The organism is Eisenbergiella porci (assembly GCF_009696275.1).
GTDB lineage: Bacteria > Bacillota > Clostridia > Lachnospirales > Lachnospiraceae > Eisenbergiella > Eisenbergiella porci.
Genome location: NZ_VUMI01000007.1, coordinates 1 through 56,731, shown reverse-complemented (window position 1 = coordinate 56,731; position 56,731 = coordinate 1). Strand labels below are relative to the sequence as shown.

Annotated in this window: 62 protein-coding genes and 5 pseudogenes (1 of these 67 cut by a window edge); 49 read left to right on the top strand and 18 right to left on the bottom strand. The window is 48.6% G+C overall.

Annotated elements, in window-relative coordinates; genetic code table 11:
- Both FYJ45_RS06060 and FYJ45_RS06055 read left to right on the top strand, forming a co-directional pair.
- A protein-coding gene (locus FYJ45_RS06060; protein ID WP_154463886.1) for a mannonate dehydratase crosses the window boundary here: on the top strand, positions 1–747 show its 3' portion. It extends 198 nt beyond the left edge of the window; the window shows 747 of its 945 coding nt (coding positions 199–945); the start codon falls outside the window, past its left edge; the stop codon is at positions 745–747.
- A 16-nt stretch (positions 748–763) separates the two neighbouring features.
- A complete protein-coding gene (locus FYJ45_RS06055; protein ID WP_207708395.1) occupies positions 764–2,164 on the top strand; it encodes a hypothetical protein in 1,401 nt (466 codons plus the stop codon).
- An 87-nt stretch (positions 2,165–2,251) separates the two neighbouring features.
- On the opposite strand, the gene FYJ45_RS06050 is transcribed toward FYJ45_RS06055, so the two are convergent.
- Entirely contained in the window at positions 2,252–3,322 is a 1,071-nt protein-coding gene (locus FYJ45_RS06050; RefSeq protein ID WP_154463885.1) for a uroporphyrinogen decarboxylase/cobalamine-independent methonine synthase family protein, read from the bottom strand.
- A 407-nt stretch (positions 3,323–3,729) separates the two neighbouring features.
- Here FYJ45_RS06050 and FYJ45_RS06045 point away from each other — a divergent pair, with 407 nt between their 5' ends.
- The 17 genes from FYJ45_RS06045 to FYJ45_RS05970 all read left to right on the top strand — a co-directional run bounded on the left by FYJ45_RS06045 (position 3,730) and on the right by FYJ45_RS05970 (position 19,374).
- A complete protein-coding gene (locus FYJ45_RS06045; RefSeq protein WP_081745330.1) occupies positions 3,730–4,707 on the top strand; it encodes an ABC transporter permease in 978 nt (325 codons plus the stop codon).
- 12 nt (positions 4,708–4,719) lie between these two features.
- Entirely contained in the window at positions 4,720–5,601 is an 882-nt protein-coding gene (locus FYJ45_RS06040) for a carbohydrate ABC transporter permease (RefSeq protein WP_154463884.1), read from the top strand.
- Between the two features lie 128 nt (positions 5,602–5,729).
- The gene (locus FYJ45_RS06035; RefSeq protein WP_195841688.1) at positions 5,730–7,316 is read left to right on the top strand and encodes an extracellular solute-binding protein; all 1,587 of its coding nucleotides are present in this window, start codon (positions 5,730–5,732) and stop codon (positions 7,314–7,316) included.
- A gap of 64 nt (positions 7,317–7,380) precedes the next feature.
- Positions 7,381–8,577 carry a glycosyl hydrolase family 8 gene (locus FYJ45_RS06030; RefSeq protein WP_195841687.1) on the top strand — a complete coding sequence of 399 codons (1,197 nt, stop codon included), beginning with the start codon at positions 7,381–7,383 and terminating at the stop codon, positions 8,575–8,577.
- 18 nt (positions 8,578–8,595) lie between these two features.
- Entirely contained in the window at positions 8,596–9,609 is a 1,014-nt protein-coding gene (locus tag FYJ45_RS30045; protein WP_207708394.1) for a hypothetical protein, read from the top strand.
- Positions 9,610–9,616: 7 nt separating this feature from the next.
- On the top strand, positions 9,617–10,717 hold the full coding sequence (locus FYJ45_RS30040) for an alpha-amylase family protein (RefSeq protein ID WP_207708393.1): 1,101 nt from the start codon (positions 9,617–9,619) through the stop codon (positions 10,715–10,717).
- Between the two features lie 262 nt (positions 10,718–10,979).
- A complete protein-coding gene (locus FYJ45_RS06020) occupies positions 10,980–11,237 on the top strand; it encodes an AbrB/MazE/SpoVT family DNA-binding domain-containing protein (protein WP_102289420.1) in 258 nt (85 codons plus the stop codon).
- Positions 11,238–11,297: 60 nt separating this feature from the next.
- Positions 11,298–11,561 carry a hypothetical protein gene (locus FYJ45_RS06015; protein WP_408609488.1) on the top strand — a complete coding sequence of 88 codons (264 nt, stop codon included), beginning with the start codon at positions 11,298–11,300 and terminating at the stop codon, positions 11,559–11,561.
- 196 nt (positions 11,562–11,757) lie between these two features.
- Positions 11,758–12,951 (top strand): extracellular solute-binding protein, encoded by a 1,194-nt coding sequence (locus tag FYJ45_RS06010; protein WP_154463881.1) that lies wholly within the window; start codon positions 11,758–11,760, stop codon positions 12,949–12,951.
- Positions 12,952–13,042: 91 nt separating this feature from the next.
- Positions 13,043–13,711, top strand: coding sequence for a carbohydrate ABC transporter permease (locus FYJ45_RS06005; RefSeq protein ID WP_154463880.1), 669 nt, complete (start codon positions 13,043–13,045; stop codon positions 13,709–13,711).
- 7 nt (positions 13,712–13,718) lie between these two features.
- On the top strand, positions 13,719–14,858 hold the full coding sequence (locus tag FYJ45_RS06000; protein ID WP_154463879.1) for a carbohydrate kinase family protein: 1,140 nt from the start codon (positions 13,719–13,721) through the stop codon (positions 14,856–14,858).
- Positions 14,851–15,909 (top strand): SIS domain-containing protein, encoded by a 1,059-nt coding sequence (locus FYJ45_RS05995; RefSeq protein ID WP_195841686.1) that lies wholly within the window; start codon positions 14,851–14,853, stop codon positions 15,907–15,909. The genes FYJ45_RS06000 and FYJ45_RS05995 overlap by 8 nt, the downstream gene beginning before the upstream one ends.
- A 3-nt stretch (positions 15,910–15,912) precedes the next feature.
- Entirely contained in the window at positions 15,913–16,299 is a 387-nt protein-coding gene (locus tag FYJ45_RS31365; protein WP_154463877.1) for a glycoside hydrolase family 38 N-terminal domain-containing protein, read from the top strand.
- Positions 16,224–16,508: a glycoside hydrolase family 38 N-terminal domain-containing protein gene (locus FYJ45_RS31360; RefSeq protein WP_154463876.1), complete on the top strand. Its 285-nt coding sequence runs from the start codon at positions 16,224–16,226 to the stop codon at positions 16,506–16,508. Before FYJ45_RS31365 ends, FYJ45_RS31360 begins: the two co-directional genes overlap by 76 nt.
- Positions 16,509–16,669: 161 nt before the next feature.
- Positions 16,670–17,836 carry an ROK family transcriptional regulator gene (locus tag FYJ45_RS05980; RefSeq protein WP_154463875.1) on the top strand — a complete coding sequence of 389 codons (1,167 nt, stop codon included), beginning with the start codon at positions 16,670–16,672 and terminating at the stop codon, positions 17,834–17,836.
- A 130-nt stretch (positions 17,837–17,966) separates the two neighbouring features.
- Entirely contained in the window at positions 17,967–18,230 is a 264-nt protein-coding gene (locus FYJ45_RS05975; protein WP_154463874.1) for a hypothetical protein, read from the top strand.
- A gap of 40 nt (positions 18,231–18,270) precedes the next feature.
- Positions 18,271–19,374: a DNA alkylation repair protein gene (locus FYJ45_RS05970; protein ID WP_154463873.1), complete on the top strand. Its 1,104-nt coding sequence runs from the start codon at positions 18,271–18,273 to the stop codon at positions 19,372–19,374.
- 69 nt (positions 19,375–19,443) lie between these two features.
- Here FYJ45_RS05970 and FYJ45_RS05965 read toward each other — a convergent pair whose 3' ends face one another.
- On the bottom strand, positions 19,444–19,905 hold the full coding sequence (locus FYJ45_RS05965) for a hypothetical protein (RefSeq protein WP_154463872.1): 462 nt from the start codon (positions 19,903–19,905) through the stop codon (positions 19,444–19,446).
- Positions 19,906–20,353: 448 nt separating this feature from the next.
- On the opposite strand from FYJ45_RS05965, the gene FYJ45_RS05960 reads away from it, so the two are divergent.
- Both FYJ45_RS05960 and FYJ45_RS05955 read left to right on the top strand, forming a co-directional pair.
- On the top strand, positions 20,354–20,692 hold the full coding sequence (locus tag FYJ45_RS05960; protein ID WP_154463871.1) for a beta/alpha barrel domain-containing protein: 339 nt from the start codon (positions 20,354–20,356) through the stop codon (positions 20,690–20,692).
- Between the two features lie 151 nt (positions 20,693–20,843).
- Positions 20,844–21,453, top strand: a pseudogene (locus FYJ45_RS05955) (enolase C-terminal domain-like protein).
- Positions 21,454–21,523: 70 nt separating this feature from the next.
- On the opposite strand, the gene FYJ45_RS05950 reads toward FYJ45_RS05955, so the two are convergent.
- The 5 genes from FYJ45_RS05950 to FYJ45_RS05930 form a co-directional block, all read right to left on the bottom strand.
- Entirely contained in the window at positions 21,524–22,255 is a 732-nt protein-coding gene (locus FYJ45_RS05950) for a Gfo/Idh/MocA family oxidoreductase (protein ID WP_154463870.1), read from the bottom strand.
- A complete protein-coding gene (locus tag FYJ45_RS05945) occupies positions 22,207–22,461 on the bottom strand; it encodes a Gfo/Idh/MocA family oxidoreductase (RefSeq protein ID WP_154463869.1) in 255 nt (84 codons plus the stop codon). The genes FYJ45_RS05950 and FYJ45_RS05945 overlap by 49 nt, the downstream gene beginning before the upstream one ends.
- Positions 22,462–22,526: 65 nt before the next feature.
- Complete coding sequence (locus tag FYJ45_RS05940; RefSeq protein WP_154463868.1) at positions 22,527–23,135, bottom strand: HAD family hydrolase; 609 nt, start codon at positions 23,133–23,135, stop codon at positions 22,527–22,529.
- Entirely contained in the window at positions 23,132–24,055 is a 924-nt protein-coding gene (locus FYJ45_RS05935; RefSeq protein ID WP_330588560.1) for a LysR family transcriptional regulator, read from the bottom strand. Before FYJ45_RS05935 ends, FYJ45_RS05940 begins: the two co-directional genes overlap by 4 nt.
- Positions 24,056–24,189: 134 nt before the next feature.
- A complete protein-coding gene (locus FYJ45_RS05930) occupies positions 24,190–24,873 on the bottom strand; it encodes a phosphoribosylaminoimidazolesuccinocarboxamide synthase (protein ID WP_021638005.1) in 684 nt (227 codons plus the stop codon).
- A 464-nt stretch (positions 24,874–25,337) separates the two neighbouring features.
- On the opposite strand from FYJ45_RS05930, the gene FYJ45_RS05925 reads away from it, so the two are divergent.
- From FYJ45_RS05925 to FYJ45_RS05880, 10 genes are all read left to right on the top strand, one after another.
- A complete protein-coding gene (locus FYJ45_RS05925; RefSeq protein ID WP_154463867.1) occupies positions 25,338–27,329 on the top strand; it encodes a helicase-related protein in 1,992 nt (663 codons plus the stop codon).
- 175 nt (positions 27,330–27,504) lie between these two features.
- Entirely contained in the window at positions 27,505–27,588 is an 84-nt protein-coding gene (locus FYJ45_RS33080) for a TetR family transcriptional regulator (RefSeq protein WP_154463967.1), read from the top strand.
- Between the two features lie 273 nt (positions 27,589–27,861).
- Positions 27,862–28,152 (top strand): hypothetical protein, encoded by a 291-nt coding sequence (locus FYJ45_RS29460; RefSeq protein WP_195841684.1) that lies wholly within the window; start codon positions 27,862–27,864, stop codon positions 28,150–28,152.
- Between the two features lie 160 nt (positions 28,153–28,312).
- Positions 28,313–30,412 (top strand): thioredoxin domain-containing protein, encoded by a 2,100-nt coding sequence (locus FYJ45_RS05910; RefSeq protein WP_154463866.1) that lies wholly within the window; start codon positions 28,313–28,315, stop codon positions 30,410–30,412.
- Between the two features lie 35 nt (positions 30,413–30,447).
- Complete coding sequence (locus FYJ45_RS05905; protein ID WP_154463865.1) at positions 30,448–31,122, top strand: hypothetical protein; 675 nt, start codon at positions 30,448–30,450, stop codon at positions 31,120–31,122.
- Positions 31,123–31,210: 88 nt separating this feature from the next.
- A complete protein-coding gene (locus FYJ45_RS05900; protein WP_154463864.1) occupies positions 31,211–31,354 on the top strand; it encodes a hypothetical protein in 144 nt (47 codons plus the stop codon).
- 58 nt (positions 31,355–31,412) lie between these two features.
- Entirely contained in the window at positions 31,413–31,553 is a 141-nt protein-coding gene (locus FYJ45_RS05895; protein WP_154463863.1) for an SH3 domain-containing protein, read from the top strand.
- A gap of 101 nt (positions 31,554–31,654) precedes the next feature.
- Complete coding sequence (locus FYJ45_RS05890; protein ID WP_154463862.1) at positions 31,655–33,652, top strand: ABC-F family ATP-binding cassette domain-containing protein; 1,998 nt, start codon at positions 31,655–31,657, stop codon at positions 33,650–33,652.
- A gap of 19 nt (positions 33,653–33,671) precedes the next feature.
- Positions 33,672–33,893: a hypothetical protein gene (locus FYJ45_RS05885; protein WP_154463861.1), complete on the top strand. Its 222-nt coding sequence runs from the start codon at positions 33,672–33,674 to the stop codon at positions 33,891–33,893.
- Between the two features lie 22 nt (positions 33,894–33,915).
- Positions 33,916–34,566: a hypothetical protein gene (locus tag FYJ45_RS05880; protein ID WP_154463860.1), complete on the top strand. Its 651-nt coding sequence runs from the start codon at positions 33,916–33,918 to the stop codon at positions 34,564–34,566.
- Positions 34,567–34,660: 94 nt separating this feature from the next.
- Here the strand turns inward: FYJ45_RS05880 and FYJ45_RS05875 are convergent, their stop codons facing one another.
- Complete coding sequence (locus tag FYJ45_RS05875) at positions 34,661–36,850, bottom strand: hypothetical protein (RefSeq protein WP_154463859.1); 2,190 nt, start codon at positions 36,848–36,850, stop codon at positions 34,661–34,663.
- A gap of 248 nt (positions 36,851–37,098) precedes the next feature.
- Between FYJ45_RS05875 and FYJ45_RS05870 the strand changes: the two genes are divergently transcribed.
- From FYJ45_RS05870 to FYJ45_RS05860, 6 genes are all read left to right on the top strand, one after another.
- Complete coding sequence (locus FYJ45_RS05870; protein ID WP_154463858.1) at positions 37,099–37,605, top strand: hypothetical protein; 507 nt, start codon at positions 37,099–37,101, stop codon at positions 37,603–37,605.
- Between the two features lie 17 nt (positions 37,606–37,622).
- A complete protein-coding gene (locus FYJ45_RS30410; protein WP_330588559.1) occupies positions 37,623–37,826 on the top strand; it encodes a DUF3737 family protein in 204 nt (67 codons plus the stop codon).
- Complete coding sequence (locus tag FYJ45_RS32115; protein ID WP_330588557.1) at positions 37,823–38,386, top strand: beta C-S lyase family protein; 564 nt, start codon at positions 37,823–37,825, stop codon at positions 38,384–38,386. Before FYJ45_RS30410 ends, FYJ45_RS32115 begins: the two co-directional genes overlap by 4 nt.
- A gap of 140 nt (positions 38,387–38,526) precedes the next feature.
- Positions 38,527–38,757: an AAA family ATPase gene (locus tag FYJ45_RS32110; RefSeq protein WP_330588555.1), complete on the top strand. Its 231-nt coding sequence runs from the start codon at positions 38,527–38,529 to the stop codon at positions 38,755–38,757.
- Entirely contained in the window at positions 38,751–38,996 is a 246-nt protein-coding gene (locus FYJ45_RS32105; protein WP_330588554.1) for a hypothetical protein, read from the top strand. Before FYJ45_RS32110 ends, FYJ45_RS32105 begins: the two co-directional genes overlap by 7 nt.
- Before the next feature lie 66 nt (positions 38,997–39,062).
- Positions 39,063–40,082, top strand: coding sequence for a PD-(D/E)XK nuclease domain-containing protein (locus tag FYJ45_RS05860; protein WP_442873428.1), 1,020 nt, complete (start codon positions 39,063–39,065; stop codon positions 40,080–40,082).
- A 113-nt stretch (positions 40,083–40,195) separates the two neighbouring features.
- On the opposite strand, the gene FYJ45_RS30405 is transcribed toward FYJ45_RS05860, so the two are convergent.
- From FYJ45_RS30405 to FYJ45_RS32580, 4 genes and pseudogenes are all read right to left on the bottom strand, one after another.
- Positions 40,196–40,504: a creatininase family protein gene (locus FYJ45_RS30405; protein ID WP_235930618.1), complete on the bottom strand. Its 309-nt coding sequence runs from the start codon at positions 40,502–40,504 to the stop codon at positions 40,196–40,198.
- Complete coding sequence (locus FYJ45_RS33075) at positions 40,437–40,676, bottom strand: creatininase family protein (RefSeq protein ID WP_235930617.1); 240 nt, start codon at positions 40,674–40,676, stop codon at positions 40,437–40,439. Before FYJ45_RS33075 ends, FYJ45_RS30405 begins: the two co-directional genes overlap by 68 nt.
- Positions 40,677–40,979: 303 nt before the next feature.
- Positions 40,980–41,165: a hypothetical protein gene (locus FYJ45_RS05850; protein WP_235930615.1), complete on the bottom strand. Its 186-nt coding sequence runs from the start codon at positions 41,163–41,165 to the stop codon at positions 40,980–40,982.
- A 55-nt stretch (positions 41,166–41,220) separates the two neighbouring features.
- Positions 41,221–42,044, bottom strand: a pseudogene (locus tag FYJ45_RS32580) (IS91 family transposase).
- 92 nt (positions 42,045–42,136) lie between these two features.
- On the opposite strand from FYJ45_RS32580, the gene FYJ45_RS29455 reads away from it, so the two are divergent.
- Positions 42,137–42,340, top strand: a complete 204-nt coding sequence (locus FYJ45_RS29455; RefSeq protein WP_195841683.1) for a hypothetical protein — start codon at positions 42,137–42,139, stop codon at positions 42,338–42,340.
- The gene (locus FYJ45_RS31695) at positions 42,301–43,503 is read left to right on the top strand and encodes an ATP-binding protein (RefSeq protein WP_154463856.1); all 1,203 of its coding nucleotides are present in this window, start codon (positions 42,301–42,303) and stop codon (positions 43,501–43,503) included. Before FYJ45_RS29455 ends, FYJ45_RS31695 begins: the two co-directional genes overlap by 40 nt.
- A 129-nt stretch (positions 43,504–43,632) precedes the next feature.
- Here FYJ45_RS31695 and FYJ45_RS05835 read toward each other — a convergent pair whose 3' ends face one another.
- Positions 43,633–44,040: an ATP-binding protein gene (locus FYJ45_RS05835; RefSeq protein WP_154463855.1), complete on the bottom strand. Its 408-nt coding sequence runs from the start codon at positions 44,038–44,040 to the stop codon at positions 43,633–43,635.
- A gap of 55 nt (positions 44,041–44,095) precedes the next feature.
- On the opposite strand from FYJ45_RS05835, the pseudogene FYJ45_RS33070 reads away from it, so the two are divergent.
- Positions 44,096–44,254: pseudogene (locus FYJ45_RS33070) on the top strand (LytTR family transcriptional regulator DNA-binding domain-containing protein); the annotation flags it as partial.
- Positions 44,255–44,405: 151 nt separating this feature from the next.
- Here the strand turns inward: FYJ45_RS33070 and FYJ45_RS30385 are convergent.
- Both FYJ45_RS30385 and FYJ45_RS32570 read right to left on the bottom strand, forming a co-directional pair.
- Positions 44,406–44,588 carry a GNAT family N-acetyltransferase gene (locus tag FYJ45_RS30385; protein ID WP_235930611.1) on the bottom strand — a complete coding sequence of 61 codons (183 nt, stop codon included), beginning with the start codon at positions 44,586–44,588 and terminating at the stop codon, positions 44,406–44,408.
- A 56-nt stretch (positions 44,589–44,644) separates the two neighbouring features.
- Positions 44,645–44,761, bottom strand: a pseudogene (locus FYJ45_RS32570) (hypothetical protein); the annotation flags it as partial.
- Between the two features lie 224 nt (positions 44,762–44,985).
- Between FYJ45_RS32570 and FYJ45_RS05820 the strand changes: the two are divergent.
- Positions 44,986–45,306: pseudogene (locus tag FYJ45_RS05820) on the top strand (sensor histidine kinase); the annotation flags it as partial.
- A gap of 113 nt (positions 45,307–45,419) precedes the next feature.
- On the opposite strand, the gene FYJ45_RS05815 reads toward FYJ45_RS05820, so the two are convergent.
- Positions 45,420–45,788, bottom strand: a complete 369-nt coding sequence (locus FYJ45_RS05815; RefSeq protein ID WP_154463852.1) for a helix-turn-helix domain-containing protein — start codon at positions 45,786–45,788, stop codon at positions 45,420–45,422.
- Between the two features lie 355 nt (positions 45,789–46,143).
- Here FYJ45_RS05815 and FYJ45_RS05810 point away from each other — a divergent pair, with 355 nt between their 5' ends.
- From FYJ45_RS05810 to FYJ45_RS05790, 5 genes are all read left to right on the top strand, one after another.
- A complete protein-coding gene (locus FYJ45_RS05810) occupies positions 46,144–46,419 on the top strand; it encodes an XRE family transcriptional regulator (RefSeq protein ID WP_154463851.1) in 276 nt (91 codons plus the stop codon).
- 161 nt (positions 46,420–46,580) lie between these two features.
- Positions 46,581–48,278 (top strand): type 2 periplasmic-binding domain-containing protein, encoded by a 1,698-nt coding sequence (locus FYJ45_RS05805; protein WP_154463850.1) that lies wholly within the window; start codon positions 46,581–46,583, stop codon positions 48,276–48,278.
- Positions 48,279–48,374: 96 nt separating this feature from the next.
- Positions 48,375–49,331 (top strand): ABC transporter permease, encoded by a 957-nt coding sequence (locus tag FYJ45_RS05800; RefSeq protein WP_154463849.1) that lies wholly within the window; start codon positions 48,375–48,377, stop codon positions 49,329–49,331.
- Positions 49,332–49,349: 18 nt separating this feature from the next.
- Positions 49,350–50,255 carry a carbohydrate ABC transporter permease gene (locus FYJ45_RS05795; RefSeq protein WP_021634733.1) on the top strand — a complete coding sequence of 302 codons (906 nt, stop codon included), beginning with the start codon at positions 49,350–49,352 and terminating at the stop codon, positions 50,253–50,255.
- 93 nt (positions 50,256–50,348) lie between these two features.
- A complete protein-coding gene (locus FYJ45_RS05790) occupies positions 50,349–50,543 on the top strand; it encodes a hypothetical protein (protein WP_154463848.1) in 195 nt (64 codons plus the stop codon).
- Positions 50,544–50,586: 43 nt separating this feature from the next.
- Here the strand turns inward: FYJ45_RS05790 and FYJ45_RS05785 are convergent, their stop codons facing one another.
- Positions 50,587–51,726 carry an ATP-binding protein gene (locus tag FYJ45_RS05785; RefSeq protein WP_330588549.1) on the bottom strand — a complete coding sequence of 380 codons (1,140 nt, stop codon included), beginning with the start codon at positions 51,724–51,726 and terminating at the stop codon, positions 50,587–50,589.
- Between the two features lie 394 nt (positions 51,727–52,120).
- Between FYJ45_RS05785 and FYJ45_RS05780 the strand changes: the two genes are divergently transcribed.
- Genes FYJ45_RS05780 through FYJ45_RS05770 form a run of 3 tightly spaced genes read left to right on the top strand, consistent with a single transcriptional unit; the run spans position 52,121 to position 55,373 of the window.
- Positions 52,121–53,566 (top strand): extracellular solute-binding protein, encoded by a 1,446-nt coding sequence (locus tag FYJ45_RS05780; protein ID WP_154463847.1) that lies wholly within the window; start codon positions 52,121–52,123, stop codon positions 53,564–53,566.
- Between the two features lie 27 nt (positions 53,567–53,593).
- The gene (locus FYJ45_RS05775; RefSeq protein WP_276890674.1) at positions 53,594–54,508 is read left to right on the top strand and encodes a carbohydrate ABC transporter permease; all 915 of its coding nucleotides are present in this window, start codon (positions 53,594–53,596) and stop codon (positions 54,506–54,508) included.
- 1 nt (position 54,509) lies between these two features.
- Positions 54,510–55,373 (top strand): carbohydrate ABC transporter permease, encoded by an 864-nt coding sequence (locus tag FYJ45_RS05770; protein ID WP_195841681.1) that lies wholly within the window; start codon positions 54,510–54,512, stop codon positions 55,371–55,373.
- 50 nt (positions 55,374–55,423) lie between these two features.
- Here FYJ45_RS05770 and FYJ45_RS05765 read toward each other — a convergent pair whose 3' ends face one another.
- Positions 55,424–56,521, bottom strand: coding sequence for a helix-turn-helix domain-containing protein (locus FYJ45_RS05765; RefSeq protein ID WP_154463846.1), 1,098 nt, complete (start codon positions 56,519–56,521; stop codon positions 55,424–55,426).
- Positions 56,522–56,731 lie beyond the last annotated feature (210 nt).

Below are 56,731 nucleotides of genomic sequence, written 5' to 3'. Positions count from 1 at the left end.
GCGCTGCATGACCATATCAAGGCGGGAGATGAAAAACGGGACGAATCGATTGAAAAAGTCATCCGGATGCTGCCCATCATGGACCGCCTGGATATCCGTACCATCTGCCTTAATTTCATGGCCCATGTGGGATGGTACCGCACCGATTATAACATAGAGGAAAGAGGCGGCGCCCTGGTAACCGGCTTTGATGCGGCTGCCTGCCAGGACAGCGGTATGGAAATCACGCAGGAGCAGCTCTGGGAAAATTATACCTGTTTTGTTAAGGCAGTGCTGCCCTATGCTGAGCGGTATGGTATCCGGCTGGCACTCCATCCGGACGACCCGCCGGTCCCCAGGCTGGGAAAGGTATCCAGGATTATGATCAGCCATGAAAATATCAAAAAGGCTATCGAAATCGGGAACAGTGATTTCCTTGGCATTACCATGTGCCAGGCCTGCTATCAAATGATGGGGGAAGACCTGTTTTCCGTCATCCCTGAAATGAAAGAGAAGATTTTTTTCATCCATTTCAGAAATGCAACGGGCAATAAGTACCATTTCCATGAAACCTTCCATGATAACGGCGACATCAGAATGGGAGAGATGCTCGCGCTGTATAAAAAGTGCGGCATTGACGTGCCGATCCGGGTGGACCATGTCCCCACGATGGCAGGGGAAAAGGAAAACTCCGGCTACACGGCGCTGGGCAGGCTGTATGCCATCGGCTATCTGAAGGGGCTGCTGGAAGGGCTTGGGATGGAGTGAAAGAGGAGGAAAAAAAGTGACAACTAAAATCGTATTTCCCTTAAAACGGCTGGGGGCGGTAGCGCCAAGAAACGCCGCGGAAATAGAAGACTCCAACTGGTTTTTGGGTTGTGAAACGCTGGACCGCGATTATGCGGATTTTGATCAATATAAGGAATATCTGCGTCCTCTGGGAATAAAATATCTGCGCTTTCAGGGCGGCTGGGCAAAAACAGAAAAAGAGCAGGGAGTCTACGACTGGAGGTGGCTGGATCACATCATTGAGGAGTCGGTTGGCAGAGGGTTGAAGCCCTGGCTGCAGACCGGATATGGGAATCCGGTATATCCCGGCGCAGGCGGGGAAAATCTGGGCGCGGGCATGCCGCTGTCCGAAACCGGACTGGCAGCCTATGAAAGATGGGTCGGTAAAATGGCTGCCAGATATGCGGATAAGGTATTTGACTGGGAAGTATGGAACGAACCCAATTTTGGCGACAACAAGGTCAATACGCCTGAAATTACCGCGGACTTCAACATCCGGACGGCCCGGATTATCAAAGAGATTCAGCCCGGGGCAAGAATTTCGGCGCTGGCGCTGGGCCACATCGATATCGACTACGTGGAGCGTTTCTTCCGGTATCTGCACGGGCATGATGCCTGCGGCCTGTTCCATAATGTAACCTATCATGATTATTCTTATAATCCTGACGGAAATAAGCTGGCAGTATATAAAATGAGACAGATCGTGGAAAAATATGCGCCGGGCCTAATCCTGAGGCAGGGAGAAAACGGCGCGCCTTCCGAAGGCAATGCAGGGGGCGCCCTGGCGGATTATAACTGGTCGGAACTGTCCCAGGCCAAATGGGACGTGAGAAGAATGCTTGAGAACCTTGGGAATGATATCCAGTGCAGCGTTTTCAGCATTGCAGAAATGCAGTACACCGGAAATGGCCCGGTCCAGAAGAAAAATGCAAAGGGACTTTTGAAAACGGATGCTGGGAACAAAGTAACCGGATGCAAGCTGGCCTATTATGCAGTGCAGAATGTGACGGCTGTTTTTGACAATACGCTTGAGCGGATAAAGGATGCTTCCTATACGCACAGCCTTGCGGAGGGCGACGGCAACAGATACTGGATTAGCACGGACAGAAGTATTGCAGTGTATGGATACCGGCATCGGGAAACAAAGAAAAGGGTTTACACAATCTGGAAGGATGATGCGATTCCGGGTGACGACTGTGAAATGACCTTCCTGGATTTCGCGTTTGCAGGCGGCGGATTCGAGGATCCGGTATTGGTGGACATGATTACCGGCGGCGTGTATGAGCTCCCCGCAGCACAGTGGAGCCGGGAGGGGACAATTGACAGGTTCCGGAGGATTCCGGTTTATGATGCCCCGGTTCTGATTGCAGAGAGAAGCCTGATTCCCATTGCATAGCCAGGATAAAAAAACGGTCACATAGGAGCGTAGTTGCTCTTGTGTGACCGTTATTTTTTGTTCCCTTAATATTGGGACAGCCGTGGATTACAGTAAATACTTGTTTAAGAAGGAAACATATTCGTCCTTCGCTGAGGCAGGGGCGCTCAGGTTCAGGTACAGTCCCTTTGTGCCGATGTCTTTGGCAATCGAATCAAAGTCCTTTCGCGCGCCTAACACATGGATATTTTTACCGGCCTGGCGGATCTGCCGGTATACCTCCGGCCATTCCATGGTGCGTGGGGCTCCGTCTCCGGGACACCACTGGATCGCATCCAGCTGCCGGATTGCAGCAATCTGAGGAAGATGGGGCAGTTCGCCCTTGCCGTCCAGATGATAAAGCGTGTGAGGAAGGAGCGTACACAGCTGTGTCAGATCATCGGCAACAAATTCCCGGAACATGTCGGGGCTGATCATATAGGAAAAATCACACTGTACCACATAGGAGGGTTCGCTGCAATAAAGGCCGGACCAGTCGGAATAGCCGGGATTTACCGGCTGCAGGATTTCATTCAGCTCTTTGTAATAACGCAGCCACAGCTCCTGGATTTCCCGGCTGACGCGTTTTACCTCCTCCGGCTCGTCATACAGATCATAGAGAAGGTTTTCCGAGCCGCGCAGCGTGGCGACAATGTCCATAATGCCGCCCAGGTCAGGCATGCCCATCAGGACATTCCCCTTCCATTTCCTGATGCCGGCGCCGTAAATATCTTTGATTCGGTTGAACCAGAGGTTATCCGGCTGATATTCAAAATGCATTTCGCTAAGCTCCAGCTCTTCTGTGGGGTGGAACCAGACATTGCCGGAGGAATTATCCAGTGTCGCCCCCAGGAAGGCAGCCAGGACGCCGGGACCGAAAACGTCGAAGTTTACCATGGGGAAGGCATCCCCCAGATATTCCTGCTGCTCTAAATGAGCGTTGATGCGTTCAACCACATCCTCCGGGCTGATGTCCAGCCGGTGGCAGTTTGCCTGACTAAGCAGGGGAATGCTGCTTGTACAGGGAGCTTCCTGCTGGAGCGTCAGCTTGATGGCAGGACGTTCCAGTGTCCGGTTCCACCAGCTGTCGTAGGTTTCTTTGATTCTGTCCCAATCGTCTTTTCCGAATTTGATACTCATAGGGTACCTCCTTCTTGTGATAGTGTTTGTCCCCGGCCATTGATGGACCGGCGCAGAAGACTTCATATTTTCCGAAAAAGATCATCCGATACGGATGCCGGCAGGCGGTGGAAATGCTTCTTTTCAAAAGGAATCCATAGCCTGCTGATGCCCCTATTATAGAAGAGACAGGAATCAAAGTACAGCCTAAATCTGAGGTAAAGGCAAAATGTACACATATTATAGAAAAATTATAGAAAAGATACGCTTCCCATGGGATTATAAAAATCCGTAATCCGGGCAGTATCGCCCATTTTGACTACACGGGGAAAGAGGAGGATGCTAAGATTTGGGCAGATAGGACAGACATGGATGAAAACACATGCTGCCGGATAAATTTCAGATTTTCAGAGAAAGGAACCTGTATTATGGAGAAAAAGCAAAAAGCAAAGGCTGCAGCCTATTCCGGCACGCAGCCAGGACAAAACCCCGTGAAAAATATTTTAAAAGAGGTACGCAGAAGAAAACTGTTATTTCTGATGCTGCTGCCTGCTATCGTTTTTTTCATTATTTTCTGCTATGTGCCTATGGGCGGCATCATGCTCGCCTTTAAGGATTACAACTACGGGCAGGGAATTTTTGGCAGCCCCTGGGTCGGCTGGGCGAATTTCGAATATCTTTATAAGTCCGGAACCCTGTGGCGGGTGACCAGGAATACAATTCTATATAATATTGCATTTATTATACTGGATTTGGTTACGCAGGTGGGAATTGCAATCCTGCTAAATGAAATAGGAAGCAAAATCTGCAAGAAGCTGTCACAGACCCTGATGTTTTTACCTTATTTTGTATCTGCCGTTTTGCTGGGAGCGTTTGTGTACAATATCTTCAATTATGAGCGCGGTACGCTGAACAATATCCTGATGTCTCTGGGAATGGAGAGATATGATACCTATAGCAATATGTATGCCTGGATTTTTATCCTGTTGTTTTTCCATATATGGAAGGGACTGGGCTATGGTGTTGTGGTTTATATGGCGACCATTACAGGAATCAGCAGTGAATTTTATGAAGCGGCCCGTGTGGACGGGGCGACCCGGTTCCAGCAGATCCGTTATATCACGCTGCCGCTGCTGAAGCCTACCATGATTATACTGACCCTGTTTGGTGTCGGGAAAATCATGAAAGGGCAGTTTGAGCTTTTCTACCAGATTATCGGTGCGAACGGAACTCTGTATCCGGTGACGGATATTATCGATACCTACGTGTTCCGTATGACAACAACAAGCTTTGATCCCGGTCTTGCGACGGCGGCGGGTCTGTATCAGTCCTTCTTCGGATTTGTGCTGATTGTGACAGTCAATTATGTGGTGAAAAAGCTGAACCCGGACTATGCATTATTTTAAAAGGAGGCGTCTATGAAAACATATAAAAGTGAATATGGGGTAAAAATTTTTGCATATGTCATTTCCATCCTGACAGCAATTATTTGCTTCATCCCCTTCTGGCTGATTGTTATCGGTTCATTTACCGCGGAAAGTGAGGTTATAAGAAACGGCTTTGCTTTCTGGCCAAAGGAATTTTCCATGGAATCCTACAGGATGGTATTTAAAGTCCCGGAAAAGATTTTCAGGTCCTATGGCATAACCATTCTGATCACGACGGCGGGGACAGGGCTCAGCCTGTTTCTTACCACAATGGCAGCCTTTGTGCTCATGCGTAAGGATTTTAAATACAGGAACCAGATTGCCATGTTCTTTTATTTCCCGTCCATCTTCAGCGGCGGACTTCTTCCCGGCTATCTGTTAATCGTTAACGGACTGCAGCTAAAGGATACCCTCTGGGCTTTGATTCTTCCGGGGCTTTTGGGAGCCTGGAACATTTTTATGATGCGTAATTTCATGACGGATATCCCGGATTCCATTATGGAATCGGCAAAGCTGGACGGCGCTAACGATTTCGTGATTTTTACCCGGCTTTACCTGCCGCTTTCCAAAGCGGGGCTTGCAACCATCGGGCTTTTCATTGCGTTGGGATACTGGAATAACTGGGCAAATGCCAAGCTGTATATCAACAGCTCCAAATTATATCCTCTCCAGTATCTGTTATACCAGATGTTTTCCAATATCCAGGTGCTCAAGGATGCGGCGATGCAGAGCGGCGTAGCCATGGTGGACCTGCCGGCGGAAACCTTCCGTATGGCAATGGCAGTGGTGACCACCGGTCCGATTCTTCTTTTATATCCCTTTGTACAGAGGTACTTTGTAAAGGGAATTACGGTAGGAGCGGTCAAAGGCTGATACTATAAAACCGGAAGAATGCCGGGATGTATCTTAATTTGACTGGATTTACAATAAATTTTTACTTATAGTAGTAAGCAAAGAGAGCGATCCTCTTATCGGCTTAAATAACAAATGGAGGTATGAAAATGAAAGGCAAAAAATGGTTAGGAATGCTGACCGCATTATCCCTGTGTGCATCAATGCTCGCTGGATGCGGCAGCGCAGCAGCATCGGAGGAAAAAGCGGATACGGCAGCAGCCGGGACAACAGCAGAAAGCGGTGCGGCAGAAAGCAGTACGGCAGCAGAAGGGACAAACTTTGATGAGGAAGTGGAGCTGTTAATGTACTGTATAGGTGATGAAGGCGGTATCTATGCAGATGAAGCGCTGGATAACCTCAATGCAATGCTGAAAGAAAAAATCAATGCAACCATCAAACCGGTCATGGTATCCTGGGGTGAGTATAAGGAAAAGATGCCGTTAATCTATGCCAGCGGCGAAGCGTATGATCTGGTATACGTGGCGAACTGGATGAACTACACGTCAGAAGCGCTCAAAGGGCCCTTTTTGGAGCTTTCTGAGCTGATGCCCAAATATGCGCCCAAGACCTATGCGGAATTCAAGGAAAGCGGCGCGCTTGATACGGCTCTGGTGGAGGGCAAGCTTTATATGGTGCCTTCCCCGACCACGGATTACACCACCTATGTGACGCTCTGGAGAGAGGATTTGCGGAAGAAATATAATGTTCCGGAGATTACAGACTGGGATTCCCTGGCAGTTTATATGGATGCAATCAAGGAGAATGAGCCGGATATGCTTCCGCTGGCAACCGGTCCTCAGATTTTCCTGAACATGCTGCTGATGACTGAAAATGACTGGGGCCAGATGACCGCAGGAAAAAGCAGCACGGCGGCAGGCGGTGTTGTTATATGTAAGGATGAAGCAGGAAGCAAGGCATTCAATCTCCTGGATACACCGGAATACGAAGCCTATGTAAAGAGAAACCGTGAATATTACCTGAAGGGCTACTGGTCCAGAAATGTGCTTTCGGAGACAAGAATGCTGGCGGAAGCATTTGAAGCCGGACAATCCGCAATTACAATCGGAAATAAGTCCAATATGCTGCAGATGTACCAGAAGATAAAGGCAAACAACCCTGACTGGGAACTGGACTTTAAGAATTTTGACGCAGGCTCCTATATAAAAGTATCCCCGACCAATAACGGTATGGCTATCGGCGTTAATTCCAAACATCCGGAACGGGCAATGGCATATCTTGAACTGATCAATCAGGACGAAGAAGTATTCCGGGCAATGCAATACGGCATTGAAGGAAAGACCTATGTTGTAGATGAAAACGGCTGTAAAACAACTCCGGAGGGCGTAGATCCGTCCACACTGGCGCTGCGCAATCTCGGCATGGGAACCCAGGTGGAAAAGTTTATGTTCAAGAATGCAGCGGATGAGCAGAAGGTATTGGATGAATTTGACAGCTATGAAAGCAATGCCGTATACTCCCCGCTGACCGCCTTTGTTTTTGATGATTCTGCTGTGGCGGCGGAATGCGCGGCAGTTGCGAATGTGCTTACAGAGTACAAGCTGCCTCTGGATTTTGGCGTATCGGATCCGGAAACAGCGCTGCCCGAGCTGAGGGAAAAGGTAAAGGAAGCAGGAGTCGATAAGATCATTGATGAAGTCAACAGACAGCTGGAAGAATATTTCGCAGCACAGTAAATAGGAAAGGAACCGAAGGTGAAGAGATTTGCTTTCGGTTCTTTCTGCAAGGAGGGATTTTGTGATGACAGGGAGAAGGGAAAATTATCCCTTCCCGCACAGGGGAGGATATAAACAGGGATTTTTGCCGAACCGGAGCCGGGAAAAAATGAACCGGGATCTGCAGCATTTATATGAAAGCTGGAAGGCGCTTTATCTGACAACAGAAGGCTGCCGGGAAGGGGAGCTGCGGGTATCCGGCGGAAACTGCTATCAGTTCGGAACCTGCTCGGAGGGCACCGGCTACGGCATGCTTTTATCCGTATATATGGCGAATGCCCAAAATCATGCCCATGAGGAGTTCGACAGCATTTTCCGTTACTATAAAAATCATAGCCTGCCGGAATGCGGCCTGATGAGATGGGAGGCGGATCGGACGGGAAAGGATCTGAGCGAATATGTGGCGCCGGACGGGGATCTTGACGTTGCCTTTGCCCTTTTGGCGGCACACAGGCAATGGGGAAGTGAGGGAGAGATCTGCTATCTGGAGGAAGGAAAGACACTGGTTGGCAATCTGATGGCTTATACGGTAAACAAGCCCCAATATCTGATTGCCAGGGCGCAGCTGGAAAATCCGGAGGGGCTCTCCTGGGATTATACCATGTCCTCCTATCAGATTCCGGCATATGCGCGGTTGTTTGCAGAGATAACAGGGGATGCCGGCTGGAAAGAGGTCAGGGATGCGGCATACCGTCTGTTCGCTTATTTTTATAAGCTGAATCCGGATACGGCGCTGGCCCCGTTCGTATTTCATCTGGATACCTTCGGGCCGGGGGGCGGCAAGCCCTATGTATTCAGCTATGATTCCTGCCGGGTCCCGTGGCGGACAGCGCTGGATTACCTGTGGTACGGAACGGATGAAACGGGGCTGGCCCATGACTATCCGCACCGGAATGCGGTATGGTTTTCCCGGTATATGGAGAGCCTTAACTGGGACTTCGACCGGGTGAGCGAACGGTTTTTGCTCTCAGGCATGCCGGTGTCGGAAAAATGTTCTCCCCGCAATATAGCCGCGATGCTGGCTCCTGCGGCGATGGTGGATGAGTCCACCCGGGAATTGCTGGACAGGTCTTATGACTACTTAAGCAGGCAGGAACCGATGCTGGAATGGCCCGGCGATTATTTCCAGGATACGCTGGTCTTACTGGGAATGCTGACGATTACCGGAAATATGCCGAATTTTTATACAACAGAACCATACCCGGCTGATAAAACGCGGTGACAAGAAAAGGAGACGAGAATGGAAAAAACATCATATTCTTTCCAGGACTGTTATGCGGTACTGGAAAACGGAAGCTTGCGGATTGGAAACGCTGTTGTGGAAAGAAGCTGGCGCATGGAGGGGGAGATCCCGGCGGTCTGCTCCCTGAAAAATAAAAAAACGGGAAAGGAGTGGCTGGACTGCGGCAAAGATGCGGACTGGCTCTGCGCCCGGAAGGAAAAGGATGGCTTTTTCCATGAAGATTTTCTGTCAGGGAAGCCGCGCAGCCTCAGGATGGAGGCTGGCAGCGATGATGACTGCGGAATCGGGAGGGAGCATTTAAAGGCGGCGGTGGTGCTGGAATACGCGGACTGTCAGCTTCGGTGGATTCACAGGATTTATCCGCAGACAGCAATCCTGCGTTCCTGCCTGCAGGTGGTATGGAAGGATGGCCTGGGAACGAAAGAACAGGAGGAGCAGTGTGCGCTGACAGAGGAAAACCCAGGGGAGAAAAGAGAGATGCTGACCGCTGCGGGGACGCAGTTTTACGCACTGGAGCCGCAGGGAGACTACCAGGATGCATTTCCGCTGGCGCCGCTGCACTGTAAATGGAAGAGTGTTTCCTTTGTGGACAGAACGGATGATTATGATAATCTGGTACATACTGACCACGGAATTTTTAACCGCAGGGAAAGCCGGTATATTAACGGAAATTTGTTGTTTGCCGAGGATCCGCTGGATAAAGAGGGGCTGATTTTTATCAAGGAGGGCCCCACGCCACTGGCTTATCAGGGAAAGGTCAAAGCCGATTTCTATGTGAAGGGAAACAGTGTTTTTCCGGTAGGCTGGGGGTTTGACCGGACAGAGTGCAGCAGGGTCGGCATACTGACCGCTTATGGAAGCAGCGTGGTTTTCTGGGATGGCGAAAGAGGGAATGCGAGTCTGGCGCTGCAGGATTACCACAGGGCGCTGCATTCGCTTTCCCAGCAGAAGGATGCTTTTGTGATGTCCAATACCTGGGGGGGATCAGTCCTGCGATGGAAGGCTCAGTGAACAGTTTTTGCTGGAGGAATTGGAACAGGCGGGAAGGCTTGGGATTACGCTGTATCAGATCGACGACGGCTGGCAGAACGGGACCAGCGCCAATTCCGTAAACCCGGGCGGCGTCTGGAATGGCTATTATGCGGCAAATGCGGATTTCTGGGAGGTAAATCCCCTTCGTTTCCCCAACGGTTTGGAGCCGGTTGCGGCCTTTGCCAAAAGCAAAGGCGTGCATCTGGGACTGTGGTTTTCTCCGGATTCCTCCCATGAGTTTGCCAATTGGAAAAAAGACAGCGAGACATTGATAGGGCTGCACCGCCGGTATGGGATTGCGGCTTTTAAGATGGATGGCGTGAAGCTGACCTCCAAGGTATCGGAAGAGAATCTCACAAAGCTGATACAGCAGGTGCTGACGGAAACGGGTGGCAACGTGTTCTTCAATATGGATGTGACGGCGGAAACCCGAAGCGGCTATTATGGCCGAATCCATTACGGTTCCCTGTTTGTGGAGAATCGTTTCACCGGAAATTTCGGGAAATGGCCCAATTATTATCCTTACCGGACGCTGCGGAATCTGTGGATGCTGTCGGAGTACATGCCGGCCAGCCGCCTGCAGATGGAGTTCTTAAATGTAGCCCGCAATCAGGAGCTGTATGAGGGCGATCCGCTGGCGCCTGCTGTATGCGGTATGGAATATTCCTTTGCGGTGACGATGTGCGCCAATCCGCTCGCCTGGATGGAGCTGACAGGTCTTAATGAGACAGAGGCAAAGGTGCTGGAGAGAATTGTTCCACGGTACAGGCAGGTGCAGGCTGACCTTTTAGCAGGCTATGTCCTTCCCATCGGAGAGGAACCGGACGGCACGGCATGGACGGGATTCCAGTCTGTGAAAACAGAGGATAAGGGATATCTGCTGCTTATCCGGGAAAACGGCAGTGAGGAAACCCACCGCTGTCAGCTGCGCGGGCTGGCGGACTGCAGGCTGAAGCTGGAAGGCATTCTGGGAGCTGCCGGGCAGCGTTCGGTACAGGTGGACGGGGAAGGGCGGGCGGCATTTACGCTGCCGGGAGCGTTTTGTTATGCGCTTTACCGCTATCAGGTTGAGAAGAGTGAAGAGTAGCAGTTAGAGAGTTTCTTGTAACAGTTCAGGCAGGTTTGCGCATTCACTGCGCAAACCGTGAGAAAACGTGATGCCAGCAGGCATCCGCCCCTCGCCAAAGGCGGCTTATCATGGGCGGATGCAGTAACAGTTCGGCCAAAGGCTGAACTGTTACAGTTTCTTTGCTTATTTTTACTTCCGGGTTGATATTATTCAGAAAATTACATATAATAAATATGTAAAGAAAGTAAAGAATTTCAAGATATGTGAAAGGATGATGAAGATGGAAGTAGCAAAAATTTCAAGCAAAGGACAGATTACGATACCAGTATCCGTAAGGAATAAATTGAAACTGAAAACAGGTGATAAGATTGTCATTTTGGAAGAAAACGGCAGGTTTTATTTTGAAAACTCTGCAATGTTGGCATTTAAACATGTTGAGAATGCTTTTGCGGACGAAGCTAAAAAAGCAGGCTTTCAAAATGAGGAAGAAATGCAGGCTTATATGAAGGAAATCAGGAAAGAAGTGAGGGGGGATTAACGGCTGACGGATAATCACCAGATTGTCGTTTGTGATTATGTAATTGAAGAACTGCGTCTTGTGGTAGAACGCAAGTTTCCGGGGAAGAGAAAATTTATAGACAGATTTTTTCTGGAACTACCTTTTGAACTTGTCTATACGCCGAAAACGTTAGACTTAGACGAATTTCCGGAAATGCGTGATGCGAAGGATGCCCCTATTCTTGCAACGGCGATCATGGAAAGTGTAGATATTTTCCTGACCGGTGATAAGGACTTTCTGGTTAAGGAAGTTGATATGCCGGATATTATGACAATGGCAGAATTTTTACAGTTGTGTGATTAAATTATTTAATACATCCAGTATGAGGTATATATTACTCATACGGTTATAAAGAGGGTTCCCTGTTCGGAAGAAGCAGCTGAAATTAAACTTTTTGTTTAATTTCAGCTGTTTTTGTTGACATCCGGATCATATTGTGCAATACTTATTACAACACTTAAATTAATATTTATAATAAATATTAAACGAAGGGAAACAAATGAGAGGAAAGAAAAAAGTATCACTGGCTATGGCAGCCATTCTGGCGGCATCACTGCTTGCCGGCTGCGGCGCAAAAGAAGACGGAGGGGACGGTGCGCAGCAGCCGGATCAAAGCTATTCCCTTTACATAGGCAATGCCTGGACCGCCACAATGTTTGATGCAGGGAATAAAGATGTGGTCCTGCAGGAGCTGGAAAAGAAAACGGGGATCAGCCTGGATGTGGAGCTGGTGAAATCAAGCGATGTGAATTCAGAGATTAATGTCATGCTGGCGTCAGGGGATCTGCCGGATCTGATCGTGGCAGACGGTGAGACGCGGACACAGATGATCAGGGACGGCTATGTGATTGCGCTGGACGATCTGATTGAAAAATGCGCGCCGGACATGAAGAAGAACCTGGGATTCGTTTTTCCCGAATGGCGGGAACGTGACGGCTCCATGTACGGCGTTGGCTGCTTTGTCTGGAACGATCCCAGATATGCGCTGAACCTTACGATAAACACGGTACAAATCCGTTATGACATGCTGAAGGAGCTGGGGTATGACAAGCTCGACAGGGAAGAACCCATGCAGTCCTTTATTACGGTGGATGAATATATGGGTTTGCTCGCACAGGTGAAAGAAAAATATCCGGAGGTATATCCGGCGCTGCTTTCCACGGAACAGGCGATTGAAGTACTGCTCAAGGCGAAGGGCTTACAGTGCGTGAGACTGCCTGACAGTACCTACAATGTCTATGAGGACGGCAAGGCGGTCAGTGTATTTGGCAGCAAATATATGCCTGAGATTATTACCTTCCTGAATGAATTCTGCAGGGATGGATATGCGCCGGACGGCGTAACGGCTTTTAAGGAAGAGGAAAACCAGGCTCTGCTGGCGCAGGGGAAGGTATTCAGCACACTGAGCAGTGTATCCGGGTTGGATGCGGCAAACGCAGCTCTGGCAGCGGAAAATGATGAAACAAGATTCGTATATTTCTATCTGGTGGAGTCGGAAGAAATTAAAAATGTCCTGATTAACGGCTATGCGGCGGCGGAAGGTCCGAATCTGATGATAACAAAGGACTGCAAGGATCCGGAAGGCGTTATGAAATTCCTGAACTACTGTGCAACGGAGGAAGGAAGTACCATCATCGGCGCAGGCGTGGAAGGCGTTACCTATACCACACCTCATCGCGTTATCGTTCAATGACGGTTTGGATGCGTTAAAAGGCGGAATCGGATTATGGCCCCGGAAGGTTACGCTGGAAAATTATAAGATCATACTTCAGGAGCAGAGCCTGTTGAGAGCGAGCCTGGTTTCCGTTGCCAGAACTGTGGCAGGGACCTTTTCTTCTCTGGTTCTTACAGGGCTGGTGGCCTATTGTCTGACAAGAAGGGAACTCATGGGCAGGCGGTTTTATCTTATCGTGTTTCTGCTTCCCATGTATATTGGCGCGGGGCTGATCCCCACCTTTCTCACCTATAAGGCCCTGCACCTTACGAACAGCTTTGCAGTTTACATAATCCCAAATCTGGTGTGGGCATATAACATCATCATTATCAGAACCTTTTTCGATAGCCTGCCCAAGGCGTTGGAGGAATCGGCAATTCTCGACGGTGCGAATGAACTGCAGATTTTTTTCAAGATTTATGTCCCTTTGTCCATGCCTGTGATTGCGACGATAGGGCTGTTCAATGCGGTGTGGCAGTGGAACAGCTGGTTTGATACGGTAATGTATATCAGGGGAAATGCCTGGGATACTCTTTCCAGCCTGCTTGCGCATATGCTGATGGAACAGCAGACGAACTTTATTAACGACATGAAGCTGGCCAAACGGGCGGTATCGCTTACTCCTGAGGTACTCAAGGCGGCCATGACGATGGTTACGGTAATTCCTATTATGCTTGTCTATCCGTTTTTACAGAAATATTTTGTAAAGGGCGTCATGATAGGGGCGGTGAAAGGCTGATTAAGAGATGGCATATGAAAATGATACGATGAAAATGAAAGCATTGGCGGATGCAATAGAGGGAAAAAAGAAGCCGGACAGAAGCTGTCTGATCGGCTTTGACGGATATATAGATGAGCTTTATTCGGTGGTGCAGAAGAGAATGGGACCCGAGGAGTATACGGCATACGATAAAATTGAGGATTTCGGCAGACGCATTCTGTGGGCTTCAGGAAAGAGCGCGGATTTGGAGATCTGTCCCCACAAGATAAAGTTCGGGGGAAATGCCCCGATCCTGGCAAATACACTGGCTTCCTTAAATTACCGGACCACCTGCATCGGCCAACTGGATACGGACGACGGGGACAGCCCGTTTGCCAAAATGCATCCTTGCTGTAAGAGAATCAGTACAGGGAAAGCGAGCCGGACAATCGCCCTGGAATTCCGGGACGGCAAGATTATGCTGGGAAACCTGCAGGGAAGCCATACCGGTTGGGAGGAAATCCGGGAAAAGACAGGAGCCGGTCGGCTTTCCTCACTGGTGGAGGACAGCAGCCTGATTGGCATGGTGAACTGGGGCGGAATGTACCGGATGAATGAAATCATGGAAGGCATGGCGGAGGAAATGCTGTTTCCCATGAAGGCAGAGCTGAAAAGAAAAAAGGATATCTTTTTGGATCTGGCGGATCCGTCCGCCAGGCCGGAAGGGGATATGGAGCGGCTTTTTGCGCTCATCCGCCGTCTGGCAGGGGATTTCCGCGTTACCGTGGGTATGAATGAAAACGAGGCGGGAAAAATCGGGGATCAGTTTTGCGGCGGAGAGGAAAGTATGGAGGAGACCGGAGAAAAAATAAGGAAAGCGCTTCATCTGAACCGTCTGGTAATCCATACAAATCATAGGGTATTCGGCTTTGCGGACGGGCTGGTGGAGGAATATGCGGGAATGCATGTGGAAAACCCAGTGCAGACTACCGGCGCGGGAGACCATTTTAACGCGGGCTTCTGCCTGGGAATCCTGGAGAACAGAAGCCTTTATGAAAACCTGGTCCTGGGGCAGGCGACGGCTTCCTGTTATATCAGCACCGGAAAGACACCGGACAGAGCAGCGCTTGCAGACTATATCCGGAAGCATTATCATTTTATAGATGAGAGGAAAAACAATGACTGAAAAATTTTATCTTGAGGATATTCTGTCACAGAAGGCGGAGCTCCAGAAAATGATGGCACATTACCGCAGCGGACAGGAACTGGAAAAATTGTTGCGGTTAAGAGAATTAAAGGGCAGAAAAATTATTTTCAGCGGTATGGGCAGCTCTCATTTCTGTGCTTACGGCGCAGCAGTCAGGCTGCAGCAGCATGGGATCAGCAGCCAGGTGATTTCCACAGGAGAGCTGATTTATTATGAAAAAGAATGCCTGGAGAAGGATACGGTGCTCTGTCTGATATCACAGTCCGGGGAGAGCGCTGAAACAAAGCATCTGCTGGAGCTGGCGGGGGATGATATCTTCCTGATCGCCGTAACCAATCACCCGGAAAGCACGCTGGGAAGAAGGGGCCGCATTTGCTTTCCGCTGTATGTCGCGGATGAGATATCGGTGACAACCCGCACCTATCTGAGTTCACTGATAGTGACACAGCTGATTGCGGCGGCAGTGGCCGGAGAGGAGCTGTCTCCGATTCTGGCGGAGTATGACAAAACGGTTTCCCGAATCGGCGGTTACCTGGCGGCCTGGCAGGAGGAAACGGACAGACTGGCGGACTTCTGCCGGGACATGAAATATATCTGTTTGATTGGAAGAGGGGATTCCCTGTCTTCGGTAAGAGCGGGGGCTTTATTTTTCCGTGAGGTGGTGAAGTTCCCGGCGCTGGATTTTGACAGCGCGGAGTTCCGGCATGGCCCCATGGAAATGGTGCAGGAGGATTTTTACGGTATTGTATTCGCGCCGTCAGGCAGAACGCAGAAGCTGAGCCTGCAGATGGCTGCGGATATTGCGGCAAAGGGAGGGAAGGTCATCCTGATAACGGATGGGGGAGCCTACGGTTCTGCTGTTTTGGAACAGGAGAATGTACTTCCGGTGATGCTTGGGGAGATAAAGGAGTATGCCAGCCCGGTCCTGCAGATATTGCCGGTCCAGCTGCTGGCCAATGAGCTGGCGGAGGAGAAAAAAATACCGGCAGGGGTTTTCCGGTGGGGAAGCAAAGTCATGGAGGTGGAGTGAAAAATGGATAAAACACAGCATTATGTAGTCGGGGTGAGCCATATTGATATGGCTTTCGTTATGAGAGAGGAAGCCCAGGAGGAAATGATTGATATCCTTCTGGAGCGGATAACGGGGGCGCTGGAGAGAAACAGGGAGCTTACATTTGCGCTGGAGCAGACCGCGCATTACCGGAAGCTGGAAAAAAGAAGGCCGGATTTATTCCGTAAGGTGAAGGAGCTTCTTGCTGAGGGACATCTGGAATTCATGGGAGGGATGGCAACCACCGCGGAAACGAATTTTCCCAACGGCAATGTCTGGTGCATAATCAGGGCATGGGGCTGGAATGGCTGGAAAAGAATCTGGGTGTCAGGCCGCAGAGCGGGTGGCTGGTGGATACGTTTGGATTAAATGCGCAGATTCCCCAGATCATGAAGCAGTTTGGCATGAAGGATTTATACGCCAACCGGTTCGGCGGAAACAAAAGATATGATCTGTTTTGGGATGAAGGGCTGGACGGAAGCCGGATCCGGGTAAGCGGAAGGGATCTGGCCTCCTTAAATCTCCGGCCGGACAGCCAGGCATTGACCTTCGTGAGTCAGGCGGGACAACGCTTGTAAATGACGGAGAACTGCTGCATCTGAAGTTTTTGCCTTTTGAAATTAAGACCATCAGGCTGCGCAGAACGCCTGTGTAAAGAACATCAGTGCAAAGCGCAGGGATGCTTGCGAAGAAAGGCCGGATATGGTAAAACTGTTATAAAAGGGAAGGTTGGTAAAATATGGACAACATAATTAACAGTGCGGCCCAGATACGGCATAACAATAAAAAGAAAATTCTGAATTATTTAATGATGCATGATTGCGTTACGAAAAAGGAAATCGCTATGAAAACGGATCTTAGCCCGGCAACGGTATCCAATTTGAGCAATCAGCTGATTGAGGATGGTTTTATATTGGTTTCCTCCTATCAAAAATCAAGTGGTGGGAGGAATGCAGGACTTCTTACAATCAAAAATAACCGCAAGTATTATCTTGCATTAAGAATCATTGATGAATTCCAGGTGGAAGCGGCATTGATTTCCTTTGAGAAGGAAATCGTAAAATCTTTCTTTGTTTCCGTTAAGGATAACAGCATGTCCGGAATGATGGAGGCCTGTGAAGCCGGCATTAGCAGATGCCTGGAAGGGGAGCCGGACTTTCAGGGAGAAATCCTGGGTGTAGGGGTTGCTCTTCCTGGCATTGTTGATATGGATAAAGGAATCTTATTGAATTCTACCATTGCCTTTCTTGAAGACAAGCCGGTGGTTACTGAACTGCAGCATAGAATCAAATATCCGGTTACCGGAGCGAATGAGTCAAATATACTGGCATTGGCTTTGGCAACACAGGAAAACAGGGACACCCTTCTGCAGGATACCATTTACCTGCATGTGGATGAGGGCCTGGGAATAGGTATTATTTGTAATGGCAGTTTGTTAACCGGGAGCCATAATCAGGGTGGTGAAATCAGCCATATGCCAATTGGAAGTAAAGGGCTGTTATGCAAATGCGGCAAGCGCGGTTGTGTAGAAACTGAGCTATCGCTTAATGGTTTTTTAAATGATTTTGAAGAAATTGCAAATAGAAATGTATCATGGAAGGATTTCTGCCTTGAGGCGGAAAACAAAAATGTACATGCAATGCAGGTTCTGGAGGAGAAAGGAAGAGTTCTGGGCAGATTATTTTCCATTTTGGATGCTTTGTTTGATCCGTCTGTGTTCTATCTGGGGGGAAGGGGTGTAGATCTTTTTGACGAGATGGCGGCTTATATAGAAAATGAGTATCGCAGCCGTTTGTTTATTGATAAGAGTAAGTCTCTGCGGCTTTATCCCTGCTATGATTATGATAAACTTTTATTGAAAGGGTGTGCTGATTTAGCTTTTGACTATTTTGCGCTGCAAGATTAATGGTGGTGGAAGATGATAAGCGGCTGGATACATTGAACTGTAGTAATTTAAGCCTGGTGGGACATGTATGTGAATGTCTGTTTGACGGACTGTCGGCATTCAGGCGGCGCTGGAGCTGACGGACTGTACCGTGAAGATGTTCTATTCCATGGATCCCTCCCGGGCCATCGGTCACTGGTACGGGGATGTGATCGAACCGGGAAATCAGCACGGCCTGGCATCCTACAGGTTTGCCGTGGAAGCCGTCCCGGGAGAACGGGAATCGATATCCCATGAGACCTGGTGGGAGGCCCGGACGGAAGTAATTCCCTATGAGGAAACGGCGGATAAATCGCTGTATTCCATGGAGAACAGATATAATGGCGTTGACTATGATCCGAACAGCATAGGCTGAAAAAGGGCAGGGCTGCATAGACATTTGTAAAGGGGGCAATATGCCGGAACTACTGAAAAACAGGTATAATTACGAATCTCTCCAAGAGCTGGCTTTGCGTGTAAAGGCCGTATATCCTTCATTTCGGGAGGAGGATTTTGTAAAGGCTGTTATCAACGAGACATGGGAAGCGTTAGAGCTGAAAGCCCGTATGCGGCAAATCTCTGTGAATTTGGGCAGATATCTGCCGGACGATTATAAACAGGCGATTGGCATCCTCAATAAGGTAGTGGAAGGTTATCCTGAAGGGTATAACGACTTTGCTTTCATGTATTTCCCGGATTTTGTTGAGGTCTACGGACAGGAAGAGCGCTATTGGGATTTGTCCATGGCTGCTCTGGAAAGATTTACCACATTATCATCTTCTGAATTTGCAGTGAGGCCATTTATCATAAAGCATGAAGCGCGTATGATGCGGCAGATGGCCGTCTGGGCCGGGCATGGCAATGAGCATGTCCGGCGTCTTTCCAGCGAGGGCTGCCGGCCGCAGCTGCCCTGGGGACAGGCCCTGACCAGCTTTAAAAAAGACCCGTCGCCGGTTCTTGGCATTCTGGAGCGGCTGAAAGCCGATCCGTCGCCGTATGTCCGCAAAAGCGTGGCCAATAACCTGAATGATATCTCCAAAACACATCCTGGACTGGTCATAAAAACGGCAAAGGACTGGTACGGGGGAAATGAGTATACGGATTGGATTGTGAAGCACGGCTGCAGGACGCTTCTGAAAAAGGGAAACAGGGATGTGCTGGATATCTTTGGTTTTGCGGATGCCGGCTGTGTGAAGGTTACCGGCTTTGCACTGGAGGATGAGTGTGTGGTTATCGGGGGAAATCTGGCTTTTTCCTTTACAGTCGTGGCAAAAAAGGCAGCCAGAATACGTCTGGAATACGGGATTGATTATGTAAAGGCAAACGGTACGCTGAGCCGCAAAATATTCCAGATATCCGAGATAACCTTACAGGAAAACGAGAAGAGGAGCTACACGAAAAAACATTCCTTTGCAGAAGTAAGCACCAGAAACCATTATCCCGGCTTCCATTCGGTTACGCTGATTGTGAACGGCACCGCGGTGGGGACGCTGGATTTTGAAGTATTACCGATAGCATAGAGGGATAATCATCCGTTGCGGCATACACCAAAAGGTATGCCGCAACGGTTTTTACTGCATTTTCCTGCCTTATTCATAAACTTCGATGATCACTTTCTCTGCGATAAACTCATCTCCGTCAAAGTACCCCTGCGCTTCCAGGCCGGTCCCGTCCTGAAGCTCAGAAAAAGCTGCTTCCTCTTCTTTAATGTCCTCACCGCCGCCCTTAATTGTCCATCGCATGAATACTGTTGAATCCAGGCACCGGACGGTCACTAATTCTTCCTCCGGGCTTCCGGCCTCCGGCATTACAATAACCGCTCCCTGCCCATCCGTGGAGTCCTCATATAACGTGCGGCTGAGAACAAAAGAATCCTGGGAAACACTTCTTACTTTCCCGCCGATAAAAATCAATTCCGGGTTTTCCACTTCGTTATTTCCCGCTGCATCATTCCCTGCTTCCCTGTTTTCGGGCACAGTGATTTCCTGCCCATTGTTTTCTGCTCCTTCACTAATTGCTCCATTTTTTTCACCGCCGCCATCATCGTGCACTTGCTGCGATGCATCCTCTGCCGTGGCTTCGGTGGTAGGGACGGCCTGCGGGGAGGCTGTGTCGCTGCTTTCAGCCGCCGGTGGCCGTTGCCAGAGTAAATGAAAAAACAATCAAGATGGACATTGAGTACGGCAAAGGCGGGCTTTTCATCAGGATTGAAAACCCTTTTAGCGGTGAAATCAAATATCTGAATGAAACGAGCGGGGAAGAGAAGAAAATTGCGTCAATCAAGGAGGCCGTACCATACTGTTTCCTGTTTCACTACACAAAAATTTGTCCGGGAAAATCCAACAATATAATCCCTTCTATGCCGGGCATAAAAGTAGTAATATGATAATGAGTAGTTGGTTTTATGCGGATGCCTAACAGCTGCCGGGGGACAGCAATTGCCTTTTCCGTAGGGCATGGCGGCATCCGGAGTCATTGGGGAAGGGGGAGCAATAAGCTATGAATATGCGGGAAACCGTACAGGAAAACCCATTGCTGGCTATTATGCGCAATGTGCCGCTGGAGCGGACGGAGGATTATGTAGGGGCGGTCATAAGGGGAGGCGTCCGTTTTTTTGAAATGGCGATGAATACGCCGCACGCACTGGAGCAGATCCGCCTGATCCGAAACAGCTTTGGAAAGAAAATTCTGGTTGGGGCTGGAACCGTGCTGACGGCGGAAGCCGCGGAAAAGGCGGTGGAAAGCGGGGCGCGGGGGATGTCAGCCGGCTATGTGAAGCTTCTGAAAGGGCCTTTTGACAATACGGAGTATGTGGCAATCGGCGCTGTAGGATATTAAGGAAAAGCTGTTTCAGGCGCCGGTATATGAGCTGATGGGCGGGGCCTGCAGGGATAAAATGCGGGTGTATTCCTAGGTTGGCGGAGATCGTCCTTCGGATGTGGGCAGGGCCGCCAGGGAAAAGCTGGAGGAAGGCTTTACCGCGGTTAAGATGAACGCAACGGAAGAGCTGCAGATGATTGATTCCTATGACAAAATTGACGCCGTATTGGAGCGGGTGACGGTGATCAGGGAGTCCTGCGGCAGGGCGTTCGGGATTGCCATAGATTTCCACGGACGCGTGCATAAGCCCATGGCTCCCCATTGCCACAGGGGAGCGCCTGTATTCCCGATGGGATTTCAAACGCCTTCTGCATGCGGGCGGCGTGGATATTATCCAGACTGACCTGTCCCATGCCGGCGGCATTACGGAGGTGAAAAAAATCGCGTCAATGGCGGAGGCGTACGATGTGGCCCTCGCGCCCCACTGCCCTTTGGGACCGATAGCCCTGGCCGCCTGCCTGAATGTGGATGCCACCTGTTATAATGCGGTGATTCAGGAGCAGAGCATCGGCATTCATTACAATGTGGGGAAAAGTGTCCTGGATTACGTGAATAACCGGGAGGATTTTGAGTTTACGGACGGTTTTGTAAAGCTGCCCCGGAAGCCGGGCCTTGGTGTGGAGGTAAATAAGGAGCTGGTGGAGGAAGAAAACCGCACGCCCCATAACTGGAAAAATCCTGTATGGAGACATGCGGACGGTTCCATTGCCGAGTGGTAGGGCGGCTAAGAATTCATCGTGGAATTGGTAATGCAGCAGTAAGTGAATTGGGGAATCAGGAGGAACGCAGTCAGTACCTCACTGATTCCCCTCCTTTTTCCCGTGATTCTTCCGCAAGAAAGACCAGCCTGTGTCCCACCATGGAGTCTGCCAGGGTGGTGCAGCAGAAAGAGGCAGCTTCGCCGCGCAGCAAAGAGAAAAAGTCCTGTACGACGGCCTGATCCCCATTTCCGTGAGGATTGCCGAGCTGATCGGCGGAGACATCGACGATGCGGCTGAGCTGCCCTCCCGGATGCTCCGGCTTTATGAGGCGCACCGAAAACTGCTGGCTTTCAAAATTGCCGATAATCTCGCCCTTTGTGCCGGTAATATGGATATTCCTGCCGGAAGCCGCCGCCCCGCCGTTCATGGAGAAGGTGCCGGTTGCCCCGTCGGAAAATGCTATCAGGATGGACTGATGATCAACGATTTTCAGCCCGCAGCGGTAGACACAGCGGCTGTAGGGGTTATCGGCTTCGGACAGCAGCCTTATTTTTTCCTCCGCCGTGGGCTGAGAAACCCCGCTGTCATGCCAGATGTTATTTGCCCACCGCTGGGGATTTTCGATATAAAGCCTTTTGGCGGAATATGCACAGCTTCGTTCGGCAGGACAGTTGTTTAGACAATGGGTACCGGCATTTTCAGGGGCCATTTCCGGGATAAACTGAAAGACGGAACCGACGCTGGCCACGGTCTTCGGGAGATTTCCCTTCATCAGCCAGGCCATGATATCCAGATCGTGGCTGCATTTGGATAAAAGCATTTGGGGACAGCGGTAAGCTCTTCCACCGTCCTGAAGCAATGGCTGTCGGGAACATGAAAAAGCTGCTGCGCCGCAAGTACCCTTTCCTGATTGATGTCAACAATGCCGGCGATGGTAAAAAGCTCAGGATGCGATAAGGCCTCCCCTGCATAAATCATTGCCCGTGCGCCCATGCCGACGACGATCACTTTTACCGGATTTATCATATAGGAAAATCTCCTTTGTGTTTTTGACAGACAGAAGGGTATTTAGGGTTAAAAAGATAAGTGCTTCAGCCGGCCCCCACGCCCAGTTTCTTAAGTTCCTCCCGAGCCTGCGCCTGGTTTTCGAACCGGAAGGCATGGATCCCGATGGCCCTTGCCGCATCAACGTTAGGCTGTGTATCATCCATGAAAACGCATTTCCGGGGGGTTAAGTGATACCGGTCCAGAATCAGATGATAGATTTCCGGCATGGGCTTGATGAGCTTATCCTGAAAGGAAAGGATGCCGCCGTCCACATAGGGCAGAAAATCCAGCCCATGCCAGCATTCCCGCAGGGCCTTCTGTGAGAAATTGGAGAGAACCAGAATCTGGAAGCCCTCTGCCTTCAGCTCTTTCACCCAGGGGAGCGCATAGTCATATTTTGTTACCAGGCCATGGAAATCATCCAGTGCCTTTCGGATTTCCGTTTCAATTTCAGGGTCGTTTGCAACGAAACGCTGCAGGATTTCCTTATCGGTCAGGCAGCCCCTGTCATATTCCTTCCAGACCTCGCTTCTGACCGTGGCATCGGCGAGACGCTCAATCATTTCCCTGCCGAAGCCCTGCCCCTCATAAAAAGTGCGCCAGTCAAAGCCGGCCAGCACGCCTCCAATATCAAATATAATTGTCTTGATCATTTTATTTCTCCTTGTTTCAATGCATCCTTCATCATTTCCAGAAGCGCTGCCGCGGCCAGGCTTTTCCGGCTTCTTTCATCCGTCACCACAAGAAAATCCCGCACCGGCACCGGCTCTTCGAATTTCAGTTCCATCAGCTCCCCGCTGGCAAGCTCCTGCGCCGCAAAGTCCCGCACAACGCTTCCCACACCCAGATTGCGCAGCGCAAACTGAACGATCATATCGCTGGTTGCCAGTTCAAATTCCGGATTGATGCGGACGCCTCTTTCTTCCAGGAAGCTCTGCACATATTTCCTTGTGCTGGTGGGCTTCTCCATGGTGATTAACGGGAGCTGCTCCAGAAGCTTTAAGGGATGCGTCTTTCCTGCATACTGGGAAAAATTTTTCCCTATAACGAAAATATCTTCTATTTCCTTCACAGGAAGCATGCCGATGCCGTCTTCCGGCAGAATCGGCCCGGACACTACGCCGAAGTCAATTTTCCCTTCCCGCAGAAGGATCATGGTGGCGGGCGTCGGCCCATTTGTCACAGAAACCTTGATTCCCGGATTTTTTTCATGGAAGCGTTCCAGATAGGGGAGCAGGAAAAAACGCAGCGTCATATCGGAAGCGCCGATGGTGATTTCCCCCCGTTCCAGGTTGCACATCTGCAGAATCCGTTTTTCCCCCGCCTCGAACTGTTCATAGCCCTTTTCCACATAGGAAAAAAGCTCCCGCCCTTCCGCTGTGGGGGTGATGCCGTGGGAGGTGCGTTTAACGAGTACCACGCCCAGCGCAGTCTCCAGCTGCTTCAGGCTCTGGCTCACCGCAGGCTGGGAGAGCGACAGCGCTCCGGCGGCCTGGGTGACCGAGCCGCATTTGACCACATGATAAAATACTTTATAATATTCCAGATTTGCCATCATAAAAAAATCCCTCATACCAGGCCGTTTTCCTTGGCTGCCATCCTTTCAGACGGCAGCCTGTAACGAACTTCAGTATAAGGGATTATGTCTGTTTCTGTCAAATGCAACAGTGTGGATAACTGTACTGCAGAACGGATAAGGGATGCTTATTATGCAAGAATCATCTTGGTAAGATCCATGGGATCTACGATCTTTCCGTCCTTGTAAACTCTCATATTGCCGCTGGCGATTTCGTCGATCAGGATAACCTCGCCGTTCTTGTCATAGCCGAACTCAAACTTGATGTCATACAGATCCATGCCCTTCTTCGCAAGATCATCGGCAACAACCTTTGTGATAGCCAGGGTCTGCTCTTTCATGCTGTCGTACATTTCGGGAGTCATAACGCCCAGCACTGCCAGTGCATCCTTCGTTACCAGCGGATCGCCCTTTGCGTCATCCTTGAAGGTAGTCTCAACGTAGCCGCCTTCAATGCGGGTGCCGTCTTCCATATATTCGCCGTAACGGCGGATAAAGCTTCCGGTTGCCACCAGACGGCAGATTACTTCCAGGCCATGGCCGAATACGGTTGCAGGAAGAACTTCCATGGTGGCGTTTTCCACATCTGCGCTTACATAATGGGTTTTTACGCCGGCTGCCTTAAGCAGTTCGAAATAGTGAACGGAGGTTTTCAGGTTCTCTCTGCCGATGCCTTCGATTGTCAGGCCTACAGAGTTTTCACCGGGATCGAATTTTCCGTCTTTTCCGGTGCAGTCATCCTTGAATTTCAGCAGAACGTTGCCGTTTTCCAGCTGATAAACATCTTTTGTCTTACCTGTGTAAAGTTTTTCCATGATTTAAGACTCCTTTGTATGTTTTATTTTTTGTAAAAACGGTGGTTCAGGCCGCTTTTCGGGTCCGTTTACATTCATCATATTACAAAATTTAATATAAGTAAAATCAATAATTATTATATCTGATATAGGATTTAATTATATCACTCTGCTGCATGCCCTGTTCTGCAGAAAGCAGGGCGGCGGCAGATATTCCCGGCGGCTATAATTATAAAATATCTTTTTTGGGCGGTTGTGTCAATAAGTTTGCGGGAATATGGACTGATTGTATTTTGTTGTCCCTTTTACTAGAAGGCGGCTGAGAAGATAGGATACCGGCAGCAACAGTATGGAGGTGATGGCTGTAGCTGACCTTCCTTTGCACAGTAATAATTTAGGATAGTAAGAACGGGCATGTTATGATAGAATAATGCCAATGGCGAAATGTCAGCTGAACGGAGTTTTTGGATAAGAGGAAGGTTTTTATGGTACAGAATGAAAAGCTGGTGCAGTTTTACTATTTGCAGTACAAGGAATGCGCTGCCAGGCTGAAGAAGAAAAACAACGATGGGAAAAAGAATTACGAGGAGAGAATCACGCGGCTGCTGCATGAAATGCGGAATGTGAAGACCACAAAGCTCAGCCAGCCGCATTTGGAGGAATACCACAGGCAGATCCGGAATCTGTCCTATTATGCGTTCCGGCAGAACAACCAGTTTGCGATCATGGAGATCCGGGATCTTCTGATGAAGGAGCTGGTGCGACTTGATCTCTCTGACATGCGGCCGGAGGAGCAGGAGCTGATTACAGTGAAGTTCCTGGAGTTCCTGCGGGAAGAGAAGCCCTTTGAGATCTGCAAGAGAAGCATAAAAAGCCTGTCGAAAAGTTACGCGGAATCAGGAATTAAAAACCAGATCATAGATATGGTTCCCACCAGGCCGGAGATGGAATTTCCCCAGGCCCTGGAAATGAAACGGAAATTCATCCTCCATATCGGCCCGACCAACTGCGGTAAAACCTATCAGGCGCTGGAGCGTCTCAGGGAAGCGCAGAACGGTGTCTACCTGGGGCCGCTGCGCCTTCTTGCGCTGGAGGTCTATGAAAAGATGAAGGAGTACCGGATCCCATGCACCATGCTGACCGGGGAGGAACGTATCTATGAGGAAAACAGCAGGATTATTTCCTCCACGGTAGAAATGCTTGATATAGATCAGAAATACGATGTGGCCGTCATTGATGAGGCGCAGATGATTGCCGTTCCGGACAGGGGGCATTCCTGGACGAGGGCAATCCTGGGCGTCCAGGCGCCGGAGGTGCATGTCTGCATGAGCCCGGCGGCGGAAAAGGCGGTTATCCATCTGATCAGCCTGTGCGGCGACACCTGTGAAACCCGCAGGTATGAGCGCAAGACAAAGCTGGTATGTGAGGACGGGGCCTTCCGGTTTCCGGAAGATGTGCAGGAGGGCGACGCGCTGATTGTTTTTACAAAAAGGGCGGTGCTGGACATCGCCGGCCGCCTGGAAAGAATGGGCGTCCGGGCAAGCGTCATCTACGGCAGCCTCCCCCCGGAAATCAGGCGGCGGCAGATACGTATGTTTTCCGGCCACGAAACCAGGGTGGTGGTCGCCACGGACGCTATCGGTATGGGGCTGAACCTTCCGGTAAAAAGGATTGTTTTCGTCCATACCAGCAAATTCGACGGGAAGAATACGCGTCCCCTGCTGGCTGCAGAGATCAAGCAGATCGGCGGCAGGGCGGGAAGATACGGCATTTATGATACCGGCTATGTGAACGCGGTGGGCCAGGAAGGCCTTGATTATATTAAGGAGCATTTCGATGAAAAGGAACCGGATGTGTCCTGTGTAAGCCTGGGCTTTCCCCAGGTCCTGCTTGATATGGACGAGCCGCTGGATGCGATTTTGAAAATCTGGAAATCCGTTGCGACGGAGCCGCCCTTTGAAAAAATCAGTATCGAGGATATGCTGTTTTTATATGAAAAGGCATACAGGGACCGGAAGGAAATCGACGGCTTTGAGGATAAGCATATGCTTTACCGCATGCTTACTTGCTCCATTGATATCAAAAACCGGGATATTGTAACGCTGTGGCTGTATTACTGCAAAACCTATACGGCGGATGCGTGCCTGCATTTTCCGGCCCTGATCATGTGCAGCGACTCAGGCCTTGCCCGGTATGAAACCTTTTATAAAATGCTGGATCTGTACTATCAGTTCTCCGTCCGCCTGGGCAAGAACATTGATCTGGAAAGGCTGGACAGGGAACGGGAAAAAACCGAAGAAACGATCATGCGCTATCTGGCGAAAAACAAAAAGGAGTATATCCAGAAATGCCAGTACTGCGGCAGCCTGCTTCCTCTCAGCGCATCCTTCCGTATCTGTGATAAGTGCTTTGCGGAAACACGTAAAAGCAAAGGCGGCAGGAGGCACCTGTGGACCGGGGCAACGGCAGGAGGCTGATAAAGAAAGAAGCAATCAGGAAAAATAAAACAGGAAAAGTTTCAGGAGGGTATATTTTTTTAAATATATCCTCTTTTCGTCTTTAGGAAGGTGCTATTGCAGGCGGGCAGAAAAATGTACCCGTCAGGCTGCAAAGTAAAAATTGACGGTAAATTCAACTTACCGCATATTGGAAATGGCCATGAAGCTGTTTATTGAAAAGGGATATGAACGTACTACCTTACAGGATATAGCAGACGCGTCCCTTACGAAGAGATAAAAAACAATAAGAAAATTTCCGCTTTGGAGAAAGCCTGCCGATTATGAACCAGGAAGTGGAGGGCTAGCGTTCAGGAGGAGTATATTGATGAATTTGCCGAAGGAAAGGCGCCCCATGGAGAAAAAGTCACGCTGACGCCGTCTTATCTGTTGCTAGGCAGTGACCGAAATAAGATAACGGTAATCCCGCGTTTTAATTTACTGGATTTGCGCACAGGTTGGGCAAAAGGGCGGCCCTTTTTATGTACGGCTGCTGATATTTACGGAAAATAAAATGTACGCCCTGACCGGAGTGGATATTGAACATGTGGAGAAGATTGCGGAAAAGCTGTATCAATACATACCAAACGTTTTCTGCGACTACGATCCATTTTTATTGTCCTATGAGCTGGAAAAGATCTTTGCCAAGGACCGGGCGGAGTTATGGAAATACTTGGCAGACTGGTTCCCGGTCTGCCGGGCTGAACTGCTGTTACCCCTTTGCAGCGGAATAAAAATATTATGGTCAACACACCATCGGAAAACTCCTGTTCAGAACTTAAATACAAGCGGTGTCCTGGAATAATACATAAAGAGGGTTGCAGCTTACAGGACCGGACACGGTATTGACAGTATAATTTGGTAAAGACAGGGTTACGATATTAAAGAAAAAATAAATTTCAAATTATCTTTAAGGATATATTGGCGGCTGCAAATATATCCTTTTTTAAGAAAGGGGTGGCCATATGGACAATCCGAAAAATATTCCCAACAGGCTAATCCATGAAAAATCTCCTTATCTGCTGCAGCATGCATATAATCCGGTGCAGTGGTTCCCGTGGGGAGAGGAAGCATTTGAAAAAGCCAGGCAGGAAAACAAGCCTGTTTTCCTGTCTATTGGATACAGTACCTGTCATTGGTGCCATGTGATGGAGCAGGAATCGTTTGAAAATGAGGAAATTGCGGAGCTTTTAAACAGAGAGTATATCTGTGTGAAGGTGGACAGGGAGGAACGCCCGGACGTGGATGCAGTCTATATGTCGGTCTGCCAGGCCATGAACGGCCAGGGAGGCTGGCCGCTGACCATACTTATGGCGCCGGACGGCAAGCCCTTCTTTTCAGGCACATATTTTCCGCCCCACGCGCGTTACGGAAGTCCTGGACTGGAAGAACTGCTGAACGCGGCAGCCGGGCAGTGGAGGACCCAGAAAGAAAGGCTTCTGGAAAGCGCGGAGCAGATAGCGGCGTATATAAAAGAACAGGCACAGACAGGAAATCGGGCTGCGCCGGGGATGGATACGGTTCAGCAGGCCTTCCGCCAGTTCGCGGACAGCTTTGACCCGGAAAACGGAGGGTTCGGCGGCGCACCGAAATTTCCCACGCCCCACAACCTCATATTCCTGATGGAGTATGGAAAAAGAACGGAAAACAGGGAAGCATTGGCTATGGCGGAGACAACGCTTGCGCAGATGTACCGGGGCGGGATCTTCGACCATATCGGCGGCGGTTTTTCCAGATATTCCACGGATGAGCGCTGGCTGGTCCCGCATTTTGAGAAAATGCTGTATGACAATGCGCTGCTTGCGATGGCTTATCTGGAAGCGTATGGGCAAACCGGACGGAAGCTGTATGAATGTGTGGCCCGCAGTATTTTACAATATGTGGAAAGGGAGCTGACGGATGAAAACGGCGGTTTCTTCTGCGGGCAGGACGCGGACAGCGATGGCGTGGAGGGAAAGTATTATGTGTTTACGCCGGAGGAAATTAAGGCGGTTCTGGGAGATGAGGCGGGAGAGAAATTCTGCGCCCGGTATGGAATTTTTCCAGGTGGCAATTTTGAAGGAAAAAGCATTCCGAATCTGCTGGAGAATGAGGGGTATGAAGAAATCTGTGTGAAAACATGCAAGGAAGCTTGTAAAGAAGCCTGTCAGGAAATCCAGGACTTTGCAAAGCTGTATGAATACCGGTTGCGGCGGACGCGGCTTCACAAGGATGATAAGATTCTTGTTTCCTGGAACGGTTTGATGATTTGCGCATTTGCGAAGGCCGGCGCTGTGCTTGGCGAGACAGGGTATGTGGATATGGCCGTGCGGGCGGAGGCTTTTATCCGGGAACGGCTTGTGAAGGATGGCCGCCTGTTGGTACGTTACCGGGACGGGGATGCTGCGGGAGAAGGGAAGCTGGAGGATTATGCCTGCTACAGCCTGGCACTGCTGGCTCTTTACCGGGTAACCTTTCAGGCCGATTATCTGAAGCGGGCGGCTGCCTGGGCTGAGTTGATGCTGGAACAGTTTTTTGACCAGGAAAACGGCGGCTGCTATTTGTATGCGAAAGACGGAGAACAGCTGATTGTGAGGACAAAGGAAACCTATGACGGTGCGATGCCATCAGGCAATTCCGTGGCGGCCCGGGTCCTGCAGCAGCTGACACAGCTTACAGGTGATGATGAAATGCAGCAGGCGCTGGAAAAACAGCTGTATTTTCTGGCAGGATCCATGGCCGGATATCCGTCAGGGCACAGCTACGCACTGCTTACTATAATGGATGTGCTGTATCCCACAAAGGAACTGATATGTACGCTTTCCTCCGCCGTAGCCGGGGAAGAGCGCCGGAAGCTGCTGGCACAGCTTGGATATCTGGAGGAGACAGTCCCGGGGCTTGCTGTCCTTGTGAAAACGGAAGAGAACGGGCAGGAACTTTGTAAATTGGTGCCTTACACCAGGGATTACCCGATGCCGGAGACGGGGGCACAGTTTTATTTATGTGTTGGCAGCGAATGCAGGCAGCCGACAGCGGAGTTTGGGGAGGTGCTTCGGTGGTTGGGGGAGACTGCGGCAGATAAATGATAAAAAAGAAAGGGCAAGCTTAGGAAGAACCGGAAATGAACCGGAGAATGATTCTCAGGTACCGTTCAGGCAGCTGTCTCGGCTTGTGCCTTGCGCTGGTGGTAGCTTTTATTTTTGTGATAATTGGCGCCGTTTCGTTTTTCTCATCAATTTTCTCATTGGGCAGACGGAATGACAGTTTTTACGGATACGTCGCCCCGCAGACGGTACAGCAAAGCGGGAAAGAGCAGACCAATTCTTCCAGCCAGCCGAAAACGAATTACAGCGGGCAGTCCTCCGGGGCAATTGAGCCTGTTGTAGGGGAATATTTTACGGACAGGCTGGGGTGGATAAAGCAGTCGGCGACCCTGAATGCCGGTATGGAGACATTCTTTAAAAAGACAAGCGTAAAACCGTATCTTTATCTGACGGACAACGTCTACGGCAGTACGGAGCCTTCGGATAAACAGATGGATACGTTTGCCAATTCACTTTATGATAAGCTTTTTACTGATGAGAACCATTTTCTGCTGGTATTTCAGGAATATGGGGATTATTATATGACCTGGTATGTTTCGGGAAGTGATGCGGCTGGGGTGGTTGACGAAGAGGCAGCCAATATCGTTTTGGATTACGTGGATGAGTATTATAGTTCTGATATGGGGGAGGAAGAATATTTCAGAAATGTATTTTCCATGGCGGCCGGGGATATCATGGAGGGCGGACAGTAAAAAATGTCGGGAAAACGGTTCCGGACTGATTTCGCAGGGTAGCTTATATTTAGAAAATTTTATAGTCAGTTATCAGAAATTTTTATAGGTGATATTTAAAAATTTTTACATTGACGCTTCTCGCTGTACCTGCTATAGTAAAAATAAATACGGCGAGAAGTTTAACGCTGATAAAAAAGATGATTGTCCGGAGGAGACCAATGAAGCGCTGCTGGTAGTAGACTACAACTGAAGACAGACAAGGAATCGCCTGACGGTTTATTTCACTGATACAGCCAGGCGGCTTTTTGTTGAGGAAATTCGTCGGATGCGGAAGGATGCCGCATGGCGGTACGGATTTTATTTTTGTTGTATTTACGAACAGGCAGCAGGATAGCACATGGAAGAAAGCGGTATGCGGAGGACGCAGCGGGCTTCGGAAGCTGGAATAACGGCCGCATTTTATTGTGTTTATTGTTTTGGCGCTGGCACTGTTTGGAAGCAGACAGTGCCATTTTTGTTTCATTTTCGGAAAAAAGAGAGGATAACCATCATGTTATATCAGATTTGCAACGGAGCGGTAAGATTTGCAGCGGAAACGGTGCTTGAGCATATTAATTTTGAAATAAGAAATAAGGAAAAGATTGCGGTGGTGGGCCGGAACGGGTGCGGAAAAACCACGTTGCTGAAGCTTATCGCAGGGGAAGTGGAGCTGTCCAAGAGGGACAGTGACGAGGATATTTACATTGCCAGGGCGGGAAAGCCTGTGATTGGCTATTTAAAGCAGAATGCGTTTGAGGACGACAGCCTGACCATGGAACAGGAGGTGCGGAAGGCTTTTTCAGAGCTGCTTGCGATGAAGGCGGAGATGGAGCGCCTGGTGGTTCTTATGGAAAAGGAGAACGAGGAGGCTGCTGTTTCCCGATATGTCAGGCTGGAGGAGCGGTTTGCTTACTTGGGCGGCTACAGCTTCGAAAAGGAATATGAAATAGTGATAAAGAAGCTTGGTTTTTCACCGGAGGACAAGCAGAAAAAGCTGTCTGAATTTTCAGGAGGCCAGCAGACCAAAATCGCTTTCGCCAGGATGCTGTTAAGCAAGCCGGACATCCTGCTTCTGGACGAGCCGACCAACCACCTGGATATGGCGACCATCAGCTGGCTGGAAGAGTATCTGAAGGATTATGACCGGGCGGTGGTCATCGCATCCCATGACAGGATGTTTCTGGACCGGGTGGTGGATGTGGTATACGAAATCGAATATAAAACAGCGGTGAGATATCCCGGCAATTATTCCGCCTTTGTGGAACGAAAAAGGCTGAACTGGGAAAAGCAGCAAAAGGATTACGAGCTGCAGCAGAAGGAAATCGAACGGCTGCAGACGCTGGTGGAGCGGTTTAAAAACAAACCCACAAAAGTGGCGATGACCCGTTCCAAGCTCAAGCAGATTGAGCATATGGTAAAAATCGACGCGCCTGCCAGATATGATCTGAAAAGCTTCCATGCGGATTTCCAGCCGGCGAGGGAGAGCGTCACGGTCGTACTGCGTGCTGCGCAGCTTCGGATTGGCTATGACAGACCTCTGGCGGAAGTGATCTTTGAACAGAAAAAAGGACAGAAAATCGGGATTATCGGAGATAACGGCTCCGGGAAATCCACGCTGCTGCGCACGCTTACAGGCCAGCTGGAACCGCTTGGCGGCAGCTTCGCCTTCGGCGACCGGGTGGATATCGGGTATTTTGAGCAGCAGATGGCTCAGTACACCAGTGATAAAACCGTGCTGGAGGATTTCTGGGAGGAGTTCCCGGATCTGAAGCGGCTGGAGGTCCGCTCCTGGCTGGGGGCATTCCTCTTCGGGCAGGAGGAAGTGTTTAAGAAAATAGATATGCTGTCAGGCGGGGAAAAGGTGCGGCTTGCACTGGCAAAAATTTTCAGGAGGCTGCCCAATTATTTGATTCTCGACGAACCCACCAACCACATGGACATTGTGGGAAAGGAGTCGCTTGAAGCTATGCTGAAGGCGTATCCCGGCAGCGTGCTTTTTGTATCCCACGACAGATATTTCGTAAAGGAAATCGCGGATTCCCTGCTGGTATTTGAGAACGGGACCGTAAATTTCTATCCTTATGGATATGAGCAGTATTGGGAAAAGATGCAGGCGGACGAAAAAGAACGGCAGGATAAGCAGGCGGATGGAAAGCCGGGAAAACTTCAGCCTGTTGGAAAAAATATTGGTGTATCGGCAAAGAACAGCAGCCCGGAGAAAGCAGGGGACGCCCCGGCAACAGCTGCCCCGGAGCCGCTTAAAAACGCCGCCGACCGGAAGGGGTATAATCCGGGAAAAGAAGAAGCGAAGAGAAAACGCCGCCTGGAGCGTCTGGAAATGCTCATTGCGCAGAAGGAAGAGGAACTTGCGGCATACCAGGCGCAGCTGAAGGAGCCTTCCATACAGTCAGACTATGAAAAACTGATGGAGTTGGAGGCGCTGTGCGCGGCGGCGGATGAACAGCTGGAGACGCTGATGATGGAGTGGGAAGAGAGCGGCAGCTATTGAAAAAGGAGGGGGAAAGAAAATGTACTTATTGGGAAGGACACAAATGATACCGGCTGCATCCTATGAGGACCATCTGGTTCCGTATGAAGGGGATATGGATTTGACGGCGTATCTGCAGAAGCTTATTTCTGTGGGATTTGACGGAACGGCATCGCTTGATGTGTATCAATATGACTATGAGGCGGTTGCGGAAAAGAGCGTGGAGTATTTAAAACAGATTTTATGCCCGTCAGCTATATAAATATAGCAGTGGGAGGCAAGCGATGAAGAAGATTTTATCAATAATTTTCCTGCTTATGTTTTGTATCATGACAGCCTGTACAAAAGAGAAGGCAGGGGCAGGCCCGGAGTTTATTACATTTCCCGCATATGAAGAAGAAAATCCGGCCGGCTTGCAATATGTGGATGAGATTAATAATACGGATGAATTTCAGGTGAGTGTAAGTTTTCCCGGAACCTGGACTTTAAAAAGTGAGAGACCGGATGTCGGGGCAGTCATTCCCGGCGACTTTTATACGCCGCTTTATATTTATGAAGAGGATGCGCTGATTGGGTATATAGGATTTAATAAATTTGAACCTTACATGGGTGAAATTCCAAAAGAGCAGTATTATCAGACCGTTTATCCTTCCTTAAGGCTGTCGTCTCTTTTCTTCTGGGATCCCTATACCGCGGTTAATACTACGGATACGGGAGAAACAGGGGTAGCGATTTGGTATCTGGATCCGGAGGAACTGGATAACCATCCCGGGGCAAATGCAGAAGTACCGCAGCTGAATACGGTTGGTATCTTGTCGTATGATACAGAATTAAAGGTATATATCGGCATTGCTTTTATGCCGGGTAAAATAGAACGGGAACAGGCAGAGGAGATTGCGCAGACCGTCAGTCTGCTGCCGGCAGGAGAGAAGTAGAAATAATAAGTGCATTTTTAAAGGCAGCAAAAAACGCAGGAAAGAACCTGCGTTTTTTGCGTATCATCAAGTATATATTCCTTGTCGGTAAAAATCAAAAGTAGCTGTCATATATCCTGTTTCGTTTCTCCAGTTCCTCCCTGCTAAGCTTCTGGGCGTCTTCGATCTCATATACACCAAAGGTTTCAAAGAGCTTTTCTGAAGGCTCAGCCTCCACAAAGGTACACCAAGGCAGCCAGTGATATTGGCTTCCCAGCTTCTGGCTGGAAAAATTGCCGCTTTCATGGCCAAGGCCGGGCATAATATACCCGGAAGTGCCGTCTATGTCATTAGACTGCCGGGTATTTTTATGGATAAACTGTGCAAAATCCAGGTAATGGGCATCTCCGGTGAGAAGATACAGCCTGTAATAAGTATAGGAACAGGCCGCCATATATACATCAGCGCCGCCGCCTATTGTGATAATGCTCTGGCCGCTGATGGAATACTGGTTAAAGGGATGTTTCGGCCAGGGCGTATGTACCGGGAAGGACCAGGTATAGGTCCAGGTTTCGGTATAATCCGCTGCGCCGGTTGCGCCTTCCAGCCAATGAGGATCCTGCGTCAGATCGTAGAGGGCCAGGAAACCAAACAGTGCATAAATGCCTGCTTCCTTGTCCTGGATATCCGTATTGTCACAGGTCCCGCCGCGATATTCCATATTCAGATAGGCATTTGTAAAGGACCAGTCTCCGGCCTTCAGCGCAGCGCATTTATACGTTTCATTTCCGGTCACCAGATACAGCTGTACAAGAAAACGGATGACGCTGGGAGTATTTGATTTGGAATCCATACGTATGGAACCGTCCGTGTTGTATGCACGGTAAAAGCTGCCGTCCTCATTCTGGACGCGCACAAGCCAGTCGCCGGTTTTTATACAGAATTCCAGCCAGTTCTGTTTTTCTTCTTTCCGTTTATGCAGGTAAACATAAGCGTCCAGAATGGCTTCCATACCGTCAGCGAGCATACGGACATAGTGAGGATAAGGCTCGAAGCCCTGGAGGCTGGGATTGTAACACATCTGCGGCAGCCCGGACTGCGTCATGGAATTTTTCACCCAGAATTCAAGGATGCCGATTCCTTTTTCCCTGGCTTCAGGCATATTTTCGCGATCTCCATACCGCAGAAGCAGATTGCCGATCCCCGGCTGCTGTCCCACGAAGCCAAACTGGAAGGATACTGAGGAAATATCCATATCAGGCAGCTGGCAGGCAAAAGGAAGGCCGTAAGAATCCCCATATTTACGGGTATACTTGATAAAAATATTCATGCAGTTGCGGAAATGCCGTTCATTATCCACACAGAAAAGCCCGTCCCTTAAACGGCTGTAAGTAATTCTCCAGATATCCCGCATCATTTCCTGGAAGCTTTCATGCCGACCGAAATTAATGGAAACAGAATAATTCTGTTCAAAACCCGGCTCCACAGGATGGTTAATTCTGCGGAAGCTCATGGCCTTATTATGATAATCCAGTCCGCCATAATTTTTTTTCAGGGGAGTCTGTCCGTCACAGCCCGGATATACGTAGTCAATGGACAGACCATCGATGGGCGTGGGATTATCCTTGCGCACGGCAAAACCATAGTACATATAATTGAGGGTACGGCTGTCAGGCCTGCTCATACCTAAGGATCCTATTGAAAACCTGGGATCCACATTGTTCTCTGACTGCTCAATGTCCAGGGAACGCATGCCCACATCAGCAGCATGACGTGACAGGGATACCATTTCCCCTGAACCGGTATGGTGCATGGAAAACAAAGGAAGGGCGCATCTCGTTTCCAGCATCCAGAAATATTCGCAGTCCAAATCCTTTCCCATCATTTCTGAGGGAGCAAATTCGTTCTGCCGGTACCAGAACCCCGGTGCAAAGCATTGATAATCCCGGGGATTATCAGATTCAGCCAGAACGAGGGAGAATTTGCTGGAAAAGCCCAGGTCATCCCCGGCCTCAAGGACCCTGACACAGCGGCTCACTTTAAAGCCGGCGGCATCTGTTTCATAGATATCCGTAAAGGTGAAAGCAGAACCGGATGGAACACGGAGTGTCCCCCGGGCAGTCAGCCGTCCGTCGGTAAATTCTGTTTTTTCATATGGCGCGTCATAGAATTCACTTACGGCAAACATTGTCTTGACGGTAACAAATAAAGGACGTCTGTTAAAGTACAGCAGTTTGCCTCCTTTTCGCACTTCGATCCCGCCGTTTGAGCAGGCAAGCTGATAATTATTGTATTGCAGTTCCATAGGTGAAACCTCCCCAAATAAGTATTGTATCCTGATTATAGGACGGAAATTATGGGGATTCAATGGAATATCTTTGCCGGAATCCGGTGGAGATGTATTATCTTGTAATGGTCCCTGGTGCCAGTTGGATTCATTCCATTGAAACAGCCTCCGTTTATGGGAAACTGTATTAACGAGAATATCCACAACGGATTAGCAGCCTTTCCCGGGGATGAAATATGCGCTTTACTGCGCGGACAGGAGCAATAATGGAAAGAACCTATATCAGCGGCGGTATGGTATACGATGGAACGGGGAAAGAGCCGTTCTGCGGGGATATTGTAATCAATGGAAACACAATAGAAGCGGTGCTTCACCACAGCGAGGATCGTTTTACAGGAAAAAACGGGCGGCTTATTCTGGCGCAGGGACTTGCAGTGACGCCGGGATTCGTGGATGTGCACAGGCATTGTGACCTGGCGGCGCTTACGGATCCTGATTTTGGGCGTCAGGAGCTGAAGCAGGGAATTACCTCCGTGCCTGCCGGAAACTGCGGCATGAGCCCGGCGCCTTCCGCAGGAATTATGTATGTGCCGGAATGCTTTAATACAAGAGAAGAATGGTACGGGGGCATCTTATCTGGATCCCTGCGTGGAAGCGGAGGGAATGCAGCTGGTGCTTGTGGACGGAAAACAGGTATTAAATTGATGTCTATAAGGCGGCAGAACCACGGTCTGTGGGGCTGGCCGCCTGCATTTCTTCTATATTTTTTATAAACTGCTCTGCGGCCTTAGTGACCGTTAAGAACAGCACCATCAAAGGGGAATATCTCGCCTGGTACTCAGACGGGCTGACCCTGATTAACTGCAGAATCATCGGCACACAGCCCCTGTGCTATTGCAAGAATCTGAAATTAATCGACTGTGAAATGGAGGGCACGGATCTTGCTTTTGAAAAATCAGAGGTACAGGCAGATATCCTGACACCCCTGTGGTGAGCATTAAAAATCCGCTTTCCGGCAGCATCCGTGTCCCGACAGCCGGTGAAATCATTCTGGACGATCCGGACGCAAAGGGCGAAATCCTCATCCGTAATGAAAACTGTTGGAAAAACAGCATTACCTGCATTTCGCCGGCAAAGGCCTTCAATCTGTCCGGACTGCAGACGGCGGCTGTTGTAGTACCGGATGAAAGGCTCCGTCATAAGGTGGTCCGGGGCCTGAATACGGACACTGTCGCAAGCCCTAATACTTTTGCGGCAGCGGCGGCCATAGGATTTATGAAAAAAGAAATTCCGCAGATAAAGGCGTATCCTTCCGATGCCGGTTATTTCTTGTGGCTGGACTGCAGGGAGATGGCGGGAGGCGCAGCGGAAATGGCCCGGTTTATCCTTAAAAATACAGGGCTGTGTGTTTCCCCGGGAAACCAATCCGGCGGCAATGGCCGCGGTTTCCTTCAGATGAACATCGCCTGCCCGCATACCCTGCTGCAAGATGGGCTGAACCGGCTCAGAGACGGCGCGGCGTCTTACGGAGAATACGTAATCAGCCGCTGTTGAGGACATTTGTTATTATTTAGTATCTGTTTTTACGATCAGCGCTTTGCGTTGACCGTAAAAAGTGATTCAGGTAAACGGCGACCTGTCATTGCCGAAATGTTTAAGAGCGGGTATAATGATATAGGAAAGGGAGGAGAGATATGAACAAACCATTACCAATAGGTATAGACGACTTTAAGAAGCTGCGGGATTATGACAGCTTTTATGTTGATAAGACGAGTCTTATAAAGGAACTATTAGACAATCGAAATGAAGTTACTTTATTTATGCGCCCAAGAAGATTCGGAAAAACTCTTAGCCTTAGTATGCTCAAATATTTCTTTGAAAAGGTATTTGACAAAAGTGGGAAAGAAGAAGATACGGGATGTTGAAACGTCAGATCGCCAATGAATTTCGTAGACATTTGTATGTTGTGGACAGGCTGGAAGAAAGTGATCGGGACAGATATTATTCCATTATGAGAGAAAACGGGGATGAATTGATGTACCTTGATTCCCTCGCGTTTTTGTCGCGTGTCTTAATGGAGGTATACGGGAAAAAGTCAATTATTCTGCTGGATGAATATGATGTTCCTTTGGAAAATGCCTATTTCAACGGTTTTTATAAGTAGATGACGGACTTTATCAGATCCTTGTTTGAGTCTGCCCTGAAAACAAATCCAAACCTAGAGTTTGCAGTGGTAACGGGATGTCTGAGGATTACAAAGGAAAGTATTTTTACCGGCCTGAATAATTTAAAGATGGTTTCGATTCTGGATATAGGCTATTCGGAGCAGTTTGGTTTTACGCAAAAAGAAGTAGACAGTATGCTGCAGAGCTATAATATTACCGGACGGCAGGAAGAGGTAAAAGCCTGGTATGATGGCTATATGTTCGGAAAGACTGAGGTTTATAATCCATGGAGTATTCTTATGTATGTAGATTCATTGTGCCAGGATAAGGATACGGAACCAAAACCATATTGGGCGAATACTTCATCAAACAGTATTATCCGGGAATTAATAGAACATGCAGATAATACAGTTAAGCAGGAAATGGAAACGCTGATTGATGGAGGAACTATTGAAAAGCCGGTGCATGAGGAAGTTACTTATGAGGATATATATAATTCTGCAGACAATTTGTGGAATTTCCTGTTTTTTACGGGATATTTGAAGAAAGTGGAACAGCGTCTGGAAGATGTGACAACCTATTTAACGTTGGGCATCCCCAATCTTGAAGCAAGATATATTTATCAAAATACAATTCTGGACTGGTTTAATACACGAATCAGGCAGAAGGAGTTCACCAGACTTTATAAGGCGCTTCAGCAAAAAGATACGCTGCGGATGGAAAAGGAAATTTCCCAAAATCTGATGGAAACAATCAGTTTTTATGATTACCGTGAAGACTATTATCATGGTTTTTTAGGCGGACTGCTGAAAATGATGGAAGGATATACTGTCAAGTCAAACCGGGAAAGCGGCCGTGGCAGAAGCGATCTGTTGCTGCTGTCTGCGCCATATGACGGTATCGCGATTATTGTGGAAATAAAAGTATCAGATACTTATGCTCAGTTGGAAGAAAAGGCCTTATCAGCCCTGGGACAGATAGAAGAAAAGCAGTATGATGCTGAACTGCGGCTTGAGGGATATCATACTTTTATAAAATATGGGATATCCTTCTATAAGAAACTTTGTAAGGTAGTATGCAACTAAAACAAACTGGCTGCCGCTTTAACGGAGAGAAATCCGTAAAGGCGGCAGCCTTTTAAAATTTTATGCGTTCAGAGGGAGCTTGTTGAGCGCTTTGTTTTTTTAGGCGCCTTATGTTACTGAATAATCTGTTTCGCAATATTCTCAGCTTGTAAATCCAGTATTTTTTCAAATATACTGCCGACTGCTTTATAACCCGCCGGATTACCGGCATAACCGAGAGGCACCGATTCCCTGGTAACATCGCCGCCCTGCAGCCACTTCTGCAGCCCTTCCTGGTCCATGGATGTTGAGGGCAGTTTTTCCGCTGTCTTCAAATCAACCAGTTCAGGGCAGAAATAATTCATGGCGGCAGTCTCAAAAGCGCCGGCATGGATATCCAGGAGGCCGCGTTCCGAAGCGTCCACCTCTTCGAACCACTCCAAAGGGTATTCCGGATCCGCAGCTCCAGTAAATATCGGCTCCCAGAGGAAGATGCGGACCGTGCTCCTCGATAACTCCCAGGGGGAAGAGGGCGGGGATATTCCGGCCTCCCAGCTTTTGAACCTCCTGCCAGTTTTCTTCGGCTAAAGTCTCCTGTAAGATTGATTGAAACATATGCGGCGCCTCCTTATACATTATGGTCTGCCTATTTTACCACGATGAATGGTTTTGTCCAACAGGAACGTCATGAAAGTATACCGTTAATGTAATGTAATGTAATGAAATGGAATTTGAAGGGACAGGTTTCCACTGTATAATTAATGGACCGGTTCCTGAAATCAGGGGCGGGCCGTATAAAATGGCTGGGCAATATCCTTCTGACGGCAGTCTTTTTTGTTTAATAGGAAAGTCCTCACTAAAACATAGTTATGTAAACCAATAGCCCTGCCGAAGCAGGGCATAGAAAACAGACGGTGATTAGGACAGGTCGATATAGAACCCTTTTTCCCATTCATCATCGTCGAGGTCATCGTCTTCAATCATTAAGTAATGCATATCCAATAAATCAGAGTCGGTCATGTCCTTGACCAGTTTGGGTGTCATTCCTTCTGGAGGATTTTTGATATACTTTAGCCTTAGCTCATCCACGTATTTTTGCTTCATCTTCAACTGCCTCCCATCTGTAATAAATGTAGTATGAAGCAGATGGGGGAGAAAGTCAAGCAGAGCGGGAGCGGGGATAAAGACCATGCCTTATCCTTGTCCTTTTATATAATTCATCCAGAGGAACCCGTTCATGTTTATGGTACAGCTCTAGAAAGACCATTTCATGTCTGCAGTTTGGGCATTGCAGGGGGTTGTACCCCATGGTAAGAAGGAAAAGCTTACGCCAGGTGTTGAAATCGAGGAGAATCCTGTGTTTGGATTTTGGGACTGCTTTATGGAGCTGATTGTCAATCTCCCGGTGTCTGGCATAAAGCCCATAGTACCGGGTCATCTTGAAGTTTTTTTCAGGTATATGCAGAATGAGCAGCTTAATGAAATCAATGGCGGGAAGAGTCTTTTGCACAAAAGAGTTGTCTTCATGCCTATTGTAATGGAAAGTCACCATCTCCCCATCGTAGGAATCAATCCTGGAAAGAGCAATGACAGGGCGGCCAAGATAACGGCTGACATATTTAATAATGGATTCTGGGTCGCAGAGATTGGGCTTGGCATAAACGTAGAATCCATTTCTGTCCCTATGGTAAACGGCGGCTTTCATCTTTTTAAAAGAGGGACCGATGCGTTTTTCCAGTTTATTTAACAAAACAGTCTGAAAGGATTTACGGAGGTAGGAATAATTGAAATATGTGACCTTGCGCCAGACACCATCATCAGAAAATGGTTACCGCAATGGGGGCAACCATACATGTCGCCACCATAAGAAGGATCCCCGCAGTTAATGACCTTATCAATGTTTTCCATGACGACAGGTCTGGGTTTTATATCGTATTCAATGATTTCGTAATAGTCTCTGAGCATCTTCTGAATCACATTCATGAGATTATTATGGAATAAAATGACGCAAAAACAAGCCCTAATTCCCCTCATGAATGAGGGGCTAGGGGAGTTGAGGTGCCGAAGGCACTTTCTTGCATTATTTCAGCATCACTGGTATCCCTCTGCCGCGCAGCGTTTACTATTTATTTCCTGTGCTGGAGGTTGTTCTTTTGCTGGCGGTTATCAGTCTGGTTTCCCGAAAAAGCTTCAGTAAAAAAATCTATATTGCAGTCACCTTTCAGGCAGTTTTCGGCCTGTGCGAGGTGCTGCGCAGCTATGGGGAGTTTTTTTTTTAGAACGGCTGGGCGGCTACCTGGGAATCGCCTCGAATGTGGAGTTGTTTCCTTTATATTCTTATATGGCGGACCCGGCGGACGCTTACCCCTATGCATCACTGAACATCAGGATTTACCTCGACTGGGAGGCCTGCCTGATGCTTGTCCTGTCCTGTGCGGTAATGATTCTTTCGGTCAGGAAACTGGCGCGGGGAGGGCATCGGAATATGGAGGAAATCCCCCGCAGCGAGCTGTATTTTCTTTTGACGCCGTCCTTTGCCGGAATTGTCTATTCCGTATTTACCGAAGTGGCACGGCTGCTTCTGAAAAACTCTGTCTTTGTCAATTGGGCCACCTGGGACAGCCCGGCGCAGAGCATGACCCTGTATTTTATGATACCGTTCCTTGCCGCCGCTTTCCTTATGTGTATCCTGTACGCCTATATCATATACCAAAAGCTTATCACCTATATGGAGGAAAAGCAGAGGGCGGTTATCCTGGAAAACCAGGTGGAGCAGATGCAGGGGCATATCCGGGAGATCGAGCGGCTTTATACCGGCATCCGATCCATGCGGCATGATATGCAGAATTATCTCTTTGATATCAAGAGCCTTCTGGCGGCCCGGGGAATTGACGTGGAGGAAAAAGGCAGCGAGCTGGCCGGTTATTTTGCCGGAATCGGCACTTCACTGGACGCGTTGAACTATTCCATACATACGGGGCATCCCGTAACCGATGTGGTGCTCAACGGAAAGGCCGGCCGGGCAAAAGAGCGGGGCATCCGGTTTAACAGTGAATTCCGTTTCCCGGCAGACTACGGCATTGACGCCTTTGATCTGAGCATTATCCTGAATAACAGCCTGGATAATGCGCTGGAGGCCTGTGAAATTCTGCTGGGGCAGAAGCCGGAGGCCGGAACATATATAGAGGTGAAATCCTGCTGTAAAGGCAATATGTTCCTGCTGGAAATGGAAAACAGCTGCGACGGTGTCCTGTTGGAAGCTGAGAGCGCAGTAGCCCCGCTTACCCGTAAAAAAGACGCCGCCCGGCATGGGCTTGGATTCCAGAATATTCTGCGCTGTTCGGAAAAATATTTCGCAAGCGCAAAATATTCCTGCAGCGGGCAGACGTTTCATCTTACCGTTATGCTGCAAAAGGCCGAAAACAATCCTGCTGCCGGTTAATTTCCGGGGGGCAGGATTGCGTTCGGTTGGTTTGCGGCACAGGGGTGCTGTCTGATAATATTCGGGAGCAGGATTGCATTCGGCTAATCTCCTGCGCAGGACTGCTTCCGGCCGGTCACCGGCATGCAGTCAGACTGTATCCGGCAGGTCCCCTTCCTGTTCCTTGCTTTCCAGCTCAATTGCCGCGTGATGGATTTTGGCGATATCAGCGCAGATGGAGAGACCGAGCCCCACGCCGTTATTTTTCCGGCTCCTTACCTTATCCACCATATAAAAGGTTTCAAATACTTTAGACCGTTCTTCCATTACGGACAGCAGAAAAAGATTGAAAAAGTAACGGTATTGCCGGCTGCGTTCCTTCACAAAAACCGTAATATCCATAAAAACGGTATTCATGTACGGGCGGCCCTGAAAGGAAAACTTACTGGTCAGGCGAAGGAAGCTTTTTTCTCCGTATTTTAAGACCTTGAACTGTGGAGCATAGGTCGCATCCTGCATATCCATCACAGGAAGTTCCGGCTCCAGATTGCTGTACACGGGTCTGGCATCCTGCGCATACTCCGTAATGTGGTAACAGACACCCGCTTTTTTCTGCTGCCACAGGGGATACCTGGTAAATCTGGATAAAATCAGGAGCTACGACAGAGAATCAATTAAGCTTACCAATGGCAGCAGCCTGATTTTATCCAAAACGAGATATCCGCAATTTGTAGATGCTTACATGCATTATCTGCAGTTGGACGAAGGTTAACTGATCACCGCCGTTTCATCCGCAGCAATTGTACATGAACGGCATTATTTTATTGCAGGCTTTTTGATTTGTATGGCATTTAACGGTAAGTTTAACTTTCTCGGGCGCAAAACTGCTTTTATCAGCGCTTAATTTTCCTGAGGAATCTGGCTTATATAAGGCTGTATTCCTCCCGGAGAACCGCGTAATAGATGTCGTCAAAAAATGCGCCGTCCTGATAAATTGCCTTTACAAACCGGCCTTCCCGGCGCATTTCCAGCTTTTCCATGACGCGCCAGGAGCCTGTATTGGTTTCCAGGACGCTGGCACAGATACGGTTGATGTCCAGGGGCAAAAGGCGTAGTCACAAAGCTGCTTTGCGGCGCAGGTGGCGATTCCCTGCCCCCAGTACTGCTTTCCGAGCCAGTAACCAAGTTCCACAGACTTCTGTCCGCGCCATGGGAGATAGAAGTAGACGATGCCTGCCGTTATCCTTTGTCCTGCATCATGAAATAAGCGCGGCCGCATATGGCAGCCCAACGGCTTTCCGGTTCCCGTTTCTTTATATGGCGCTGTATTTTCTGCTGCTTATGGCAATTCAGTTCCTGTTGTCTTTGTGGAGCATCAGGAAACAGGGAAAACAGTCCCTGATAGAACAGTTGCGGAAGCTTGATTAGCTTTGGCGGGGCGCTTCGCCATTTTTGTGGTGAAAATTGTTGAGATATTATCAATAGAGTGCTAAGATGATGATGGCGGTTGGCAATGTTGTTAAAAATGCCTTTGACCATACGGACAAAGGGGCCGAAATCCGGATTGAATGGTGTGAATTTGCCTCCATTGTCCAGATTGTCGTAAGAGACAATGGCAAAGGTATCCATCCGGAAGACCTGCCCCATATTTTCAAACGGTTTTACCGGAGCCGTTTTTCCAAGGATACCCAGGGAATCGGGCTGGGGCTGCCTCTGGCAAAGGCAATTACGGAAGCGCACAGCGGGACCATCGAGGTTGACAGTGAGCTGGGGGCAGGCACAACCTTTACCATGAATTTCCTTTGTAACTGCCCGGTTGGCTGAAGGGGCTGATTTTTCCCAATCACTCACCTGTGCTTCGTCTGTTTTACGGGAATTACAGGCCGGTCAATAAAAAAAGTATATAAATGCAGGGAAAATACATTTACATACTTTTCTTAATTGTCCGGTGATTTGCTGTATTTGGGGATCAGCGTTAAATTTTCCAGCTGCCGCGCGGCTTCCTTCTTCCCTTTGACGTTCAGCTTCCTGAAATAACGGAGCATGCGTTCCTCATCCCCGGGCATATCTGGCGGGGAAGCTGCCATTGATTCCCAACCCAGCAGATAGGGAGGGGAGCACTGCAGTATTTCTGCAAGCAGGGCGAGCTTATCATAAGGTATGTTTTTGATTTCACCGCTTTCATATCTTTGGGCGGTGGGCTGTGAAATATCCAGGGCTTCGGCTATCTCAGTCAGGGTTATATTTAACAGCGTCCTCCGCTCCTTCATGCGCGTGCGGAAGGTTTCATATGGATTGGGATTCATGAATTATCACCTGTTTGAAAATTATTTCTGATACAAAGTAAATATATCATAAAATTGCGTTCTAAGCAACGAATGTCCAAAATCGGAAAGGGAGGATCCGGAAATAAAAGTAACAGTTCGGACAGGTCTGTACATTTGCCGTACAGATCGCTTGAATGCACAGAAAAAGCAGGCCTCCGGCCTGTCGTACAACGTTTTTGGATGCCTGCCGCCTGTGACGGTACAGCTGTCTGGACGGTTAAATAGAACGAAAAAATGGCTGGCAGGAAATGATAAGACTAATTGACAATATATGGTAGATTATGTTACTATGAATATACGTAATATGTATATTTTATTCTAAGGATAAATACGCATGAAGTATAGAGTGGATTTAAAATCACTAAAAAAGGAGATTGAACGGAAGGGCTTTCAATCCGTAGAAGAGCTTTCTGAAAAGAGCAGGATCAACGAAAGAGAGCTCATGCTTGTATTGGATGGGAAAAATCTGCCTGCGATGGACGTTATGGTGGGGCTTGCCTTCGCCCTGGAGCTTACTCCGGAAAAGGCGAATGAAATTTTTTTTAACAGGATTATACGTAATACGTATAAAAAAGAGAGACATTTCGGGGACGGGAAGAAGGGGTTCTGAAAGGGCACGGCGCCTGGCAGACGGGGATACGAAAAACCAATGGCCGTATAGCCGGGCGGCAGTCTGAGGGGATTTAACAGGACAGGCAGGAAAAATGGAAATATCCGGAATTTTGCCATTCTGTTGAATTAATAAAACAAACTGAACAAGGAGAGGGTTACATGAAAAGAGGAAAAATCACATCAATCCTGGCATTAGGAATGTCGGCGGTTATGCTGCTGTCTCTGGCAGGCTGCGGAAGCGGCGCGGAGGAAGCAGCAAACGCGCCGCAGACGGAAACGGCGGCGAAGCCTGCTGAGGATGGGGAAGGAGAGGCGCCTGCTGCGGAGGCGGGAAGCATTTCCTATCCGTTAAACAGCGATATTAAGGTTCTTTGGTATGCGCAGGATAATATACTGCCTCATGAGAAGTTCAAGGATGCATCGGAATCACCGTTCCATATCGGGCTGGCTGAGAAGCTGGGAGTGTCAATCGACTGGCTGTTCCCTACCACCGGCTCCGATGGGGCGACTTTTACAACCACCCTGCTGGCAGATCCTGCTAACCTGCCGGATATTATGGGTGTTTACTGGATGAACAATGCCAACCAGTACATAGAGGACGAAATCATATGGGATTTGACAGATTATATCAGGCAGTATGCGCCGGATTATTATGCATGGCTGCAAAGCAACCCTGCCTATGACAGGGCAATGAAGACGGACGACGGCCGGTATTATGCCTTTGGCTTCTTCCGGGAGGATGGCGGCTGGAACGACAGCTACCAGGGACCCGTAGTGCGAAAGGACTGGCTGGATGAATGCGGCCTGAAAATACCGGAAACTATTTCCGAGTTTGAAAATGTAATCCGCGTATTCAATGAAAAATACGGCGCTACCTTTAATTCCTCATTTTCAGTCAGATATAAGGCGGGGGGCGTTGCAGGCGCGTTTGGCGCATATGGGAACGTGGATGCCGGGAACGGCTGGTATGTGAAGGACGGTAAGGTCGGCCTCGGCCAGGCGCAGCCGGAGTGGCGTGATTATGTGAGCTGGCAGAACAAGCTGTGGAAAGACGGCCTGATCGATCAGGATATCATGACGGAGGACGACACAACTATCAAGGATAAGATTCACAATGATAAATGCGGCATCTCAATCACCTCCATGGGCCAGATGAATATCTGGAATAAGGAGCGTGAGGCGGATGGCAAGGAAGCGGTATGGATCGGCATTCCTTATCCCAAGTCGGATAACGGTGAGATCTCTTCCATATTCGGCGGCCCCGGTATTGGCACGCAGACGACTGTCATTACCAAATCGGCGGACGAGGAGATGATGAAGCTTTGCCTTCAGATACTGAACTATGCATACACGGAGGAAGGTTCCCTGTACTGGAATTACGGCACACAGGACGTATCCTGGGAGTATGACGACCAGGGTGTTCCGGCCTTTACAAACCTTGTGACGGATGATAAGGATACCGATCCGATGACAAAATATAATGGCCTTACCTGGGGCGCTCCCGGGATCCAGGCAACCAACCTGCTGTATTTAAAGAACAGTGAAGCAGCGATTGAAGCCAATAACACATGGTTTTACGTATATCCGGATGATGAAGAAAAGAATCGGGCTGTCACCAGCGGATGGAAATGGCCGATAGGCGTTACCTTTACCACCGAAGAGGCAGACGAACTGGACGAGATAGCACAGAATATCCCCACCTTTGTGGAAGAAAGCTTTGCCGAATTCTTCGCAGGCTCCAAGGACATCAATGATGATGCCGTATGGGAAAAATATCTGTCAGATCTGGAAACCTATAATTTGTCCCGCGTACTTGAAATCCGTCAGGCCTGCTATGACCGGTACAAAGAGCGTTAACAATAAGCGGTAAAAAAGCTTGGAAGCAACCGGCAGCAGCGAAAGGCGTATGTCCTTCGCTGCTGTCCGGCTATAAACGCCGAAAGGAGAACAGATATGAAGGCAGATGCTGCAAAGGGCGGCGCCGGTACTCTCAAAAAAAGGCTGACCAGGGACTGGAACATGAACAAATGGAAATATGTGATGATCATCCCGGTTCTTGTTTATCTGGCGCTGTTTTGCTATAAACCGATGTATGGCCTGATCATTGCTTTTAAGGACTACAAAATCACAAGGGGGATCCAAGGCTCATCCTGGGCAAATCCCTGGTACAAATGGTTTGTCAATTTCGTCACGGATCCTTATTTCCCGCGTGTTATCAAGAATACATTCCTGCTCAGCGGGCTGACGATCATCTTCAGCTTCCCCGCGCCGATCCTTCTGGCGCTTCTCATAAATGAAGTGCGCAACCGGACGTTTAAGAAGACGGTGCAGACAATTACATACATGCCTTATTTTATTTCCATGGTTGTCCTGTGTGCCATGGTAAAAATCTTCTGTATGCAGGACGGGCTTTTCGGGCAGATAGCGGGCTATTTCGGAGGAGCGGCGGAGAACTATCTGGTGAACCCGTCCTACTTCAGGATCATCTATGTGGTGTCGGATATCTGGCAGAAAATAGGCTGGGATTCCATTATTTACCTGGCGGCGCTGTCCGCAATAGATCAGGAGCAGTATGAGGCGGCGCGCGTGGATGGGGCCAACCGGTTCAAGCAGATGCTGCATATCACGCTGCCCGGCCTGCTCCCCACCATTATGATCCTTTTTATCCTGCGGATGGGCAATATTCTGAACGTAGGCTATGAAAAAATCCTGCTGCTGTACAATGCGTCTACCTATGATGTGGCGGATGTGATTTCCACATATACTTACCGTTTGTCATTTCCCACCAGCGGTACGCCTATGTATTCCAAATCAACCGCCATCGGGCTGTTCAATACGCTGGTCAATGTGGTTTTTCTGCTGATAACGAATGCAATCAGCAAGAAATCCACGGAATCCAGCCTGTTCTGACAGGGAGGAAACAACGACATGAAGAAAAGCTATTCTCAACGACAGAAGCGTATAGAATCCCGCGGAGACAGGATTTTTTCAGGGGTAAACGCAGCTATTCTGATACTGCTGTGTATTGTGACGCTGTATCCCATCTGGTATGTCCTGTGCGCTTCCTTTACATCCAATACGTACCTGGTGTCCCATCCGGGGATGATACTCTGGCCGCATGAGTTCACGCTGGGGGCGTATAAGCTGGCGCTGACGCATCCCCTGTTGCTGTCAGGATATAAAAATATCCTGATCGTGCTGTGCGTATCCCTGCCGATTAATATACTTCTCACACTGTTTACCGGATATTTTATGGCGTCAAAGAAAATGATGTTCAAGCCGGTAATCCAGTTTTTAATTTTGTTTACCATGTTTTTTTCGGGAGGCATGATCCCGTCCTATCTGAATATACGCAGCCTCGGATTGTACAATTCCCTTTTTGCGCTGATCCTGCCCGGAGCGGTGAGCGTTTATAATTCGATCATATGCAAAACGGCAATCGAGGCCATGCCGGATTCCCTGATGGAATCGGCGTATATTGACGGGGCAAACGATCTCACTATCCTGTTCCGCATCGTCGCGCCGCTGATCAAGCCTACCATGGCGGTGCTGCTGCTGTACTATGGCGTGGGCCACTGGAACTCCTGGTTTAATGCTTCTATTTATCTGCAGGATAACAACAAGCTTCCGATCCAGAATATCATGAGGGCTATATTGATTGCCAACTCCAATGTCCTCAATTCGGCCGCGGCGGAAAACGATCAGGTGAACCAGTTTGCGGAAGCGATTAAATACGCCACCATCATACTGACAACTGTACCGGTGCTGTGTATTTACCCGTTTGTGCAGAAGTATTTCGTGAAGGGTGTTATGATTGGGGCGGTCAAGGGGTAATCCCGGAGGGAATATACGGCTTTCCTGTAATAATTTAATGAATGAAAAAAGACTGTCGCTTTAACGATTAGAATCGTAAGGCGGCAGCTTTATTTGCGTGGAAAGGTGTATTTCGTTTTTTCTGTTTGCCTGGGTAAACAGTATCCGGTGGTCGTGATGTCGGTTCAGAATATCCATCACCGCATGGGAAGCGATGCCCCGGCGGCGGTACATAGAACAATTATATTGGAAAGAATCAGGTTCCGGACAGGTGAAATCCAGACGAATCAGCCGATTTGGGAAGGATAATAAGTTTTTCTGCATACCTTGACCCTGGACCGCCCCGGAGTTCTTACCGTGCTGCCGGGGATGAATTCCGCGGCGCAGGCGGAACAGCTGCTGCAGTTTTTTTGAGGCCTTTATCTTCTGAGGCCAGAAGATAAGTTACCTGAATATACAGCTTCTGATCCTGTTTTTCGCAGATAAAATCAACTTCCCTTTCCGCAGATTTACCTACGGTGACGGTATATTCCCGACGCAGCAGTTCCATGAAAACAATATTTTCAAGAATCAGGTTGATATCCCGCATATTGCCTCCGAACACGGCTTCACGGATACCATGGTCTGCAATATAGTATTTTTCGTTTGTCGTAAGTATCTGTTTGCCCTGTAAATCCTGTCGTTTTACCCGATAGAACAGGTAAGCGTCCAAACAGTACCTGATATAGTTGAGCACGGTTTCAGAGGATACGGTACGGCCTTCACTTTTAAAAAACTTTGTGATGGAGGTTGCAGAAAAAGAAGTCCCCACATTTGCCGTGATGTAAGCGATAATCCGTTCCAGCAGATCCACATCACGTACATTATTACGCTTCACGATATCCTTTAAAACAACAGAATCGTAGAGCGCCTCCAGATATTGGCGGCATGGCTCCCGGGCATAGCGAAGATTGGCAAGGTAGGGCATGCCGCCGGCAGTAAGATATTCGTGAAAGGCCTGCGCCGGATTGGCAGCAGGAAATACGGAGGTGTAAAGCTCCCGGAATTCCCCGAAAGAAAAAGGATAGATGATGAATTCAATATATCTGCCAGCAAGATAGGTAGCCAGTTCCCCGGAAAGAAGTTTAGCATTAGAACCGGTGATGTAAATATCACAATCCAATTCCACACGGAAGGAATTGATGCATCTTTCCCAGTTCACTACCTCCTGGATTTCATCAAAGAAAAGATAAACCTTTCCATTAATTTCCGTTGTTTGCTGAATAATTTCCCGATATAATGCTTCCGCCGTGCAAAGATGTGCGTTTTTCATTGCTTCAAAATTAAATGTAATGAACTGCGCGTCGCTTATGCCGGATGCAATCAGTTCTTCCTTAATCAAATCCAACATAACTGATTTACCGCTTCCACGGATACCAGTAAGAACTTTAATCGGATCATTTCCGATAAAGGGGCGGATTCGGCGCATGTATTGTTCACGCTTAATCATCATGGTCACCTCTCTCAAATCTTGTTAACATCATCATATTCCACTTATAGCAGAAAAACAATATAAAATTAATATTTGCTCGATATATAGAGCGAATGTAAAGCACGACATGGTTTGCTCGACATAATCAATAATAAAAGTGAATTAATTCTTTTCCGGTTTTCGGAAGTTATCTTCCCGATCCATTTATGACCGTTTTGCACATATAGCTAAAAGAGAAAGTGAAAATAACAGAAAAATAGTAAAAATGCTTGAAATTTTACGGGGGGGGGTATAATTGCTTTATTAAAAACGCCGAAAATAAAAATGTTTGTGCGTTTTGTATTCCGTGTGTTCAGATTCTGCTTGGAACCAATACGGGATCATTTTATTACTTTCATAAGGAGGACACTAAAGTATGAAGAGAAAGGTTTTATCTATCATTCTTGCGGCGGCATTAACGGGAACCATGTTGGCAGGATGCGGTTCTTCAGCAAAACAGGAGACGCCGGCAGTTGCGTCAGATACCGGGGCGCCGGTTTCAGAGCAGCCGGCGGAGAGCAGCGCAACACAGACAGGAACCTCAGGAAAACAGACGGACGGCAAGAATGTACCGGAACTGACTTCGGAGCCGCTGACGATTACCTTATGGGATATTTCCACGGAGGATCCCGGAAAGACGACGATGGAAGAGGCAGTGCAGAGATTTATGGCGGATTATCCCAATATCACCATAAATCAGGTGCATCAGCAGAATGATAATTACAAGCAGCAGCTGGTGGTTGCAATGAGTTCCAAGCAGGCCCCCGATATGTATATTCATTGGGGCGGCGGTCCTATGGCCGAGTATTATAAATCCGGCTTTGTAAATGATATGACGGAGATGTTCAATACCTATGATCATCCGGATTTTATTGATGCAGCGGTTGCACAATCTACCTATGACGGCAAGGTTCTGGCCATTCCCTTCGGCGGCCTGTCAGGATGCGATATCTTCTATAATAAAACTATTTTCGCGGAGGTTGGAGTTGAGGTCCCTGAAACCATTGATGATCTGGAGGCAGTATGCGACAAATTAATCGAAGCGGGCTATGTGCCATTTGCATTGGCTAATGGTTCCAAATGGACAGGTTCCATGTACTATATGTATCTGGTAGCGCGTCATTCAGGAAATGAGGAATTCGATGCGGCATATACGCAGGAAGGCTCCTTTACTTCAGATGCATTTATATGGGCCGGGAACAAAATTCAGGATTGGGTAAAGAAGGGATATTTCCCGGATGGCGTAAACTCACTTTCCACGGACGATGGACAGGATAAGGCGTTACTGTATGACAATACCTGTGCGATGATGCTGCACGGTTCCTGGCAGGTATCCGGCATCAGGGCGGATAATCAGGAATGGTACGACGAGAATATCGGTGTTTTCCGTTTCCCGGAGGATTCTGAAGCAGCGGCAAAGGGCGTTCCCCAGGATGTGGAAATCGGCACGGCAATCGGAAACGGCTTTTCTTTTAACTGCTGGAATGCGGACGGTTCTGTTGACCAGACCAAGTTGGATGCCTGCTATGTGCTGGCAACACAGTATTTCAACGATGATGCCTATAACCAGAGACGGCTTGACAATGGGACGATTCCTTCCATTAAAGGCTTTGAAAACACCATAGATGATGCAAATATGAAGGTGGTTGCGGATATATTTTTCAACGCATCCAATGTGCAGCTGTGGTATGACCAGTATTTGCCCGCATCGGTTACCGAGGTTCATAAGAACTGTATGACGGAGCTGTTCGGCCTTCAGAAAACACCGGAGGAAATCGGACAGGAGCAGGATGCTGCAATGAAAGCATCACTGGCTGAATAGGCTTGGGAAAGCCGGAAAGGAGATAATGTGGATCAAAGTAAGAAGGTAGGCAGTCTGGCCAAAACGAGGGAAAAAAGCACTGCAATAGCGGCTGTGGTATTTCTCCTTCCTGCATTGATTTTAATTGTTGTTTATATGATTTATCCGGTGATTGATACCTTCGCAATCAGCGCATACAGCTGGAACGGGATATCTGCGGACAGGATTTATGTTGGGCTGCAGAACTGGAAAACGCTGCTGGCGGACAGATCCTTCTGGTCGGCCTTTGGCCATAATGTGGTTGTCATGGTTTTTTCCATCCTGCTTCAGATTCCGTTGGGAATGCTGCTTGCCACCTTTCTGGATGCGGGCGGCAAAAAATTTAATATTTTTAAAACCATATGGTTTCTGCCGTATCTGATGAGCTCCGTGGCAATTGCCTTTTTGTTCACCTATGCCCTGGCCACCAACGGAGGTATTTTTTCCTCCTTGGGAACACTGTTTAAGGGAAGCAAGGTGACCGTGGATCTGTTGGGAAGAAATCCACATGCGCTGTTTTCTGTAATCGGTGTTATGGCATGGCAGTTTACGCCCTTTTATATGGTTTATTTTATTGCCGGCTACGGGAATATTGATACTTCGATTTATGAGGCGGCGGTAATTGACGGCGCGACGAGAGGACAATATCTGCGGACGATTGCGATTCCTTTGCTGGGACCGATATTTAAAACCGCATGTACGATGTCCCTGATAGGATCCCTTAAATATTTCGATATGATTTGGAATATGACCGGCGGCGGGCCGGCCGGAGGAACCGAGCTGATGGCAACCTATATGTATAAGCTGTCCTTCCAGCAGTTCAACATGGGCTACGGCTCCTGTGTCGCGGCAGGGATGTTTCTCCTGATTACTGCGATTGCGCTGCTGTTCCAGAAGATCTTTGTGGTAAAGGAGGACTATTGAAATGGTTAAGCAAAAAGAGATTGATTACAGAAGAGAAAAGCTGAAATCCCGGATTGCCTGGGGAATTGCCATATTTTTCGCCTGCGTCTGGCTGGTTGTCACGCTGGTTCCGTTCATATTCATGATTATGAACTCCTTCCGAAAACAGTTCGATATGCTTGCCCAAGGGGTGTTCCATCTTCCTGATCCATGGTATTTCCAGAATTATGTGGAGGTTATGACGCATGGCTTTTTCGGTTATTTTTTCCGGAGCGTGATAGTTGTTGCCGTTTCCCTGATATCAATGCTGATTATTTCAGCGTTTGCGGCATATCCGCTTTCCCGGATGAAGTTCAGGTTCCGGGGCATTATCTATGCCGGGATTGTAGCCATGATGTCGGTTCCCATGCATGTGACATTGATCCCTATTTTTAAAATGACGACGAATATGGGGCTGTATGACAGCCTGCAGTCGTTGATTGGGCCATACGTCACCTTTGCGCTCCCCATGTCAGTATTTATCCTTACGGCATTCATGACAACGATTCCGAAGGAAATAGAAGAATCCGCAGAAATAGACGGCTGCAATAAATTCAGGAACTTTTTCTCGATTATACTGCCCCTTTCCAAATCCGGGCTGTCCACGCTGGCTATTTACAACGGGGTATCCATGTGGAATGAGTTTGCATTTGCCAATACGCTGCTGCAGACAGCTTCCAACAAAACGCTTCCCCTGGCTCTTGGACAGTTTAAAGGGGAGCATTCCCTGGATATCCCGATCATTCTTTCCGTGCTGGTATTGTCCGTGCTGCCCATGATTATCCTTTTTATTATTTTCCAGGATAAGCTGGTCAAAGGAATGATGGCGGGGGCGGTGAAAGGATAGATAATGAAGAGATTTACCGGGGCTTCTGAAAGAAGCCTCGTTTCTTCCAATTAGAAGGCGTCCGGCTCCAGCGCCCGGTATTCCGCGGGCGTCATGCCATAGCGTTCAATGAACAGCCTGTTGAAATGGCTCCTGTTCGTATAACCCAGCTCTTCACAGATTTCGCCCACTCTTTTGTCCGTGTTTTTCAAAAGCTCCGCCGCCTCCTTCAGCAGAAAGGCGCGGCTGTAATCCGACAGGGTCTGGCCGGTATACTTTTTTATTACCCGGTTGATATAGTCGCTGTTATAGTTTAGTTCCTTTTCCAGTTCCCTGCGGCTGATCCTGCCCTTTCTGTTCTGCAGCAGCCAGGATACCTGGTAGAAGAGCCTTTCTTCCTTGGAAATCCTGGTCTGATGGGTCTGGATCAGGTAATTTCCCTCGTCTCCCAGCATGGCGATGAAACGGCAGAAATATCCTCTCACCATATAATTTCTGCCGGAACGGCTTTCGCTCAATTCCAGTACGATGGCATTGATCAGCCTGTAAAAATCATCGGGGTCAAAGCTCTTTTTCCTTCTGAAGTCGATATACTCCTTTGCACTGTAAAAGGAAAGCTTCTGGTTTTCCGCAAAAAGATGGTGGAAAAAAGTATGATTGGTACAGCTTCTTCCTTCCTCATCATAAAGCAGATCCTGTTCCAGCACGGATTTGATATATTCCTCCTGAAACATGAAAAGAATGATTTCAAATTCGCTGTCATGCAGCTCCTTGTGGCGTATATTTTTATTGCACAGACAGCACTCACCCGCATGGTAGGTTACAGTTTCATTTTCAATCTGCAGATGAAGCTCGCCCTCCAGTACGATGGTCAGTTCATAAAAATCGTGGGAATGGAGAGTACGGGTTCCGGCAAGATCCAGCCTGCTTGTGGAGGAGAAAAAATAATTCTTATTGCTTTCCGTAAACTCCAGGGAATTCAGCTCGCCGCGTTTATGGTCGGTTGACTCATGTATGATCATATAGGGCATTCCGATTTCCACAAATTCCGAGGTATAGCTGCCCAGGTTATGAAAGGTAAGAAAGGTTTTGGGGATCCCCAATTTTTTCAGAAAGCCCTCCTGAGATAATTTTCCGCCTGTATCTCTGAATGGTTTGATTTTTTTCATTATATTCCCCTTCCGGCTTCCAAAGGTAGTGTCAAGTTTCACTACCGTTTTTTATTGTTAAACCTTGATTTTATGGGAGTTTGCAATAAAAAGAGCATTGACCTCCCTTTTATGGTATAATGTCACTCGCCAAAACAACCTTATACGAAAGGAGCCAATGCTCATGGACATTATACTTTATTTACTTACCTTCGTTCAATACCAACAGCG

Bases quoted from the DNA above. Each gene is read 5' to 3' on its own strand.
- FYJ45_RS05765 (WP_154463846.1), bottom strand. From the start codon at position 56,521: ATGAAAAAAATCAAACCATTCAGAGATACAGGCGGAAAATTATCTCAG.
- FYJ45_RS05980 (WP_154463875.1), top strand. From the start codon at position 16,670: ATGGACAACATAATTAACAGTGCGGCCCAGATACGGCATAACAATAAA.
- FYJ45_RS05795 (WP_021634733.1), top strand. From the start codon at position 49,350: ATGAAGAAAAGCTATTCTCAACGACAGAAGCGTATAGAATCCCGCGGA.
- FYJ45_RS05930 (WP_021638005.1), bottom strand. From the start codon at position 24,873: ATGGAAAAACTTTACACAGGTAAGACAAAAGATGTTTATCAGCTGGAA.
- FYJ45_RS05935 (WP_330588560.1), bottom strand. From the start codon at position 24,055: ATGAGGGATTTTTTTATGATGGCAAATCTGGAATATTATAAAGTATTT.
- FYJ45_RS05805 (WP_154463850.1), top strand. From the start codon at position 46,581: ATGAAAAGAGGAAAAATCACATCAATCCTGGCATTAGGAATGTCGGCG.
- FYJ45_RS05995 (WP_195841686.1), top strand. From the start codon at position 14,851: ATGACTGAAAAATTTTATCTTGAGGATATTCTGTCACAGAAGGCGGAG.
- FYJ45_RS06050 (WP_154463885.1), bottom strand. From the start codon at position 3,322: ATGAGTATCAAATTCGGAAAAGACGATTGGGACAGAATCAAAGAAACC.
- FYJ45_RS06020 (WP_102289420.1), top strand. From the start codon at position 10,980: ATGGAAGTAGCAAAAATTTCAAGCAAAGGACAGATTACGATACCAGTA.
- FYJ45_RS06030 (WP_195841687.1), top strand. From the start codon at position 7,381: ATGACAGGGAGAAGGGAAAATTATCCCTTCCCGCACAGGGGAGGATAT.
- FYJ45_RS33075 (WP_235930617.1), bottom strand. From the start codon at position 40,676: ATGTTTCAATCAATCTTACAGGAGACTTTAGCCGAAGAAAACTGGCAG.
- FYJ45_RS05940 (WP_154463868.1), bottom strand. From the start codon at position 23,135: ATGATCAAGACAATTATATTTGATATTGGAGGCGTGCTGGCCGGCTTT.
- FYJ45_RS05905 (WP_154463865.1), top strand. From the start codon at position 30,448: ATGAACCGGAGAATGATTCTCAGGTACCGTTCAGGCAGCTGTCTCGGC.
- FYJ45_RS31360 (WP_154463876.1), top strand. From the start codon at position 16,224: ATGGGGCTGGAATGGCTGGAAAAGAATCTGGGTGTCAGGCCGCAGAGC.
- FYJ45_RS05950 (WP_154463870.1), bottom strand. From the start codon at position 22,255: ATGCTTTTATCCAAATGCAGCCACGATCTGGATATCATGGCCTGGCTG.
- FYJ45_RS05945 (WP_154463869.1), bottom strand. From the start codon at position 22,461: ATGATAAATCCGGTAAAAGTGATCGTCGTCGGCATGGGCGCACGGGCA.
- FYJ45_RS05875 (WP_154463859.1), bottom strand. From the start codon at position 36,850: ATGGAACTGCAATACAATAATTATCAGCTTGCCTGCTCAAACGGCGGG.
- FYJ45_RS05970 (WP_154463873.1), top strand. From the start codon at position 18,271: ATGCCGGAACTACTGAAAAACAGGTATAATTACGAATCTCTCCAAGAG.
- FYJ45_RS06010 (WP_154463881.1), top strand. From the start codon at position 11,758: ATGAGAGGAAAGAAAAAAGTATCACTGGCTATGGCAGCCATTCTGGCG.
- FYJ45_RS06040 (WP_154463884.1), top strand. From the start codon at position 4,720: ATGAAAACATATAAAAGTGAATATGGGGTAAAAATTTTTGCATATGTC.
- FYJ45_RS05810 (WP_154463851.1), top strand. From the start codon at position 46,144: ATGAAGTATAGAGTGGATTTAAAATCACTAAAAAAGGAGATTGAACGG.
- FYJ45_RS06035 (WP_195841688.1), top strand. From the start codon at position 5,730: ATGAAAGGCAAAAAATGGTTAGGAATGCTGACCGCATTATCCCTGTGT.
- FYJ45_RS33080 (WP_154463967.1), top strand. From the start codon at position 27,505: ATGGCCATGAAGCTGTTTATTGAAAAGGGATATGAACGTACTACCTTA.
- FYJ45_RS05780 (WP_154463847.1), top strand. From the start codon at position 52,121: ATGAAGAGAAAGGTTTTATCTATCATTCTTGCGGCGGCATTAACGGGA.
- FYJ45_RS05960 (WP_154463871.1), top strand. From the start codon at position 20,354: ATGAATATGCGGGAAACCGTACAGGAAAACCCATTGCTGGCTATTATG.
- FYJ45_RS05910 (WP_154463866.1), top strand. From the start codon at position 28,313: ATGGACAATCCGAAAAATATTCCCAACAGGCTAATCCATGAAAAATCT.
- FYJ45_RS05890 (WP_154463862.1), top strand. From the start codon at position 31,655: ATGTTATATCAGATTTGCAACGGAGCGGTAAGATTTGCAGCGGAAACG.
- FYJ45_RS05800 (WP_154463849.1), top strand. From the start codon at position 48,375: ATGAAGGCAGATGCTGCAAAGGGCGGCGCCGGTACTCTCAAAAAAAGG.
- FYJ45_RS06045 (WP_081745330.1), top strand. From the start codon at position 3,730: ATGGAGAAAAAGCAAAAAGCAAAGGCTGCAGCCTATTCCGGCACGCAG.
- FYJ45_RS30045 (WP_207708394.1), top strand. From the start codon at position 8,596: ATGGAAAAAACATCATATTCTTTCCAGGACTGTTATGCGGTACTGGAA.
- FYJ45_RS29460 (WP_195841684.1), top strand. From the start codon at position 27,862: ATGTACGCCCTGACCGGAGTGGATATTGAACATGTGGAGAAGATTGCG.
- FYJ45_RS31365 (WP_154463877.1), top strand. From the start codon at position 15,913: ATGGATAAAACACAGCATTATGTAGTCGGGGTGAGCCATATTGATATG.
- FYJ45_RS05925 (WP_154463867.1), top strand. From the start codon at position 25,338: ATGGTACAGAATGAAAAGCTGGTGCAGTTTTACTATTTGCAGTACAAG.
- FYJ45_RS06000 (WP_154463879.1), top strand. From the start codon at position 13,719: ATGGCATATGAAAATGATACGATGAAAATGAAAGCATTGGCGGATGCA.
- FYJ45_RS05880 (WP_154463860.1), top strand. From the start codon at position 33,916: ATGAAGAAGATTTTATCAATAATTTTCCTGCTTATGTTTTGTATCATG.
- FYJ45_RS05870 (WP_154463858.1), top strand. From the start codon at position 37,099: ATGGAAAGAACCTATATCAGCGGCGGTATGGTATACGATGGAACGGGG.
- FYJ45_RS32110 (WP_330588555.1), top strand. From the start codon at position 38,527: ATGAACAAACCATTACCAATAGGTATAGACGACTTTAAGAAGCTGCGG.
- FYJ45_RS05770 (WP_195841681.1), top strand. From the start codon at position 54,510: ATGGTTAAGCAAAAAGAGATTGATTACAGAAGAGAAAAGCTGAAATCC.
- FYJ45_RS05785 (WP_330588549.1), bottom strand. From the start codon at position 51,726: ATGATGATTAAGCGTGAACAATACATGCGCCGAATCCGCCCCTTTATC.
- FYJ45_RS05885 (WP_154463861.1), top strand. From the start codon at position 33,672: ATGTACTTATTGGGAAGGACACAAATGATACCGGCTGCATCCTATGAG.
- FYJ45_RS32105 (WP_330588554.1), top strand. From the start codon at position 38,751: ATGTTGAAACGTCAGATCGCCAATGAATTTCGTAGACATTTGTATGTT.
- FYJ45_RS05815 (WP_154463852.1), bottom strand. From the start codon at position 45,788: ATGAATCCCAATCCATATGAAACCTTCCGCACGCGCATGAAGGAGCGG.
- FYJ45_RS05850 (WP_235930615.1), bottom strand. From the start codon at position 41,165: ATGAAGCAAAAATACGTGGATGAGCTAAGGCTAAAGTATATCAAAAAT.